Genomic DNA, 57,671 nt, shown 5'->3' with positions numbered 1-57,671 from the left:
TAAACATATTAATATATCCAAACAACGATTAACTAATAAGATACTATTCGTAGGGCAATTAAGCCCTAGAAAAGGAACAGGAGTATTAATACAAGCGATAAAGGAGGTACAAAAAGAAATCCCTAATATAGAGTTATGGCTTGTTGGTGCACTTCAAAAAGGTATCGACCAAAGTCTACTAGATGAACATTTCATTAAGTATTTTGGAATATTGAGAGGTCAAAAACTTATAGAAAAGTATCAGGAAGCATCATTGTTTTGTTTACCATCTTTTGAAGAAGGATTAGCTTTAGTTTTAACTGAAGCTAAATATTTTAATTTACCAATTATTGCTACTCCTAATACCGGAATTGAAGATTTAGTAGACATTGACAATATAAAATATCAACTTTTTGAAGCAGGTAATCCACTCGACTTGGCTTCTAAAATAAAACAATCATTAAAAACAACACATGAATCTTTCCAAATTAAATCCATTAACCATACTTGGAAAGATTTCACAAATCAATTAATAAGCGAAATACAATGTCATTAAAATATAAAGTAAACATAAACCACGTAGGATTAGAAAGTGCCGACAAAGCATATGGTGGTTTTCTTGATGCCTATAGTTTTAAAGATACTCATTTTAACATCTGGTTCGAAGAATACAAAAAGCTGATACTTTCTAAAATGGGAAAAGAGTACTTTCCTATCTATAGAATGGCCGACGGTGAATATCGTTTCCTAATGGGCAGAAAATATAACTTTTATAAAAAACCACTATGGAAAGAATTGATAGCTGTAACAGCTGAAAAGTTAAGAATTAAAAACCCTGATAAATGGAAAACTTCATGGGGAGAGGAGTATGCGCCTGAAAAAGTAAAACAATTAAGACAAGACCTTATAGAAAATATAAAATATATATCCCAAAAAGGACAATTAGCTTGTTATTTTAATGAAAACGGATTAAATGCTTTTGTAGAGTATAACAAGTATTTAACTTCTTTTTTTGCAAAACATAATATAACTTTTAATTCAAGCAATTACATACCTTTTCATTTTGTTTGTGGTTTACTAGTAAGACCTGGATGGGAAGCTTTTTACAAAAACAGAACAATTTTAGTTGTAACAGGTAGTGATGACAACTCCGAACCTAAAATTAAAAACACACTATTAAAATTAGGTGTTAACGAAGTATTATTTCTTAGAATTTCAAAAAAAGCCTCGATGGAAGAAATTATTAACCTTGATACTTTAAATAAACCTATAGACTTATGCTTAGTTGCTGCAGGAATTGGGTCTGCCCATATATTAAAGCAACTTGAGCCCTTAAACACTGTAGTATTAGATATTGGAGGATATATAAACTGTTATATAGACAATAATAGTTCGCAACATGGTGGAATTTTTAAATTACCTCATTAAATTGTAGCAATGATTTGTGAAAACCTTCAACAACTGCTCATCCAAATTATTATATTTGCTATTATAAACATTAAGCTAGCATTAGCTTTAAATAAAAGGATCATTACTGCTGCCACCTCTTTTTGGACTGGCTGGCTCTTTCTAATCTTAGGAACAATTTCATTTCAAAACAATGGTCTAATAAACAAAATGGGATCATTAGAATTGTACTATATTTCTAGGTTACATATTGGTGCTTTTTTAGGTTTCTCTCTTGGCTCAATGATACTTTCTATAAAAAAGACTAGTAGTAAGAGCAAAATAAATTTAACCAGACTACATGAAAAAAGTATTATACTTTCTGAAGTAATCTCAAAAAGATTCCTGAATATTCTTTTAATTATAGGTCTAATATTTTTTGCTCAAAGAATATCTCAGGTAGGATTAAGTGCGAACATATTTTCTGAACTACGAAGTGTTTATAACAAAAGAAGCTTTAACTTTTTTAGCTGGTTAGGAACTCATATTTCTGTAATTGTTTATTTTTTTATTATTGTTCAAGGTATAAAAGACAATTTCGATGGCATGAACCTAAAAAAATTATTTAAAATCATATTGTATGCTTCTCCCCTTTTTTTAGCTAATGCTACGCGGACATTTCTAATTTTTCCTTTAATACATTATTTCAGTAGCTTTTTGTTAATGCGAGCATATTGTTCAAAGAAATTAATTATAATAAATAAAAGAGAACTTAAAAAAATAGTTCTAGGTTTTGGAACAATGCTCCTTATTTTTTCTACTATAGGCTTCTTCAGAGGTGGTTATGGAGAAAAGCTTAATCTTTACTTAACAATAGTTGGTTGGCCTGTATCAACTTCTGGAGCATTAGATAGCTGGTTAACTGATTCAATTTACAATGCGGGTGAAACCAATGGCTTTTTAAACTTTGGATGGTTTGCTAATTTTTCAGATAGATTAGGTCTTATAGACTATTCTAAAGAAAAAGAGGTTTTGATATCTACACTTTTTGAATTCCTAAAGAATAATAATTCTGCAGCTGTGATACCTCGATCAATCATTCCTGATATAATTTATGACTTTGGTATAAACTCTGTTTTAACAACTATGTTAATACTTTCATTTATTTCACAAATTATTACAATTAATTTCACTGGAAAAAGTATTCCTAAACATGTCCTTTCTGGATTATTTTTCGTTGGTTCATTTATGACAATTCAAAATACTTATTTTAGCCCTGGATTTATTTCATTATTATTTTGGGCCTTCTTTTTTAATTTTTTATTAACTAAAGGATTTATAAAAACAAAAATTAAAAATGTTTAAATCAATTTACCTTTATATAAAGTCAGTGATTTCTAGAAATCTTAACCCTATAATCTCCATTATTAAATACCCTCATGTCAATTTAATTAATGGAGTAACTTTAAAAAATTGTAAAATTAGTAAGGATGTCAAAATTTATGGAAAATCTCAGATTAGTGATACAGAAATAGATTCTTACACATATATTGGTGGAGGCTCAGAAATTATGAATGCTAAAATAGGTAAATTTTGTTCCATTGCTCCTAAAGTAAAAATGGGTTTAGGTATTCATCCCACAAATTATATTTCTACATATCCAGGGTTTTATTCAAAAAAAGCAAGTGGAGTAACCAAAATACATGAAATTTCTAAAATAGACGAACATAGCTTGGTAACGATAAAAAATGATGTATGGATTGGTTACGGGGTTACTGTTCTTGATGGAGTAACGATCGGAAATGGAGCAATAATAGCAGCGGGAGCTCTGGTTACAAACAACATTGATGATTATGCTGTCGTAGGAGGTGTTCCTGCTAAAGTCATTAAAAAACGTTTTACTGAAAAAGAAATAAATATGTTACTAAAACTAAAATGGTGGAACAAAGATATAAAAGTAATAAAAAACGAGGCCTCCTTGTTTTTAACGCCTAAAGAATTTTTCAAAGCTATAGATAATGATAATATTTAAAGATAGATACTTCCCCCACTACTTTAAAATAATAAGGCAAACCTATATAAAACAAAGAGTTGATACTTTTATCACCTACTTTAAAGCTTATTATTGGGGAGTTCAACTAGAGAAAGGAAGCGAGTTCGTAGGTTTGCCTAAATTTAGAAAAACCCCTAAAAGTTCAATATATATTGGAAAAAATGCTCGACTACTTTCATCTTTTAGTGCAAACCTACACGGTCTAAATCGTAAATGTATGATATCTACTCTAGACAAAAATGCATCAATAACAATTGGAGACAATTTTGGAATGAGCGGAGGCATAATTGCTTCTGCTCTAAAAGTAACAATTGGGAGCCGAGTTATGATTGGAGCCAACTGTACTATAACAGACACAGACTCACACGCTTTAAACTTTAAAGATCGCCATGCAAACTATTATAATTTAAAAACAAAAGATTATAAGGAACCTATAAAAAAATGAAAGTAGTTATTGAAGATGATGTATTTATAGGAATGCATTCATTAATTCTAAAAGGAGCCTTTATCGGTAAAGGAAGTGTTATTGGAGCAGGAAGTATCGTCACTGGTTATATTCCACCTAACGTTATAGCTGTTGGTCAACCAGCAAAAGTTGTGAAAAATATTTAATTCGTTAAAACATTGATTGATAACAAAGAATACATATTATATTTAGGCAATTTTTTAAATGAAAAAATTGTGGGAGAAAGAAAATTGCCCACTAATAACCCTGCGGGTTCTAATCGTATGAATCGAATAGCGCAGGCACTGACCAAACACTATACTCCTATTATTGTTTCGCCAGGTGTAAGTTTTAGAATAAAATTTAATAAAAAAAAAACCATATATAATAAAATTCTCACGCATAACAAGGGAGTTATTATTTTTTTTGCTAAAGCGCTTGCTATTCCTTATTGGGGCTTAATTCATTCTTATTTCAGCTATTTTAATTTAGTTATTCGTTTAACATATAGAACAAAACTAAAATATATTATTATCTATAATTTCGATCCACAATTAGCATTTATTGTTTTTGTTCTAAGATTAATTAAACCTAAACTTAAAATTATAAATAATATTGAAGATATTTCTATGCCTAACTTCAATGATTTTAAAAAAACATCTGAAGACCGGCCCTTACAGCAAATTATTTTTTATTTATGTATGAAATTTATTGCTAAATTGAGTTCTTGTTACATCATACCTACTAAACGATTTAAAAAATTTTTACCAAAGAATAAGTCAACACTAGTAGTTACGGGTTGCATTAAAGTAAATAAAAACATCAGTAACCAAACCTCCAATAAATTGATTGTATTATTTTCGGGAAAAATAGCAATTGAACATGGTATTGATATTTTTATTAAAGCATTAGATCTATTAGTTTTTCAAAATAAATATAAAGACAAGTTTACTTTTTTAATTACTGGAGGAGGACACAAAGCTACTTGGTTAAAAGAGCAAGTCAATAACCTTAAACCCCACCTTGATATTACATATTTTGGGTTTGTTTCGAATCAAGAATACGTCGATCTTCTAAATAAAACGCAAGTTTGTGTAGCTTTACAAAAAGAAACAGGAAGACACTCTAATTTTAAAACCCCTTCAAAAGTATATGAATACTTAGGAAATTCTAAACTTGTAATAGCCACAAACGTTGGTGATTTAGCAGCACTACCTCAAGGCCTAATGACGATTTGTGATCCTTTAACCGCAGAAAATCTTATTCAAGATCTTATCTCATTAACAAAAATTAAAAAATTAGAAGAAAAACAAAAACAAATTGGCCTATTTGCCTATAAGAATTATGACTTGGTCAATGTAGGTGACAAAATAAACCTTTTAATTTCGAACAAAATATGAAAAATAAAAAAGTCGTTATATTGTTTTCCAGGTTATCAGACTATATGTTAACTATGTTTAACTCATATGCCTCTAGAGAAAGCGTAGAACTTTTCATTTTCATTAAAAGTCCAGATGAAAAAGAAGCTCCGTTTGTGTTAAATTTAAATGAAAAAAATATTACTTTTTTAAATCAAGATCATTTTGATAAAATAAAACTAATTGATAAAGTTGAAGAAATCGATCCAAATTTAATTATTTGTAGTGGATGGAGTAATCACAAATATAATGCGGTAATTAATAAGTTCTACAGAAAAAAACCGTGTATCTTAACAATGGACAACCAATGGCTAGGTTCGTTAAAACAATATTTTGGACTCTTATACTCTAGGTTATTCATTAAGCCTAAATTCAACAAAATATGGGTACCTGGTTCCACTCAAAAAGCTTTCGCTTTAAAATTGGGGTTCAAAAAAGAAAACATAATTACAGGTTGGTATGTAGCTAATGAGAAAAAATTCACTAAACAAAGAACTAACATAAACCATGAGTTTGTTTTTGTAGGGCGTTACGTAAAAATCAAAGGGATAGAAGAGCTGTGGAATGCCTTTATAAAGCTAAAAGAAACGACATCCAACAATTGGAAATTGACTTGTATAGGAACAGGTGAATTATATGAACAAAAAACTGAACACCCAGATATTAACCACTTAGGATTTCTACAACCAAATGAACTTCAAGAATACACGAAAAAAGGAGGTGTATTCGTACTCCCTAGTCACTTTGAGCCTTGGGGGGTTGTTGTTCATGAATTTGCTTTATCAAGCTATCCTATGATTGTAAGTGACAAGGTAGGGGCTGCTTCTCAATTTGTAACAAACCAAAATGGAATAATATTTGAATCTAATAATGTTAATGACTTATATAACACTATGCTTAAAATAGTGTCTTTAACAAATCAAGAATTACTAGAGATGAGTCGTGCCAGTCATTCAAATGGTAAAACTGTGTCATCTGAAAATTGGATCAATAACATGAATTCACTACTTGAAAATGCAAATTAGCCACACAATCACATCAATAGATAAATCCACTGGTGGTCCAGCTCGAAGTGTAACGCATCTTATTGAAGCCATCCTTTTAAAAGATTCTAAGATAAATATTGAGTTAAATACATTAAACAGTTCATTTCCTATAATTAAGACTTTTAATTTTCCTAACAGCATGATTACGTTTCATAATAGTAATCGCATTAAATATTCTAAAAGTTTAAATTTTAATTTAAGCAAACCTAAAATGGATATATTCCACGGTCACGGCCTATGGCAACAACCTGTACATCAAATGGCCAAAGCAGCAAGAAAGAAAAATGTGCCGTACATCATCACGCCAAGAGGCATGTTAGAACCTTGGGCCCTGGAACAATCAAAACTGAAAAAACAAATAGCTCTAAAGTTATTCCAACATAAAGACTTAAAATACGCAACTTGTTTGCATGCCACTGCTAGATCTGAAGCCGAACAGATTAGAGCGCTAGGATATAAAAATCCTCTAGCCGTTATTCCTAATGGAATTAATCTAAACGAATTTCCTGAATATCAAAAGCAACAAAATCAAACAAGAAAACTACTATTTTTATCACGCATCCACCCAAAAAAAGGGATAGAGTTATTGATTAAAGCTTGGAATACTTTAGATAAAGACATGACCAACAATTGGGAAGTTGATATTGTTGGGAACGGGGATTTTAAATATATTGAATCCCTAAAACAGTTAATAGCAAAATATGAACTAAACCATCAAATTTGTATAAAAGAACCCGTTTTTGGTCAAAATAAAATAAAAACCTATCAAAATGCCGATTTATTTGTTCTTCCAACCTATAGCGAAAATTTTGGCATTGTAGTTGCTGAAGCCTTGGCCTGTAAAGTGCCGGTTATTACTACTAAAGGAACTCCCTGGGAAGACCTAATTGTTAATAATTGTGGGGATTGGATAGACATAGGACTAGAGCCACTTATAAAAAGTTTAAACACATTTTTAACTAAAACACCTCAAGAATTACAAACTATGGGGAAAAACGGACGAAATCTAATTGAAAAAAAATACACCATTGAAGCGGTTGCTAGTGACATGTTAGCACTGTACCAATGGATTTTAAAAAAACGGGATAAACCTAATTTTGTAATATTAGAATAATGCAAAAAATAGACATTTCCCAATATCAAAATACCTTAAGCAAAAACCACCAAATAAAAAGGTTGCTTTGGGATATTGTTTGGTGCGTTCTTGCAAGACCGCTTCCTAGAAGTATTGGTCGAAAATGGAAGCTTTTTTTACTTCGTCTATTTGGAGCGAAAGTACATAAAACCGCTAACGTATATTCCAGCGTAAAGATTTACGCACCTTGGCAATTAGAAATGTATGAATATGCCTGTTTAGCGCCTGAAGTTGATTGTTATAATGTAGCTAAAATTACAATAGGAGCACATGCTACGGTATCACAAAAAACCTATTTATGTTCAGCTTCACATGATATCAACAAAAAGCATTTCCCTTTAATTACTGCTCCAATTACCATAAATGCCCATGCATGGGTTGGGGCTTCTGTTTTTATTGGGATGGGGGTAACCGTTGGACAAGGATCTGTAGTAGGTGCAACCGCATCGGTGTATAAAAATGTAGCACCTTGGAGCGTGGTAGGTGGTAACCCAGCAAAGTTTATTAAAAAAAGAGAAATCAACCAACATGAATAAAATACCAATTACTGTAGTCGTTTCAGTAAAAAACGAAGAGCTAAACTTACCACATTGCTTAGAAAAACTATCTTCTTTTTCAGAAATTATAGTTGTCGATTCCCAGAGCACAGACAACACCCCTAAAATCGTTGAACAATTCGGCTATCAGCTTATAAATTTCACATGGAACGGCAAATACCCAAAAAAAAGGAACTGGACCCTACAAAATATTCCTTTAAAAAACGATTGGATTCTTTTTCTTGATGCCGATGAATTTCTAACCAATCAATTTATTGAGGAGGTAGGTCATAAAATCAAAAACACTAGTGCTAGTGGTTTTTGGATTTATTACAACAACTACTTTATGGGTAAGGAACAAAAGTATGGTTTAAAGATGCGAAAATTGGCTTTATTCAAAAAAGATAAAGGCGTGTATGAAAAAATAGAAGAAGATTTATGGAGCCATTTAGATATGGAAATACATGAACATCCTATTATAGAAGGTCCGGTCTCGACAATTAAAAGTACTATTCAACATAAAGACTACAAGGGACTAGAGCACTATATCGCTAGACACAATGCTTATTCATCATGGGAAGCAAACAGGTTTTTAGCCCTAAAAAAGGAAGGCATAAAGCATTTAACACTTCGGCAAAAACTAAAATACAACCTTATAACTTCAGGCCTATTACCAAGTTTATATTTTTTCGGTACCTACATTCTAAAACTAGGCTTCTTAGATGGCGTAACAGGATTTCATTTTGCTAGATATAAAGCACATTACTTCTTTCAAATACAAACAAAAATCACAGAATTAAAAACAAAAATATGAAACGAATATTAGTAACTGGAGGCGCAGGTTTTGTAGGTTCACACTTATGCGAACGCTTATTAAATGAAGGCAACGACATCATTTGTTTAGACAATTACTTTACGGGAAGTAAAGAAAATGTAGTTCACTTACTTGACAATCCATTTTTTGAACTGGTACGTCACGACATTACAGAGCCTTATTTTGCAGAGGTGGATGAAATTTACAATATGGCTTGTCCAGCCTCGCCTGTGCATTACCAATACAATCCTATTAAAACCATAAAAACCTCGGTTATGGGAGCCATAAATACTTTAGGTTTGGCCAAGCGTGTTAAAGCTAAAATTTTACAAGCCTCAACTTCCGAAGTATATGGCGATCCAACTGTTCACCCACAACCCGAAAGCTATTGGGGTAATGTCAACCCAATTGGTATCCGCTCTTGCTATGATGAAGGCAAACGTTGTGCAGAAACTTTATTTATGGATTACCATAGCCAGAACGATGTGGCCATTAAAATCATAAGAATCTTTAACACCTATGGCCCTAGAATGAACCCTAACGATGGTCGTGTGGTGTCTAATTTTATTATGCAGGCTTTAAAAGGCGAAGACATTACCATTTTTGGCGATGGTAAACAAACAAGAAGTTTCCAGTATGTAGATGATTTGGTAGAAGGGACTATTAGAATGATGAATTCCGACCCTAAGTTCTTAGGTCCTGTAAACCTTGGAAACCCTAATGAGTTTACCATGTTAGAATTAGCTGAAGCCGTTATACGACTCACCAACTCCAAATCGAAACTCATCTTTATGCCGCTCCCACAGGACGACCCTAAGCAACGCCAGCCAGACATCAACCTGGCCAAAGAAAAATTAGGCGGTTGGAAGCCTGAAATTGAACTCCAAGAAGGCCTCACCAAAACCATAACATACTTTGAAACCAAACTGTAAATGGCTTAAATCTCCATGAAAATAACCCTAATTACAGCGACATACAATAGCGAGACTTCGATAAAAACCTGTATCGAATCGGTTATAAGCCAAGATTATCCAGAAGTAGAACATCTTATAATTGATGGTGCCTCTACTGATAACACCCTCCTTATTGTAAAAGACTTACAAAAAAAACATAATCACATTACATTAATTTCCGAGCCAGACCAAGGGATTTATGACGCTTTAAACAAAGGGATTTCTAAGGCTACTGGAGAAGTGATTGGTTTTGTGCATTCCGATGACTTTTTAGCTTCAGAACATGTTTTAAGCGAAATAGCTTTACAATTTAAAAAAGAAATATGCGACGGAGTGTATGGCGATTTGGAATATGTAGATAAACAAAACACCAACAAAGTCATTCGTTATTGGAAAAGCTGCAACTTTACACCAGACATGTTAAAAAAAGGTTGGATGCCTGCCCACCCAACACTATTTTTAAAAAAGGAAATTTATAAAAAACATGGTATATTTGACTTAAACTTTAAAATAGCAGCCGACTATGATTTTATTTTACGCATCTTTAAAGACGAGCACTTAAAGTTTAGTTATTTGCCTATGGTATTAACCAAAATGCGCACAGGCGGAGCGAGTAACCGAAGCTTAAAAAATATAATAACCAAATCTAAAGAAGATTATAAAGCGCTTAAAAAAAATAAAATTGGAGGATGGCCTACCTTGTTCATTAAAAATGTTTCAAAATTAAGTCAGTTTTATAAAAAATAATTAGTAGGTCCATAGTCAATCATAAACTATGACGTCAACCTGAACTTGTTTCAGGTTCTCACAATTTTTAAAAGTGTTATGAGATGCTGAAACACGTTCAGCATGACGGAAAAAATAAGATTGTGGCACCAATTGGACCATCAGAAAAAATAATATGCTTACAAACATTTTAACCAACCCAACCATATTAACCCTAATTTGCTGTTTTGGCTCTTTTGGTTTGGTGAATTACCTGATTCCTAGGATCATTTTTATGGTGAATCACCACAACCTCAGTGAACAGCCAGGGCATCGTAGCTCCCATACCCGAGCAACACCTACCATGGGAGGTCTGGCTTTTTTTGTGGCACTCATACTAAACTTATTCCTATTTAAGGAATTGGACCACGATCACATCGGTTTAAATTTAGCAGCGGCACTCACCTTGGTATTTATCATTGGTCTAAAAGATGACTTAGCCGTGTCTACCCCACGAGCACGAATTTTAGTAGAAATAATAGCCATTTTCATCATCTTTTTTCATCCAGGGTTTCATAGTTTCTCTTTTAATGGTTTTTTCGGCGTCTATAGAGCACCACAAATGCTTATAGATGGCCTCAATATTCTTATCATTTTAACCATTATTAACGCCTATAATTTAATTGATGGGGTGGACGGTCTGGCTTCAGCCATTGGCATTAGTGTGTTTTCTATGCTAGCGCTTATCTTTTACAAAATAGATTTACAGTTTTATTTTATTTTAGCCCTCTCTTTAATAAGTATGTTATTGGCATTTTTAAAGTATAATTTTTCCCATAAACAAAAAATCTTTATGGGCGATACGGGCTCTTTAATTATAGGCTTTTGTATTGCCTTTTTATGCCTGCGCTTTTTAACGGTAAACAGCCTCCTGTATAATTATTTCGCTTTTAAACCAGAAAACAAATTGTTTATCATCACTGGGGTATTGGCGGTACCTTTTTTCGACATGCTCCGTGTTATTGGGGTACGCTTATTGCAAGGGTCTAGCCCTTTTACCGCCGATAGAAATCATATACACCATATACTATTGGATTTAGGCCTCCCGCATTATAAAATTGCGGTTATTTTAGGGGGGCTAAATTATGTGTTAGCCATACTAATCATTTTCTTGTCGGCACATTTGAGTAGCTTGGGTATGATGGCCATGCTTTTTATTATTTTTCTGTTATTTTTAAGTGTTTTTTATAAACTAAAAACACGAATTCCTATAAAACAAAATTAAAATCCCTTAACCATAAGTGTTTATCATGATAAAACCACTACCCTTTAGCCTCTCATATTATCTTGGCATATTAGCCTTAACGTTACTACTAGGTGCCTGTGCGTCTAGAGAAAACATACAATATTTTCAAAAAATTGATTATACTCAACTAAGCGATTCCATCGCCCATACCGAGCCCGAAATACAAGTGGGCGACTTGCTAAACATTACCATAACGGCTACCAATGCCGAAGCAGCTTTGCCTTTTAACCTTTTTGAAGCACCAATAATAGGAACCATGAATGTTAATGCGGCCAGACCGCTCCCTTATTTGGTGGACACCGATGGTTACATTAACTTTCCAGTACTGGGCCAATTGCATATCGCAGGAAATACCACTAAAGCATTAACCCTGTTATTGGAAGATAAATTAAGCAGCTACATTCAAGATCCTGTCATTAATATTCGTTTTGCTAATTTTAGAGTGTCGGTTCTAGGGGAAGTGAATAAACCAGGAACATTTCCTGTTACCAACGAACATGTTTCTATTATCGAAGCCATTACCCTAGCGGGCGATTTAACCATTTACGGCAAGCGAGATGAAGTGCTTTTAATACGTATGGAAAACGGTACCAAAAAATACATACCCTTAGACCTTACACAAAAAACCATTTTAGAATCGCCTTATTTTTACGTGAAGCAAAACGATATCATATATATCAATCCTAATAAAACAAAAGTTAACGCCTCAGCGGTAGGACCAAACACCAGTGTGATTCTCTCATCCCTTTCCATTTTACTAACCGTAATAGGTTTACTTATTTAGTCGTATTATGCAGCATCAGAACCCAGAAAACCCTACAAACTTCATGTTTGTAGAAGAAGAAACTACCAACATACGCCAAGAATTAGAAAAATACCTCTTCCACTGGAAGTGGTTTTCCCTTGGCATCATTCTAGCCTTAATAGGCGCTTTTATATACCTACGCTACACGCCAAATGTTTACGAAACGTCAACCACCATTCTTATTGAAGATGAATCCAGCGGAGGCCTACCTGCTGAACTGGCTGTTTTTGAAGAACTGGGCATGGGCGGTAACAAAAAGAATATTGAGAATGAGATTACCATTCTAAAGTCCCGAAGCCTCATGGAGCTTGTGGCGAAAAGTTTAGACCTGAATGTATCCTATTTTAAGCAAGGGCAAGTACGCAGCTCCGAAGTGCTAGCTAACAGCTTAGAATTTAAAATAAATTTCTTAAAAAAGGACTCCATTTTTTACAATCAAGCAACCGAATTTAAAATTGAAAGGCTATCCCCTACCCAATTTAAATTAACACCTCTTGATACAGAACAAAGCAAAACCTATAATTTTGGAGATAATATCATTTTAGGTGGAGTCGATTTTATTGTAACGCCTGATAACCATCAAAACACCACTGATGACCAAGTAGAGTATACCATAAAAATAACCCCCCTAAAGAAAGTTGCTGAAAGCCTGAAAAACGCTATTCAAGTCAATCTACTCAATAAAAACGCAACGGTTTTAGAATTAAAGTTACAAAGTGCTTTAAGGGAAAAGGGCCAATATATTTTAGATGAATTGGTGCGCCAATACAATGAAGATGCTGTTGAATACAAAAGCTTGATTGGTAAAAACACGAATACCTTTATTACCGAGCGTTTGGAGCTCATTAAGGAAGACTTAATGAAGGTTGATAAAACAGCCGAAGTTTTTAAAACCACCAATAAATTAAGTGACATCCCAACAGAAACCGGTATTGTTTTAGAAACCAACTCAGAAATCGAAAAGCAAATTATCGATCTGAACACCCAGCTCAAAATGGTCGATTTTGTTCAAAACCTTCTGGCGTCCAATACAGAAGCCCTAATTCCTCAAAATTTAGGATTAAAAGCTTCCGATGTAAGCGCCAACAGCTCCAAATACAACGAAATGTTACTGGAACGTACACGTATAGCCAAAAGTTCGGGTAAGAACAACCCTGTCATCATAAATTTAGACACCCAATTAGAACAAATTAGAGAAAGTATTCGTCAAAGTTTAACCAACCTGAAGGCCCAATTAAACATTGCCTTAAAAGATGCTATGGTGCAAGAACAGCGCATGACAGCTCGTATCACTTCGGTACCAAAACAAGAGCGTGAGTACCGAGACATTCAAAGGCAACAGCAAATTATTGAAACACTTTACTTGTTTTTATTACAAAAAAGAGAAGAAAATGCCATTTCTCTAGCGGTAACCGTACCTAATTCTAAGCTTATTGACAAAGCAGAAAGCAGTACCCTGCCGGTAAGTCCGAAACGAAAAATAATCTACCTTGGAGCTCTTATATTAGGACTAATTGTTCCTTTTGGCATTATATACATCAGTAATATTTTAGACAATAAAATACACACCCAAAAAGAACTTGAAGAACTGGTTAAAGCGCCTTTTGTTGGTGATGTGCCTATCACGGTAAAACAGGATCGCATGTTAAGCAAGGATGATCGAGGCAGTCTGGCCGAAGCCTTTAGGATGCTTAGAACCAATGTCAATTTTCTTCTAGGCCATACTGAAAACGGTGGTCAAACTATTTTTGTCACCTCTACCATTCCTGGTGAAGGAAAAACCTTTATTTCTATCAACTTGGCAACCGTTTTTGCTATGACTAATAAAAAAGTATTGCTTATTGGTGCCGATATTCGTAAACCTAAATTTATAGAATACCTAAACATTGAAACCGCTAAATTGGGACTTACCGAATTTATGGCCGACACAACCATAGAACCTCAAGATATTATTTCACCTCAAAAATGGGGCTTTGATGTGATTCAATCAGGGACCATCCCGCCTAACCCGGCCGAATTACTCATGAATGGCCGCTTAGATGAATTGTTCGCCTACGGTAAAGCACACTACGATTACATAATCGTGGATACCGCTCCTGTAAACGCCGTAACCGACACCATGCAAATCGCCACCAAAGCCGACTTGTTTTTATATGTGGTAAGAGCCAATTACTTAGACAAACGCCTGCTAGAAATTCCAAAACAACTTTACAACGAAAAACGCATAAACAACATGGCCCTGGTTATGAATGGCACCGATCCTAAAAAAGGCTATGGCTATGGCTATGGCTACGGTTATGGCGGTTATGGCTACGGCGACCTGGAAGAAACTAAAAAACCTTGGTGGAAATTTAGAAGCTAGTTTTTTAAGTTAGTTTCCTCTTTTGATACTACGACACCCTTTGATGCCTTTTAGGTGATTTCGAAGGGTGTTTTGTTTTTGAGGGGTTTGGTAACGGTTAATATCTGGTAATAGTTACTAATAAAACTAATTGTATAAACCTAGAACGAAACCCTGTCCCCTAATAAGGGGACCGCAGAGGTGTTCAACCAAAGGCACTCCCTATATATGTAACTCTGAACGTCCAATGTCATTCTGAACGCAGTGAAGAATCTCTTCGTCTCCTACACCCCTATAATCCCCTTTTTAGGGGATTTTGCGCTTCGATTTCAATTGAGGTCTGGTGTAAAATTGCAAAGATTCCCTAAAATTCAACATAGAGATCCTTCAGTCGTACCTCCTTCTGGATGACAAATTCCATCACAAAACCACAACTTTAACACCAATATTGAATATTTAACATTTCATTAATAAGGGTAAACCCGATTTTTGTCAGCTAGAGTATATATAGCCTAAAAATGGAGTGAAATACATCCCTCAACCTTATTTCATAAACCCCATGGCTTCATTAAAATATTGAATATAAAATTAGGCAGACTAGATTAAAATAGCGCGGCTTATAAAATTAAATAAAACATGTAGTAGCTTTGTAAAAATAGAACGAATCCATTTTTAACACAGTAGCTCGATTTAGGTTAACAACCACCCTTATAACATACCCATTTACTATGAAAAAAATATTTCTACTTGGTGCTTTCTTATTTACAATGCTAGGGCATGCTCAAATTTTCAACCCAGTAAAATGGGGCACTTCCGTTGAAAAACTATCCGACACAGAATATAAACTCATCACTAAAGCCACCATTGAAAAAGGCTGGCATTTATATGCTCAAAACGTGCCTGAAAACGGTCCCGTGCCTACCACTTTTACCTATGATGATACCCATGGACAGTTTAAAACTATAGGAAATACCACAGAAGAAAAAGGCCATACCATTAACGATCCTGTTTTTGAAATGAAAATTACCTTTTTTGAAGGCACCGCTGTTTTTGAACAGAAAATAGCCGTTTCGGGCGATGTAAAAACCATTAACGGTTCTGTGGAATTTATGGTTTGCGACGATACCCGTTGCCTACCACCAACCGAAGAAGATTTAATCTTTAACCTTCAGGAAAATAGTGCTTCAGCAACCGTTTCAACATCTGAAACCACTGAAAACATGTCAACGACCACAGATGCCCCCCCTGCAAAGGCGCCTGATAAAAAATCGAAAAAAACCTTATGGGGTATCTTTTTTATTGCCTTCTTTTCAGGATTTGCAGCCTTATTAACACCTTGTGTGTTCCCGATGATTCCCATGACGGTGAGTTTCTTTACCAAACAAAGTAAAAACAAAGCCGCAGGTATTAAAAATGCTATCATTTACGGATTATCGATTATTGTTATTTATGTGCTTTTAGGGATTGTAGTGAGCCTTATTTTTGGAGCAGATGCCTTAAATGCCTTATCGACCAACGTATGGTTTAATATTATTTTCTTCCTGCTATTACTCGTTTTTGCAGCCTCCTTTTTAGGGGCTTTCGAAATTATGCTGCCAAATTCATGGGCAAATAAAGTGGATAGTCAGGCCGATCGTGGTGGATTAATTGGTATCTTTTTTATGGCATTAGCTTTAGCTATTGTTTCTTTTTCTTGTACGGGACCTATTGTGGGCACCCTACTGGTTCAAGCCGCTGCTGGTGGAAGTCAGATTGGTCCTATTGTAGGGATGTTAGGTTTTTCTTTAGCCATAGCCCTGCCATTTGCGCTATTTGCTGCATTCCCGGGATGGTTAAATTCTTTACCAAAATCGGGTGGCTGGTTAAATACCGTAAAAGTGGTTTTAGGATTCTTAGAATTGGCCTTAGCCTTTAAATTTTTATCAAACGCCGACTTGGTTTTACAATTACATTGGTTAGAGCGTGAAGTGTTTATTGCCATTTGGATTGCAATTTTTGGTGCTTTATCCTTTTATTTATTCGGAAAAATACAGTTGCCTCACGATTCACCAATAACACACATTTCTGTAGGGCGTTTGTCTTTAGCACTTATTACCTTGTCCTTTACCATTTACATGATACCTGGCCTTTGGGGGGCGCCTCTAAATTTAATTAGTGCCTTCCCACCGCCGCAGCATTATAGCGAGTCGCCTTATGGTGTTGGTTATACCCAGTTGTCTTCTTCTAAAGTGCAGGGAGGGCATCATGAACAGGTTCCTGAAGGGGCGCATTTAATGCCACCACACAATATTTTAGCCTTCGATGATTATGATAAAGGGCTCGCTTATGCTAAAAAAGTAGGCAAACCAGTCATGCTGGATTTTACAGGTCACGCTTGTGTAAACTGCCGAAAAATGGAGCAAAAGGTTTGGGTAAAACCAAATATCCTGAGTATTCTAAAAAATGATGTAGTTTTAATTTCATTGTATGTTGACGACAAACGTAAATTGGAGGCCGATGACATTGTGGATTCCAAATTAAAACCTGGTAAAAAATTAAAGTACATCGGTCAGAAATGGAGCGAGTTACAAACCATAAAATACAAAACCAATTCGCAACCTTTTTATGTGTTGATGGGGCATGATGAAGAAAACTTGATAGAGCCTGTGGCTTATACTCCCGATGCCGATGAATATTACAATTGGTTGAAGGCTGGTTTATCATCGTTTAAAAAGTAGATTAAACAACGCGGTGTTCGAGCGGAGTCGAGAACGGTTCAAACAAATTAGTTTCACCTCTAATATGACGTAATATATAAAAGCTATCTTATGAATTTATCAAAATCTACTTCTATTCGTCATGGCTTCTCCACTCCGCTCGAAGACCTTAAAAACGGCAACTTCAAACGGTGTTCGAGCGGAGTCGAGAACGGTTCAAACAAATTAGTTTTAACTCTAATATGACGTAATATTTAAAAGTTATCTTATGAATTTATCGAAATTTAATTCTATTCGTCATAGCTTCTCGACTCCGCTCGAAGACCCTAAAAACGGCAACAACAGACGGTGTTCGAGCGGAGTCGAGAACGGTTCAAACAAATCAGTTTTAACTCTAATATGACGTAATATTTAAAAGTTATCTTATGAATTTATCGAAATTTATTCTATTCGTCATGGCTTCTCCACTCCGCTCGAAGACCCTAAAAACGGCAACAACAGACGGTGTTCGAGCGGAGTCGAGAACGGTTCAAACAAATTAGTTTCACCTCTAATATGACGTAATATATAAAAGCTATCATATGAATTTATCGAAATTTGCTTCTATTCGTCATGGCTTCTCCACTCCGCTCGAAGACCCTAAAAACGGCAACAACAGACGGTGTTCGAGCGGAGTCGAGAACGGTTCAAACAAATCAGTTTTAACTCTAATATGACGTAATATATAAAAGCTATCTTATGAATTTATCGAAATTTGCTTCTATTCGTCACGGCTTCTCCACTCCGCTCGAAGACCCTGAAAACGGCATCTTCAAACGGTGTTCGAGCGGAGTCGAGAACGGTTCAAACAAATTAGTTTTAACTCTAATATGACGTAATATTTAAAAGTTATCTTATGAATTTATCGAAATTTAATTCTATTCGTCATGGCTTCTCGACTCCGCTCGAAGACCCTAAAAACGGCAACTTCAAACGGTGTTCGAGCGGAGTCGAGAACCTAACACCATCAAAAATCGCCCATTTACAGCAAGCAAACTGACCTAACACAACACATTTATTTATCAACCAAGTACCTAACGATTATCAATATGAGTTTCCTATCCAACCTTATGACAAAAGATAAAAAGCCAAGTAAATTAGAAACCTATTTTGCGCCGTATAGAGAACAAATAGTGGGTAACGACACGTATTTTGATTCGCCTTATGGGAAACAAAAAATCATTTATGCCGATTGGACTGCAAGCGGACGCCTATATAGACCTATTGAAGACAAGCTAGTCAACGAAATTGGTCCTTTTGTAGCCAATACCCATACCGAAACTTCTATTACGGGTTCAGCAATGACTCTAGCGTATCATGAGGCCAGACAGATTATAAAAAATCATGTAAATGCTTCTAAAGACGATGTTTTAATCACTGTGGGTACTGGAATGACGGGTGCCATAAACAAGTTTCAGCGTATTCTAGGGCTTAAACTAAGTGAAAACTTAAAAGAGCATACCAATATTCCTGAAGAGAAACGCCCTATTATTTTTGTGTCTCACATGGAGCACCACTCGAATCAAACCTCTTGGTTAGAGACCATTGCGCGGGTAAAGGTGATTCCTTCTAATAAAGAAGGTATTCCGTGTACAAAAGGCTTAAAAAAATTACTTGAAGAATATAATGAAACGCCTCTAAAAATAGCAGCGGTTACAGGCTGTTCTAACGTGACTGGCATTAGAACCAACTATCATGAAATTGCTAAAATCATGCACCAAAATAACGGTTTATGTTTTGTTGATTTTGCTTGTTCTGCGCCTTACGTCGATATCGATATGCATCCAAAAAATGATGATGCCTATTTAGATGCCATTACCTTTTCGCCGCACAAATTCCTTGGTGGCCCAGGTACATCAGGCGTTTTAGTTTTTAATAAAAAACTTTATAAAAACTTGGTACCAGACAACCCAGGCGGCGGCACCGTAAGCTACACGAACCCATGGGGAGATCATGATTATATTGATGATATTGAAACCCGCGAAGACGGTGGTACTCCGGGCTTTTTACAAGCCATAAAAGTGGCCCTAGCTATTCAGTTGAAAGAAAACATGGGTACAAAAAACATCCTGGATAGAGAGCATGAGTTAAACGCTATCGTATTTATGAAACTTTCAAAAATAGCCAACCTTAACATTTTAGCACCAAAACACACCGACAGACTGGGTGTTTTCTCTTTCTATATAGAAAATGTACACTATAATTTAATCGTAAAACTATTAAACGATCGATTTGGTATACAAACACGTGGCGGTTGCTCTTGTGCTGGAACCTATGGCCATTATCTTTTAAATGTAGATGAATCGACTTCAAAATCCATCGAAAAGAAAATTTTAGAAGGCTGTTTGATAGAGCGTCCGGGTTGGATTAGAATGTCTATTCACCCAACTATGACCAATGCTGAAATAACCTTCATTTGCGATGCCATTGCTGAAGTTTCTAAAAACCATAAAGCTTGGGGTGAAGATTATGAATACCACGCCTCTAAAAACGAATACATCCATAAAAATCATTTGAATGTTGAAAAAACCATTACTGAAAAGTGGTTTAATTAATTCGCTTGAAAAGTAAGAATCGATGTCATATGGAATGTACTTGTCATTCTGAACGCAGTGAAGAATCTCTCTTTACGAAACTGAAATAAAATGATTCTTCAGTCATGCAATTTTGCCTAACCCCCCCTATAATCCCCTTTTTAGGGGATATAACCTACGTTTTCGATTGAAACCTTGTTTAAAAATTTGGTAAATGCCCTAAAATTCAACATAGAGATTCTTCAGTCGTACCTCCTTCTGAATGACAAAAAAATCTATTCTACTAACCTTAACGCTCCAAAATTAGGGTAGCGCCTTGCCCCCTAAAAAGGGCGATTTCCTAGGTAACGGCAATTCTTGGTTCTTGTTGAATAATTCTAGTTATTAGAAGACTAAATAAATCCTCTTCTCTATTATTGAACTTGAAGGCGATTTCATCTAAATAGCTCTGTAAATGTTCAGGGCTTACTCGGTGATACTGACCCACAATAGCCCTTTTGATTGTTGTCCAGAAAGAATCCAATCTAGAAGTATTATATTTTCCTAATGACATTATGTTTTTTGAATGATTGAGCTTAACATGTTTTGCATGTGTCTTATGAAGCATTCTATAAGCTCCAAAACCATCTGTAACTACCTCGCTTGCTGTATCAATGTGCTTGTTTAGCAATGGTCTAATGGTTTTTGCATCAGCCTTAGCAATCACTATAACTTTCACTAACCCTTCCCGATGCATCATCCCAAGAACGGGCTTTTTGTGTTCCATTCCTCCAGGATAAATACCGAGTTCCTTTTTATAAGACTTACGCATATTAGTCATGCTTCCTCCAACATAGCTCTCATCTACCTCGACAATACCCTTTAATAGATCATCTGAATCAGAATACATAGCTTCTCGTATGCGTTTTTGCATATACCATGCTGTATTTTTGTTAACATTAATATCACGAGCAAGTTATAGTGAAGAAATCCTTTTTTTAGCATTAACAATTAAAAATATTGCTGCAAACCATTTGGGTAATGGTAATTTTGAAGCGTGCATTATAGTGTCTACCGTAACGCTAAAAGAACTATTACAGTCCCTGCACAAATGTCTATTTGAATTTTTTCGATTATGAATATGCATGCTTCCACAATGAGTGCAAACAGGCCCATTAGGCCAACGAATAGACTCAAGGTGCTCTATACACGCTTTCTGAGTACCAAAACGTGAGACGATTGAAAGTATTGATTCTTGTTCCATTTCTCTAAGATATATATTTTTTGCCATATTCTAGGAAATCGCCGCCTCTAGGGGATATAACCTACGTTTTCGATTGGAACTTTGATTAAAAATATGGGTAAATGCGGTAAAATTAGCCTTAGAAATTCTCCAGTCATACCTCCTTCGGAACGACCAATCAAACTGTTGAAGCTACAATGACACACTTCAACAGTTAAACAATTCAACCTCAATTTCAACAATCCACTTAATCCCCTACATGCTTCGTATAGCCACGCCACTTTTCAACGCAGGCTGAGATGTCATCCGGAATCGGACTATCAAAACTCATAAATTTTCCTGTTGTGGGATGTACAAAACCTAAGGTTTTAGCATGTAGCGCTTGTCTTGGCAAGATTTTAAAGCAGTTTTCTACAAATTGCTTGTACTTGGTAAAGGTGGTGCCTTTTAGTATTTTTTCACCACCATAGCGCTCGTCGTTAAATAGCGTATGCCCAATGTGCTTCATATGCACACGTATTTGATGGGTTCGCCCCGTCTCTAACTTACACGATACTAAGGTCACATAGCCCAAGCGTTCAATGACTTTGTAATGCGTTACGGCTGGCTTGCCTTTATCGGCTTCATCATCTGTAAAAACCGTGTTTTGTAACCTGTTTTTAGGATGACGGCCAATATTACCTTCTACAGTGCCTGCTTCTTCTTCAACGTTTCCCCAAACCAAAGCTACGTATTCGCGTTCGCTGGTTTTTTCGGCAAACTGCATGGATAAATGCGACATCGCTTCTTCTGTTTTGGCAATAACCAACAAGCCACTTGTATCCTTATCGATACGGTGTACCAAACCAGGGCGTTCACTGGAATTGTTGGGTAAGTTTTCAAAACGGTGAATTAATCCGTTAATAAGTGTTCCAGAATAATTACCATGACCAGGATGAACCACCATGCCAGCAGGCTTATTCACGACCAATAAGTCATCATCTTCATAAACCACATCGAGCGGTATATCTTCACCTACCAATAAATTTTCATGAGGCGGATGCGCAAATAACACACGAATATTATCATTGGGCTTCACCTTGTAATTCGATTTTACAGGTTCGCCATTCACATAAATACTGCCATTTTTCGCAGCAGCTTGAATTTTATTTCGCGTAGCGTTTTCAACAAAATTCATTAAATATTTATCAATACGAAGGGGCGTCTGACCTTTATCTACTGTAAAAGCATGATGTTCAAACAAGTTATCTTCGTCGGGAAGTTGCGGCGTATAGTTATCCATAATTAAGGGCGGTTACCGTTACCTAGTTGTAAGTCGATTACCGATGTTTTTGCTAATTTATCGCCTGCTTGAAGCGTGGTGCCTTTATGTGTTAATTTTAAAACCATGTCCTTTCCAATATTATCAACGTAAGTGATTTTACCAATTTTAAAACCAAAGGCTTCTAGCGTTGGTTTTACTTGGCGGAACGTTTTATCGATTAACCCCTCAGGAATGGTCATTTTACGATACCCCGATGGATTTAATGTAATGTAAATCTTTCGGTCTTCTTTAACTTTAGTACCCGAAGCCGGCTCTTGTTCAATTACTGAAAATTTTGGATATTCTGGATTATAATTTGCAGAATCCTGAATTTTCATAACCAAGTTATTATCATCTAATTCCAATTTAGCCACGTTAATGGACTTCCCTTTTAAATCTGGAACAGTTTCAAATTTCCCATGATTTGTAGTGATATCCAACCATTTTAATATAACATAACACAATACAAATAAAGCCACTAAAGCTAAGCCTATTTGTTTTAAAAATGTTTTACTCGTAATAAATTTAACTAAGCTCATTTACAGAAATTTCGATTAAGCAAATATATAAAAACAGAACTGTTTTTTCTTTTGCAATTTATATGATATTTTAGCTTAACTTATAATATACGCCATTTATTGCAAGATTAAAGGTGTAAAGGAAACTATAATAAAAATAACAATGAAAAAAAACATTGCCATCATTATGGGAGGTTACTCCAGCGAATATAAAATCTCTCTAACCAGCGGAAATGTGGTTTACGAAACCTTAGACACATCGAAATACAACCCCTTTCGTATTCATATTTTTAAAGACAGATGGGTTTACGTTGATAATGAAGGGCTAGAACACCCTATTGATAAAAATGATTTTTCGACTACCGCAGATGGTAAAAAATATACTTTTGATTGTGTTTTTAATGCCATTCATGGCTCGCCAGGAGAAGATGGCTTTATGCAGGCCTATTTTCAGATGCTTAATTTACCGCATACAAGCTGTAACATGTATCAAGCAGCCTTAACCTATAACAAACGTGATTTATTAAGTGTTTTAAAACCTTATGGTATAAAAACCGCCGCATCTTACTACCTAAACCTTGGAGATATTGTTGACACAGAGGCTATTATAGCAAAGGTAGGTTTACCTTGTTTTGTAAAAGCGAATAAAGCAGGTAGTAGTTTTGGTGTGAGTAAAGTTTACAAAAAAACCGAATTACAAGATGCCTTTGATGTGGCTTTTAAAGAAGATGATGAAATCATTATAGAATCCTTTTTAGAAGGTACAGAAGTTTCGGTAGGGGTGATTAGCTACAAAGGAGAAACCATAGTGCTTCCTATTACTGAAATTGTTTCTGAAAATGACTTTTTCGATTACCAAGCCAAATATGAAGGCAAATCTCAAGAAATAACGCCTGCCCGATTATCCAAAGAACAAGAGGAAAAAGTGCGTGCCGAAGCCAAAAAGGTTTACGAGATTTTAAAAATGACAGGTTTTAGTCGCAGTGAATTTATTTTTAAAGATGGCGAACCCCATATGCTAGAAATGAATACCATACCGGGTTTAACCCGCGAGAGCATTTTGCCGCAACAGGCTGCGGCCGCGAATATTTCATTAGCTGATTTATTCTCGAATGCCATTAAGGAAGCTTTGAAAGGCGCCTAAGGCCTCCTAGGCAGAGAAGCCTCCAGGTAGATAAATATTAAAATTCTATATTTAATACATTAAGATTTCCGCTTTCGCGGGAATTAAAAATTTAAACTATGAAACGCGCACTATTCCCAGGGTCTTTCGATCCTTTAACTTTAGGACATGTCGATATCATCACACGAGCGACATCGTTATTTGATGAAATTATTGTAGCTATTGGTGTTAATGCCGATAAGAAATATATGTTTTCATTAGAAGAACGTAAAAAATTTATTGAAGATACATTTGCCGATGAGCCCAAAGTAAAGGTGCGCACTTATAAAGGACTTACGGTCGATTTCTGTAAAGACATAGACGCTGAGTTTATTTTAAGGGGACTAAGAAACCCAGCAGATTTTGAATTTGAAAAAGCCATTGCCCACACCAATAGAGATTTAGCGCCTATTGAAACCATATTTCTTTTAACCTCAGCACAAACGTCCTACATTGCTTCGAACATTGTTCGTGATGTGATTAGAAACCATGGTGATTACACCAAGCTAGTTCCTGATAGCGTTAGAGTAAAACAATAAGTTATTTGAATATAAAAAAGAGCTGAATTCTAGGTTAAACCAATCGTCATTCTATGCTCGACACAGAATCTCTTGTAATTGAAATTCAATGCTTATGGGAATCTGAAATAAATGCAGATTGACATAAAATCAACTTTTAAGACCTCCTTTTTTGAACTCGTCATGTTTCTAACGAAAATTGGTAGCTAAAAAAACTCCGGGTGACTTTGTGAAGGCTCTTAGTCTTTATGGCTTGTCTTTCCGAAGGAGGCCCGACTGAAGCATCTACGCCGCGTTAGGGATTGCAGCGGCATCCTTTTTTTTAGCAAAAAAGCTGATGGAACTGCGATAGGCTTCATGTTTAAAAAACGACAAATTAATCAAGGACACTTAATAAAAAAAAGATATAGCGGAAAGCCCGACCCTTGGGGAACGCCCTAAAATTTATACTCTGAAAGACCTTTTGTAAAGGCTTCTGGATTTTCGGCCAAATGGTACCTTGGATCGTCGATATCTTCAACTACCACCTCTCTAAATTTAGGATTGGATTTGTAAAGCAGTAATTTACAGTCTTCGCTAAGATGTTTCAGCTTAATTTGCTTTCCAGCTTCTTCGTATTTGTTTACTAAATTAAAGATGGCTTCCATGGCAGAATGATCACTAACACGCGATTCTACAAAATCGATTTCCACCTTATCCGGATCATTTTTCACATCAAATTTCTCGTTAAAAGCGGTTATGGATCCGAAGAATAGAGGTCCCCAAATCTCATAAACTTTAGTACCATCTTCACGCATACGCTTACGCGCACGAATACGTTTGGCATTTTCCCAAGCAAAGGCTAAGGCAGAAATAATCACCCCTACGAAAACCGCAATGGCCAAATCGAAAATTACCGTCACCGCAGAAACCACAACAAGTACCACAGCATCTGATTTTGGTATTTTTCGCATAATACGGAAACTAGACCAAGCAAAAGTTTCGATAACCATCATGAACATGACACCTATTAAAGCAGCAATAGGCACCTGCTCGATTAATTTATCGGTAAATAATATGAAGGTGAGTAAGGCTAGAGCCATCATGATGCCAGACAGTCTTCCGCGTCCGCCAGCTTTAATATTAATTACGGTTTGCCCGATCATACCACAACCTCCGGTACCTCCAAAGAGTCCGGACATGATATTTCCTGCACCTTGAGCGATACATTCTCTGTTACCATCGCCACGACTGTCGATAAGTTCATCAACTAAATTCATGGTCATTAACGATTCAATTAAACCCACACAGGCCGCTAAAAAGGCATATGGCAAAATAAAACTTAAGGTATCTAAATTGAAAGGTAATTTATCCCACAATTCTAAATTAGGCATTGGCAACTCGCCTTTTAAGCCTGTTCCGCCACCTTCTATAATGTACGATCCTACGGTTGAAACATCCATACCGAATCCAACAACAACTAATGAGGTAACCAATATGGCTGTTAGAGCTGCTGGAATTTTAGTCGTAATTTTTGGTAATAACCAGATAATTGCCATGGTTAAAGCTACTAAGCCAATCATGGTGTACAGTTCGGCGCCCTGCATAAAGGTGTTGACGTATTCTTTAACGCCTTCGGCAGAAACTTGTAAGGTTTTATGAGAAAACATTTTAACCTGAGCCCAAAAGATAACAATGGCTAAACCGTTTACAAAGCCCATCATTACCGGGTGCGGAATCAACCTAACAAAGCGTCCTAATTTGAAAACGCCTGCAAATATTTGTATGATCCCCATTAAAATCACACAGGCCATTAAATAGAAAAAGCCCATATTTTCTATAGGCTGATCGAATAACATGCCGCGGGTATGCCCTTCGGCAATCATACCTACAAAAATAACGGCTACAGCACCTGCTGCACCAGAAATTAAACCCGGTCGACCACCAAAAATAGCGGCAATCAAACCTATTATAAAAGCACCTGATAGTGCCATTAACGGATCTATTTGCGCTACAAAAGCAAAGGCTACCACTTCGGGCACCATGGCTAAAGACACAGTAATTCCGGCTAAAACATCGTTTTTTGCGTTGGCCGCACGCTTGATAATAAAATCGGTCATGGTTCGTTTATTGAGGCTGCAAAAATAAGTTTAAAATCTTGTCTCGCAAGACATACCCATTTAATTTACAAGAAGTAGAAACTATAACGTTTGATTTGTGAATAGTGAATAGTGAATAGTTAAAAATTAAAAATTTAAGTTAGGATTAATTCTGTTGCTAAATGTAACTGTCATTCTGAATGCAATGAAGAATCTCTTTCAATTAACGGGTTTCAGGCCTACTCTTCCCTAGAAACACCCCTATAATCCCCTTTTTAGGGGATACTAGCGTAACCTTTCAATTGGGACTTTGTATAAAATTTTGGGTAAATGCCGTAAATTTTCGACTAGAGATTCTTCAGTCGTTCCTCCTTCTGAATGACACCTCATACAATCAGTAAGCTAACAAAGAAAAAACACTTCTAATTAGAAACAAATTTTAGTCCAACAATGGATGCTATTAAGGTGGTTATAAAAAACAAACGCCAGAATGTAGCGGGTTCCTTAAACACAAAAATCCCTACAAGCACGGTACCCACGGCACCTATACCCGTCCAAACAGCATAAGCTGTGCCGATTGGTAATTCTTGAGTTACTTTTACTAGAAGATACATGCTTATGCTTAAGCAGAGCAAAAAACCCAAATACCAATAGGTGGTTTCTGCTCCAGAGGCTGTTTTCGCCTTACCAAGACAGGTTGCAAAAGCAACTTCAAATAAACCTGCAATAATTAAAAGGATCCAGTTCATGGTAGTAAAAATTAAAGGGATTTCATTAATTAAGTTAAAACATCAAATCTAAGCTCCTACCCCCATTCAACGACGTAACGACGTAACTCTATAACTTTATAACCTTATAACTTTACACCTAAACCAACAACTTAATATTCGCATAGGAATTATTCAGGGCTTTATGAGCCTCTTCATGATTTAGCCACGATACTTTGGTGATGCCTTCTTCTTCCTGAGCATATAAATTACCCGTGAAACTCGTTTTCATTTCAAACCAGTGGGTTATTTTAATTTTATAACGTCCATTACGTTTAAATATATGGTAAGTCGTATCTAAAGGTTTGGTGATCTTAAGACCTGCAACACCAGTTTCTTCTGTCACTTCACGAATAGCGGTTTCTTCTATAGATTCATTGCGTTCGGCCTTTCCTTTTGGCAAATCCCACTTATCATTTCTATATATAAATAGAATATCACCATCAGCATTATATACCTTCCCGCCTCCAGCAACAACATTAGGAAGTTTCTTTAAAAACTTTTTAAGTAACTTATCGGGATTTTTATGAATTAAGCGTGCCTCTTGCAAAGCTCCAGAATTAAGTTTTCTTATTACTTTAACAAGGTTAACGGTGTTAAGTAAATAGTTTTTAAAATTGGTTTCTTGCTCTACAATAGAGGTCAAAATCATAGGTTTATCTCCAACAAAAACTTTATACATAGCCAATTTTAATTAACAATTTCTTTAAGGTAAAAATATTAATTTTGTTCACATAGCCAGCGCTGTTCAAAAAATATTTCATTAAAAATAAAACTCGATATAATTAAAATTAAATTTATCCGTAATTTTGCCTACATGATTTTTAACAAAGACACAGCTAAAAAAACAGCCGAAGTTTTATTGCAAATAAATGCTATAAAATTAAGTCCGCAAGAACCTTTTACGTGGGCCTCGGGCTGGAAATCGCCAATTTATTGCGATAACCGTATTATTTTATCCTTCCCTCCTGTGCGTAACTATATTCGAGAAACCATGGGTAAATATATCGAAAACCACTATGGCAAACCTGATGTTATCGCCGGTGTTGCCACTGGGGCCATAGGTATAGGAATTCTAGTCGCCGAATATTTAGGGCTTCCTTTTATTTATGTTCGACCAGATGCCAAAGGCCATGGCAGAAAAAACCAAATAGAAGGTTTTATTGAAAAAGGACAGAATGTCGTGGTGGTTGAAGATTTAATAAGCACTGGAAAAAGCAGCTTGAATGCTGTAAAAGCGCTTAAAGAAGCCAAAGTAAATGTAAAAGGCATGGTGGCTATTTTCACCTATGGGTTTGATGTAGCTACAGAAAATTTCAAACAAGAGAACGTCAATTTAAATACTTTAAGCAATTACGAAAACTTGTTAGAACAGGCCTTAGATACCAATTACATTTCTGAAAAAGAATTAAAAACCTTATCAGAATGGAATACAAATCCTAGTGAATGGAACGCTAATTGATACGTTTTAAATAGGTGCATTAAATTGAAGCACCACGAAAACCTATCTCATGAAACATTACGCTAGGAATAAAAAAATTAAGGACATTATGAATTTACAATCCCCAAAAGTTAAAGTTAGCAAATCACCTGAAGCCGTTTTTAATGTGCTATCTGATGTTAAAAATTTTGAATCGTTAATGCCTGAAAACATTAGCAAATTCGAACTTTTAGAAGACGACAAATTTTTGTTTGCTTTAAAAGGCATGCCTGAAATTGTACTTAAAAAGAAAGAAGTTATTCCTCCAAATAAAATTGTTTTAGGAGCTGCAGGCGGAAAAATTGATTTTGCATTAACCGTTAATATCGATAATATTGATGACGCCTCTAGCGAAGTGCAACTGCATTTTACTGGAGATATCAATCCGATGATGGCCATGATGATTAAAAATCCGATCACAAAGTTTATTGAAACCTTAGTCACCAATATCCCTCAAAACGTTTAATACATTAAGGTGACTTCTTTTAAATCAAATTCTTTGATGATATTATCTTCTACTAAAACCTGAAGATTTCCAAAATTAGAAACCCCTTTTATAAAACCAGAAAATAGTGAGCCTTCAGCATCTTTAAATGTTGAAGGCTTATTTTTTCGAAATAAACAGGATTCGTATTCAGCCTTTAAAGCTAAAAAGTCGCCTGATTCCAAAAGATCGAAATGAACTTTTAATTGGTTTAGTATCGCATGCGCCATTTCATCCAAATTGTATACAGTTCCCGTGATCATTTTTAACGAGGATGCTCGAGGTAAATGATCAAAGGCCACCTGATTTACATTGAGTCCAATACCAATTATAGAACCCGTAATGGCATTTTGTTTTATGACATTTTCTATTAGCACACCGCAAATCTTCTTATCTACTGACAATATGTCGTTTGGCCATTTCACACTTAATTGCGGAATTAAAAACGCCTGAAGCGCCTTTCTTATCGCTAAGGAAACCGCTAAACTGATACCAAAGGTAGTTTCTAATGAAAAATCACTTAGGTCTTTAAACACACTAAACGTAAGGTTTTTTGAAGCTTGCGACTCCCATACGGCTCCCATTTGACCGCGTCCTTGAGTTTGTTTTTTAGCCATTACAGCCGTGAAATCTTCAACATTTTCGGACGTTTGAAGGCGTTTTAAATAGCTGTTGGTAGAATCGGTGGCATCAAGTTTGATTATAGTCATAAACGAGTTATTAGGATATGAAGAAATCTTATCATATTTTTCAAGTATAAAGAACTAAAAAAATAATAACTTTGCACAAATTAAATAAATTTAATGGCGAAAGAAGAAATAAGCGCAGACCAGTTAATATCCGTTATAATTAGTGGCATTGAGGATGTTAAAGGTAAAGAAATAAATATTCTAGATTTAAGAGAGATTGAAAATACGGTTTGTGATTACTTTATTATTTGCGAAGGAACGTCAAATACTCAAGTAAGCGCTATTGTTAACTCCATTCAGAAAAAAGTAAGCAAAGAACTTAAGGATAACCCATGGCATACCGAAGGTATGGATAACGCCGAGTGGGTTTTAATTGATTACGTTAATGTAGTTGTTCATGTATTCCAAAAACACATTAGAGAGTTTTACGACATCGAAAGTCTTTGGGGGGATGCAAAAACTACCGTAATAGAAACCAATTACTAAAAAAATCAAATGGCAAAAGACAATAAAAAACCAAAAGAAAAAAAACCAAAATTCAGTCCGTATTGGGTTTACGGTGCATTAATTGCTTTATTTTTAGGATTTCAATTATTTAGTGGCGATAGTTACGAAGGAGGCAATACGACAACGCCCCAAGAGTTTTTTAATTATTTAAAAGACGGTGATGTTGCACGTGTTAATATCGTTAAAAACACACGCGTGGCTAAAGTATATTTAACTACTGAAGCGCAAACTAAAGACATTCATAAAGGCTCAAAGCCACAATCTATTATTCCTTCGGCAACAGAATTGCCGAACTATAAGTTTGAATTCGGAGATCTTCAAAACTTTGAAAATGAAGTTAACCTTATTATAAAAGATTTACCGACTAAACCATCGGTGACTTTCGACACAGAAACCAATGACTTAGGCAACTTATTAATGGGAATTCTTCCTTTTATTTTGCTTATAGGTGTTTGGATTTTTATCATGAGACGTATGTCTGGTGGTGCTGGTGGTGGTGCTGGCGGACAAATTTTTAACATCGGGAAATCGAAAGCCAAGCTTTTTGATGAAAAAACGGAAGTTAAAACAACATTCAAAGATGTAGCAGGACTTGAAGGTGCTAAAGAAGAAGTACAAGAAATTGTAGATTTCCTTAAATTCCCTGAAAAATACACAACCTTAGGTGGTAAAATTCCAAAAGGCGCCTTACTTGTAGGACCTCCAGGAACAGGAAAAACTTTATTAGCAAAAGCCGTTGCCGGTGAAGCTAAAGTACCTTTCTTCTCGTTATCAGGTTCAGATTTTGTTGAAATGTTTGTTGGTGTTGGAGCATCTCGAGTTAGAGATTTATTTAAGCAGGCCAAAGAAAAATCGCCTTCAATCATCTTTATTGATGAGATTGACGCCATTGGTCGTGCTAGAGGAAAGAATGCCATGTCGGGAAGTAACGATGAGCGTGAAAACACGCTAAATCAGCTATTAACTGAAATGGATGGTTTTGGAACCAATACCAATGTGATTGTAATCGCTGCAACCAATAGAGCGGATATTTTAGATACAGCCTTAATGCGCGCTGGTCGTTTTGACAGACAAATTTATGTTGATTTACCGGATGTAAGAGAACGTAAGGAAATTTTTGAAGTACACCTTAGACCGCTTAAAAAAGCAGAAAACTTAGATTTAGACTTCCTTTCTAAACAAACACCCGGATTTTCGGGTGCTGATATCGCTAATGTTTGTAACGAAGCGGCTTTAATTGCTGCTAGAAACAATAAAAAAGCGGTGGATAAACAAGACTTTTTAGATGCTGTAGATCGTATTATTGGTGGTCTTGAGAAGAAAAATAAAATCATAACTCCTAGCGAGAAAAAAGCTGTAGCCTATCACGAAGCAGGTCATGCTACTATAAGCTGGATGTTAGAACATGCTGCACCATTAGTAAAGGTTACTATTGTACCTCGCGGACGATCATTAGGGGCGGCTTGGTATTTACCAGAAGAAAGACTTATTGTTCGCCCAGAACAAATGCTTGATGAAATGTGTGCTGCCCTTGGAGGACGTGCTGCCGAAAAAGTAATTTTTAACAAAATTTCAACCGGTGCATTAAGTGATTTAGAAAAAGTTACCAAACAAGCAAGAGCCATGGTAACCATATACGGCTTAAGTGATAAGATTGGAAATTTAACCTATTACGATTCAGGCCAAAGCGATCACGGTTTTACTAAACCATACAGTGAAGAAACGGCTGTTCTTATTGATAAAGAAATTTCTAAAATTATAGAAGAACAATACCAACGCGCTATTAAATTATTAGAAGAAAATAAAGATAAGTTAACAGAACTTGCTGAAGTACTTCTGGAAAAAGAGGTAATTTTTAAAGATAATCTTGAAAAAATATTTGGTAAGCGTGCCTTCTTAAAAGAAGAAGCTATCACTTCTAAATCAGAAAATAATAACACTGAAGAAGAAGCGTAACACTTTTTAAAAATTAAGTGCAAAACAAAAATCTTAAATTAATCATTTGATTAATTTAAGATTTTTTATATTTGGTGTTCCTCTCAACACAAATTCTTATAATTTCGGTATTTAATGAGTCTTTTTAAAAAAATTTTTGGTTCAAAATCTAAAAAACCTGACGAGGAGATTACATCAGACGATAGAGGCAAATATATGCCGGAGGTCAAACTCCCTATAGACGAAAGGTTTACCATAAATTTTAAAGCAAATGGCGGGAAATTTCTTTACTGCGATGATTTAAATGAAGTTTATCAAAACCTCAACCTTATTATTAGTGAGAACGAATGGCAAGAGGAACAAGTTCTTTTATTGGATTCTGAATTGGGAAACAAGTTTAAAAGCCTAAAACTTAAAGCGACTAAAAAACTTAATCAAGCGCCTTTTTTCTTAACCACATGTGAAAACCTTATCGCTAACGATGGTTCGATTTTAATTTCATCGAAACAGATTTTTGAAAAAAAACTTCTTGAATTACCGTTCAACTTTATCGTTTTTGCCACTACTAGTCAGTTGGTAGAAACTATAGGAGAAGGATTAAAAGGTATCAAATCTAAAAACAGTAAACAAATCCCAACAAATATCACGACTATAAAACACTTTAAATCTGGTGAAGATAACAACTTCCTAAGTTATGGCAGTAGTGCTAAAAACTTATACCTCCTACTACTAGAAGATTTATAGAATGAAAGAAATAGTTATTCGATCACTTTCTGGATTACTTTATATATCCATTTTACTTGTTTCATTATATTTTGAGCATTTATTAATCGCTTTATTTTGCTTATTTGGCTTACTATGTTTGGCCGAATTTCAAAAACTCATTCAGTTAAAAAGCAATATTCCTTACGTCATATTTATTATACTGTATATCTTCTTTGGGTATTGGCAAACCGTATTAAATACTAACGAAGGGTTAACTGAAGCAACACAAATACTACTTGTACTTTCCATTTTTGTGAACCTATTTTTAATAAAAGATTTGTTTTCCGAAAAAAGGATTCCTCTTTTTAGCACCAAAAGATTTTTACTTACTACATTTTATTTGTCTAGTGCCTTTGTGTTTTTAGTGCTCATTACAACAAACCAAAACGAATATAATCCTATAATACTACTAGGGGCTTTTATATTAATTTGGGTGAATGACACCTTTGCTTATTTAGTGGGTAAAAATTTTGGAAAACAAAAACTTTTTGAATCCATTTCCCCTAAAAAAACGGTAGAAGGATTTCTTGGTGGCTTATTTTTTTCCTGCGTAGCAAGTTATTTTATTGCTACCTTTACCCAATCTTTAAACTCTGCCAGCTGGTTAGTTTTAAGTATTATTGTTAGTGTTTTTGGAACTCTAGGCGATTTAATTGAATCCAAGTTTAAAAGGCAAGCAAATGTGAAAGACAGTGGTGTTATTATGCCAGGTCATGGCGGCTTGTTAGACCGACTGGATAGCATTATTTTTGCTGCCCCTTTTATATATTTATTTTTAAGAATTTTACATTATGTTTCATAAAGAAGGCTATAAAATTATTATAATAACGTTTGTAAGCGTTATAGGCTCTGCTTTACTTGCTGATCGTTTTATTGATATAAACTGGCTTAGAACAAGCCTGCTCGTTGCTTTAATCGTATTTTTAATATTGATTCTTCAGTTTTTTAGAAACCCCAAAAGACATACCATACCAAATAATACACAGGTAATATCGCCCGTTGATGGGAAGGTTGTCGTTATAGAAGAAGTTTATGAAAAAGAGTACTTCAAAGACAAGCGATTACAAGTGAGTGTATTTATGTCGCCAATAAATGTTCATGTCACACGTTATCCTATTGGTGGTCATGTCATTTTTAGCAAGTACCACCCGGGTAAATACTTAGTGGCATGGCACCCCAAAGCTAGTGAAGAAAATGAACGCACTACCGTTGTTGTTGAAAACGAAACCTTTGGAAAGGTCTTATTCAGACAAATTGCTGGAGCTTTAGCCAAACGTATTGTAAATTATGCCAAATTAAATGATAAGGTGGCGCAAGGCAGTGATTCTGGTTTTATCAAATTTGGTTCTCGTGTAGATTTATTTTTACCTGTAGACACCAAAATTAACGTGACATTAAACCAAAAAGTTAGAGGAGGTGAAAGTATTATCGCCGAATTAAGATAATGAGCAAAAGTGAGTTAGACATGGAGTTTAATCAGGCTGTTGATCGGGTAAATGCTTATAAAGAACCATTTCCTGCCGATACTTTACTGAAATTATACGCTTACTACAAAAAAGCTACAAACGATTATGGACGCCCTAAAAGTAAAAAGCCCATCATAAATGCTTTTAAAACTAATGCTTTGTTTCAAGTAAAAGGCCTAAGCGAAGACGAAGCAAAACAACGTTACATAGACTTAGTTAATAGCTATTTTTTATACGGAAAATAAGCCGTATTTCTACTTTCTTTTATATCAGCAGAATCAAAGTCAGTTAAACTCCTACCCACAAAAAGGTCATCCTTTTATGTTTCATGTCGACATGGATTTTCATCAAAAGAGCCGGTCGTTCATTCTGAAGCATCCCAAAAAATTGGACAGTACTATAAAAACACGCTCCAATCGAATTACAGACACTTTAGGGATCAAGAGCAAAAGTTGGGGGATTTTAGAATTAAGCAAAAATAGTAGTTAATCTATAGAGGAAGAATTTTACGTTTCTTACGCCTCTGAACTGTGCTCTAAAAGCCTTAATTTTAGCATTGAAAGCTTCTGCTGAAGCGTTGGTACTTCTATTATCAAAATAGTTTAGAATGTTTTGATAGTGAACAGACATGGTTCTGGATATAGTATTAAAGCTTTTAAAGGCTGCTTGTCTAACTTTTTCATCCCATTTAGCTAATCGTGTTAATGCGGAAGTTTTATCCTGAGTATTGTTAAAAATCCAAGATAAGTTCTGGCATAGTTTGTATGCTTTTTCTATATCAGGATAGTGTTTAAATAGCATCACTGATCTTTTAGCTTGGTTTTCAGTCCACTTGTTGCTTGGCTTATAGAGTAAATATCTTCCTCTTGCCAGTAGTTGTTTTAATGTATCTCCGTTTGGAAGTATTTCAGGTGTGTATTTTAAAGATTTACTTCTAGCGTCTTCTATGGCATCATTTTCAAAATCGATGGCTTCCCACCTGTGTTTTATTCTTATTTCTTGCAAAGCGTCCAATGCTAATTTCTGCACATGAAAACGGTCTATAACTAAGCAGGCATTGGGGAATGATTTTTTAACAATGAGTCCCATGTTTCCTGCCATATCCAGAGTCACTTCTTTAACTTTATTTCTTTGTTTTAAAGGAATTTCATGAAGTATTTTTATCACTGTTTCAGCTTTAGTTCCTTTAACTATAGCTACTATAGAGCCTTTCTTTCCTTTGGCATCTTTATTGGTTAAGATGGTGTAGAGTTCGCCATTGCAAAAAGCGGTTTCGTCAAGCGATAGGTAGCTTCCTAGATTCTCAGGGTACAATAGCCAATCTTTTGCATGGGCTTTTTGATCCCAAGATTTAAAATCACTTAAGTGATCTTTGTACTGGCGTTGCAGTTTCTTGCCGTTAACACCGTAGAAAAATCCAATGGTGTGGCAATCCGTAGCTTTAGTATGGACTAATTTCTTTTAAAAAATCAGCAAACTCGGCGGTCATCCGTGTTCCCTGTGCTACTAAATTCCAATCTCTATGAACCACTTCATTGGTTTGCTTATTCAGCCATCTGCGGCGTTTTATATGAAGGTAAACATTTTTACCTCGTATAGGGAAGTCTTGAACGGTAGCCTCAGAAAAGAAGCCTTTGGAATGAAGTTTAGTTCCATTAAATTCTTCGGGAATCGTGTTTAGTTCTGTAAAATAAAAATGTAGTGCTTCTCCTTTAATTTCGTGCTTGTCCAAATCAAAATACTTCATAAGTATTTCTGGAAGTAATAAATTGGCTATGGCTAATAATGAATCTGATGACATTAAAAATTTTTATTCAAAGATCTTCTTTTTTTAAATACTCCCCAACTTTTGTGCTTGATCCCAACTTTAGCCAAAACCTAATATCTTAAATCCTTTTGGATTTCGTTTTCAATAATCTAGCCATCCTCTCAATTCACATAGAAAGCTTCTTTAACCAAACTTTTAACTCATAATTTCACAATCACCTAGTAGTTCAATGTGTAATATATACGTATAATTCAAAAGAATTACAATCAAGACTGCCCTAGTAAAAGTATTAAATTAAAAGATAAGTTATTATCTGTTGACCATAACACTAAGGAACCTTATTTAAATAAAAAGGCTTTCTAGTTACCCAGAAAGCCTTTCTTTATACTTAAAATTTATACTTTATATTATTATTACTTCCAGATTAACTCATAGTCAGTTCTACGGTTTTCTCTGTGCTCAGCAGAAGTACACTTAACACTATCTGAGCAATGGTTATTCAATTGCGTTTCTCCGAATCCTTCAGATTTGAATCTAGAACGATCTATACCTTTGCTTACCGCATAATCTAAGATGCTTTGAGATCTTTTTTGGGATAAATCTAGGTTATAATCTTTAGCACCTCTACTATCAGCGTGAGATTTAATATCTAAAACCGCAGTAGGATATTTATTCATATACTCAACAAGTTCATCAACAATATCTTTATCTTCTGAAGTTAAAGTGGCAGAATCGAAGTGGTAGTACACACGACGTAATTCACTAAGATCTGATTCCATATTTTCACGTAAAATCGCCTCTTCATCTACTTCTGGCTCAGGCGTAGCCTCTACTACAGGAGTTGGTTCTACTACTGGTTCTGGCTCTGAAACAATTTCCTCTTCTACTGGAGGTGGCACTGGTGCTGGTTTTTTCTTAGCAAAAAGACCTGGCTTAAACACAATACCCGCGGCATGCTGAATGTGGTTATTACCTTTATCATCTTTGTTAATTCCCCATTTACCCATAGTATTGAGGTTAATAGCGAAGTTATCACTTAACCAGAAATTAGATCCTGCTCCAGCATTAAAGGTTAAAACTCTATTATTAATTAGAGAAGAACCTCCCATACCAACTTGTAAGTAAGGATCAAACCAACCTTGCTTTGTAAAAAATTTATTCAGTTGGTATGAAAGCATACCATCTACAGCCCAATAATCTTCGTCTTCTGTTAAAATCATTCCTTGAGCTGGCTTACCTTCCTTTAAGGTATTAATAGTTCCTATGGCTTGAATAGCAAAGCCAGACCCCAAATTATAACCGATATTCAATCTATTAGGATATGCTGTAGAATGCCAATTATCAAATTTAAATGCATCTTTTCCTGCTGATCCTGAATCATCAATAAAGTTATATCCTAAGCCAAAAAACCAACCGCTTTCTTTACTCTCTCCACTCGATTGAGCAGTAATAGTTGAAAGGGACCCCATGGCGAGCATGAGTAAACTAAATAAGTAAATTTTTTTCATAATGAATTAATTAATGTAAGTAACTGACTACCAACAGTGAGTCTATCGTGTCATTCCTACTTGATTAGAATATCAAATATAGAAAACTGGTAAGATTATTCCCAGTGAAATCTTAAAAATCTTTAATAAAATTAAAAATAAACACCTAAAAACGAATGATTTAACAATTATGCAATATAAATCAACACAAAATTACAAATCAATATTTTAGACTCCTTTTTTTAAAAAATCATCAATCCACTCAAACAGAATTAGCCACAAAAACAAGGTTTAAATCATTTTTATAACCAAACAATTTTTCATCTATATATACCAAAAGCAAAAAGTTCTTCCATGATATTAGTAATACCATGGAAGAACTTTTTAACCATTTAAATCTGTTACCAAAAACAATTACTTAATTCAAACTTGCTAAACTGGCCTTTAAAGTTTCAATTTTAGCTAAAGCATCGGCTTCCTTTTTCTTTTCAGCAGCGACTACCTGTTCTGGAGCACCAGCAACAAAGCGTTCGTTAGATAATTTCTTCTGAACCGATTTTAAGAAACCTTCGGTATATTTTAACTCTTCACTAAGTTTTACAATCTCAGCTTCAACATCAATAGCACCTACCATAGGAATAAAATACTCATTAGATTTCACTCGAAAAGTTAAAGCGCCCTCTACCGTTTCCTCGGTGTATTCAATATTTTGTAGGTTGCCGATTTTTGCAATAACGCCATCAAAGGTTTTGCTTGTTTGTCCATTATTAATAACAGAAAAACTAATCGCATCTTTAAAAGGAATATTCTTTTGCTTTCTAATGTTTCTAATCCCCGAAATAACTTCTGAAGCAAATTCAAACTCAGAGATTAATTCTTCATTAATATCCTTGAACACAGGCCATTTTGCTACTATTAAAGCTTCATCTGGGGTTCTTTCCGAGATATATTGCCAGATTTCTTCAGATAAAAATGGCATAAACGGATGTAACACTTTTAAGTTATTTTCAAAAGCTTCTATTACGGCTTTATAGGTAACTGCATCAATAGGTTTTTGATAAGCTGGTTTTATAATTTCTAACAACCATGAAGAAAAATCATCCATAATTAATTTATAAATCGCCATCAAAGCATCGCTCAATCTGTACTTACTAAAATGGTCTTCAATTTCAACTAAAGCACTTTGGAATTTAGCTTCATACCACTGCAATCCTATTTTTGAGGTTTCAGGCTGCGGAATATTTTCATCGATTTCCCACCCTTGAATTAAACGGAATGCATTCCAAATCTTGTTTCCGAAACCTTTTCCTTGCTGACATAGCGCTTCATCAAACATCAAATCGTTTCCGGCAGCCGAACTTAATAGCAAGCCTACACGAACACCATCTGCCCCATATTCCTCAATAAGTTTTAAAGCATCTGGAGAGTTTCCTAAGGATTTACTCATTTTTCGTCGTTGCTTATCACGAACTAATCCCGTTAAGTACACATTGTTAAACGGCTTTTCTCCTTTATACTCATAGCCAGCAATAATCATTCGTGCTACCCAAAAGAATAAAATATCTGGCCCAGTAACTAAATCGTTAGTAGGATAGTAATATTTTATTTCTTCATTCTCAGGGTTTCGAATACCATCAAACACACTCATGGGCCACAACCATGAAGAAAACCAAGTATCTAAAGCATCTTTATCCTGTTGTAAATCATCGATTTTTAATGCTTGATTTTTAGTAGCTTCTTTGGCAAGTTCTAGGGCCTTTTCAGCAGTTTCAGCTACTACAAAATCATTTTTACCATCACCGTAATAATAAGCAGGAATTTGTTGTCCCCACATTAACTGACGAGAAATATTCCAATCGCGAATATTCTCCATCCAGTGTCGGTAAGTATTTTCAAACTTTTTTGGAAATAAATTGATATCAGCATCTTCACCTAAAACAGCTTCAATAGCTGGCTTCACTAATTCTTCCATCTTTAAAAACCACTGATCACTCAAACGAGGCTCGATAACCGCTTTAGTTCTTTCAGAAGTACCAACTTTATTAATATGACTTTCTGTTTTTACTAAAATGCCTTTATCTTCTAACTCTTTAGTAATCTCTTTTCTAACAACAAAACGATCTTTACCTTCATAATGTAATCCGAAACTATTTAAAGAGGCATCATCGTGAAAAATATCAATCACTTCTAGGTTGTGCTTATCCCCTAGATTTTTATCATTTTCATCGTGAGCTGGAGTTACTTTTAAACAACCTGTTCCGAACTCCATATCCACATATTCATCTTCTATTATTGGGATGACGCGGTTACAGATTGGCACAATAGCTTTTTTACCTTTTAAATGATTAAAACGTTCATCATTAGGGTTGATACAAATTGCAGTATCTCCAAAAATTGTTTCCGGACGGGTGGTAGCTATGGTAAGTTTTTCGTCACTACCTTCAATTTTATATTCTAAATAGTATAGATTTCCTTGACGCTCTTCATGCACCACTTCCTCATCAGAAAGCGTTGTTTTGGCCTCAGGATCCCAATTTACCATGCGATAGCCTCTATAAATCAGTCCTTTTTGATATAAATCAACAAAAACCTTGATTACAGCTTCACTCATCTCATCATCCATGGTAAACTTCGTACGATCCCAATCGCAAGAACATCCTAATTTTTTAAGTTGTTCTAAGATCACACCACCGTACTCATGCGTCCAATCCCATGCATGACTTAAAAACGCTTCTCGAGATAAGTCATTTTTATCTATACCTTGTGCTTTTAATTTAGCAACCACTTTGGCTTCAGTAGCGATAGATGCATGATCGGTTCCTGGCACCCAACAGGCATTTTTACCCAACAGTCGCGCACGACGTATTAATACATCTTGAATCGTATTATTAAGCATGTGCCCCATATGTAAAACACCAGTAACATTTGGTGGCGGAATGACTATCGTGTAAGGTTCTCTTTCATCGGGTTCTGAATGAAAATAATTGTGTTTCATCCAATAGTTGTACCACTTGTCTTCTACCTTATGGGCATCATATTTTGATGGAATTTGCATGCTTCGGAATGGTTTTTGTAAAATTTTAAATAATAAAGCGCAAAAGTACTTATATTTCTTTTTCTGTGAAACTTTTAAAGACTTTGTTAGGCTGAAGTTTATACGATAATTTAACATTATTATAAGCTTTCATTTAGAAGTGATCCGTACATTTGACATGACCCATGAAATTTCAGAAAGTTGTATTACGTCTTTTATTTTTTGCAGATTATAGGAAAAGTAAGTATGTTTGAAGAACTTCTACGAAATAAAGACAGAAAGCAAATTCTTAAAAAAGGATAAAAATCGAAACATTAAAACTATAAAAAATGAAATCTCTATTTACAATTTTATTTATCGGATTAATAAGTTTGTCGGTTCAGGCTCAGGCTAAAATTAGCTTTGAATCAGACACTATAGATTATGGAACCATTGAAAAAGGTGCAGATGGTGTACGCGTTTTCAAGTTTACAAATACAGGTAATGAACCTCTTATTATCTCTAAAGTATCTTCAAGCTGTGGATGTACCATTCCTAAAAAACCAAAAGACCCTATTTTACCTGGAAAAACAGGGGAAATTGAGGTAAAATATGACACCAATCGCGTGAATCCTATTAGAAAAACAATTACCGTAATTTCTAACGCGGAGACTCCAACAGTAGCGCTAAAAATAAAAGGCTTAGTTGTTGAAAAATCTAGTGTTCTAGATAAAAAAAATAAAAGTGTGATGCAATAGCATTAACAGGACTAACACAAATTATAAAAAGGCTTAAACTCATGTTTAAGCCTTTTTCATTTAATCCCCTTGTTTAAAACAAATTAACAAAAGATTAGGCCTTTTCTTAAAAAAGTATTCAATTCCTTAAACATACCATCTATTTTAGGTTTGTTTATTGAAAAACTTCATATTATTTTCTCAACTTTACACCCTAAAAACTGTTAAATGCCAACCATATCTAAAAAAGGCCACCAAATGCCTGCTTCTCCTATTAGAAAACTTGTTCCTTATGCTGAACAGGCAGTTAAAAACGGGAAGCATATTTACTACTTAAACATAGGACAACCCGATATAAAAACGCCTGAAGTCGCCCTTAATGCAGTAAAGCAAAATGATATAGATATATTATCGTATTCCAGATCTGAAGGCTCTGAGGAATATCGTGTTAAACTCGCTAATTATTATAAAAACCATGATATTCCAATAACTCATGAAGATATCATTGTAACCACTGGAGCTAGTGAAGCCTTACTTTTTTTGTTTAGCAGTATTATGGATCCTGATGATGAAGTTATCATCTCAGAGCCCTTTTATGCCAATTATATTGCCTTTTCAACCGCTAGTGGTGTTAAAGTGGTACCTGCCATTTGTAATATTGATGATAATTTTGCATTACCATCTGTAGAAACATTTGAAAAATTAATTTCGCCAAAAACAAAAGCGATACTTATATGTAACCCTGGCAACCCTACAGGATCTTTATACTCAAAAGAGGAGATACAACAACTTGCCAACTTAGCCATTAAACACGATTTATTTTTAGTTGCTGATGAAGTTTACAGGGAGTTTATTTATGATGGAGACACCCATTACTCTATCATGCAAGTTGAGAATTTGAAGGAACATGCTGTAATGATCGATTCTGTATCAAAACGTTACAGTATGTGTGGTGCTCGTATTGGCTGCCTTGTTTCAAAAAACAAACTGGTGATGCAAACAGTGCTTAAATTTGCACAAGCCAGATTAAGTCCGCCAACCTATGCCCAAATTGCTAGTGAAGCGGCTCTGGATACCCCTCAAAGTTATTTTGATGAAGTGATTCACGAATACGTAGAAAGAAGAAATATACTCATTTCAGAACTACAGAAAATTGAAGGAATTAAAGTAGCGAAACCTAAAGGTGCCTTTTATTGTATTGTTGAGTTACCGATTAAAAATTCTGATCATTTTGCTCAATGGTTGTTAGAAAAATTTGATATTAATGGCGAAACCATTATGGTTGCTCCCGCAAACGGATTTTACTCAACGCCACATGTTGGTTTAAACCAAATTAGAATTGCCTACGTACTTAACAAAGAAAGCTTAATAAAAGCTGTACATATATTAAAAGAAGCCTTAAAAATCTATAAAGACTAAATACTGTGCAAATCGAACAAAATACTTCTTTAAAACCTTACAATACTTTTGGCATCGACGTTAAAGCTAAACATTTTGTATCTGTTCATTCTATTCAAGACCTTAAAGAGGTATTATCTCTTGAAAACCACCCCAACAAACTCATTTTAGGCGGCGGAAGTAATATGCTCCTTACCCAAGATTTTAATGGACTAGTAATCAAGGTCGAATTAAAGGGGATTGAAGTTCTTTTAGAAGATTCAGACTTCGTTACGGTTAAAGTTCAGGGGGGAGAAGTTTGGCACGACTTAGTCCTTTGGAGTATTAAAAACGACTATGGCGGACTTGAGAATTTATCTTTAATCCCCGGCAATGTTGGTACAGCGCCTATTCAAAATATTGGGGCCTATGGTGTTGAGCTAAAAGACAGCTTTGAGTCTTGTGAGGCCATTTCCGTAGAAACACAAGAACTGCATACCTTCAGCAAGGAAGATTGTCGTTTTGGATATAGAAATTCTATCTTTAAACAAGAAGCTAAAGGTAAATTTATTATTACAAGCGTTAATTTTAAATTAACAAAACGAAACCATAAACTACATATACAGTATGGAGCAATAGCCTCCGAGCTCGAAAAAGAAGGCATTAAAACACCGAGCATCCAAGCTATTTCAAAAGCCGTCATCAGTATTAGAGAAAGCAAACTCCCTAATCCTAAGGAAATTGGAAACTGTGGTAGTTTTTTTAAAAACCCTATCATCTTAAAATCGCAATATCAAACACTCTTAGAAAATTTTGAGGACATCCCATCCTACCCTGTTTCAGATGATGAAGTTAAAGTACCAGCGGGATGGCTCATTGAAAAAGCTGGTTTTAAAGGAAAAACCTTTGGTAATTATGGCGTACATAAAAATCAAGCCTTGGTTCTAGTAAATTATGGCGGCGCTAAAGGGGATGAAGTATTAAATCTGTCTAAATTAATTCAAAAAACGGTAAATCGTATTTTTAACATCAGTATTGAGGCCGAAGTAAATATCTTATAATCAAAAAGAAATTTCTAACTTTGCTCGCTTGGATTTGACAAGTATTATATAATGTCATTATAAATTGATTACAGCAATAGAAAAAGAAATAATCAATCTTCTTAAAAAAGAAGACAAAAGAGCCATAAGTTTACTCTATGACAACTATGCCGATGCCTTATTTGGAGTTATCCGAAAAGTGATTACCGACGAAGACATGGCGCAAGATGTGCTTCAGGAAACAATTGTGAAAGTTTGGCGGTACGCTAAAAAATACGATGCTACCAAAGCAAAGTTATTTACTTGGCTATACAGAATAGCGTATAACACTGCTATTGACAAAGTTAGATCACTAAAAAATAAAACAAATAATGAAGTCCAGATGGAAACTTCAACCGTATATAAGGTAACATCCAATGAACTGAATCAGGATGTTTTAGATATCAAAAAACATCTAAGTACTTTAGATGAAAAATATCAAATAGTGATTAACGCCCTCTTTTTTGAAGGTATGACGCAGCAAGAAGCTAGCGAAGAATTAGATATTCCATTAGGAACAATAAAATCAAGATTAAAAATTGGATTGCGTGAATTGAAAAAAATTTACGGTCCGTAATACATTTAAGTCATGAATGAGAAAGTACAAGCTTTTTTAAATTCTGGCCTGCTAGACAAATATCTATTAGGAGACACTTCTTCTGAGGAAACAAAACAAGTAGAATCCTATATTTCTAGATATCCAGAAGTACAGAATACCTACAACACCTTACAGTTTAATCTAGAGGTTGTTGCTAAAAGCCAAGCCATTGAAGCGCCTAAGCATATTTTGGATTCTGTTTTAGATGAATTAGACGAGAAACCTGTAATAGCATTAAAGCCACCTAAAAATTATAAAAAATGGTACAAATTTAGTGTAGCAGCTAGTATTGCCGCGTTAATTTTTGCTGGAACCTCTTTTATATTTTACAGCCAAAACCAGAAGCTTTCTGAAGAAAATCAAGTTGTTGTTGAAGAAATTTTTGATTTACGTAGTGATATCGATAAACACAACGAGATGCTAGATAGCATGATGAGGCAGCTTTTAAAACTCAACAACCCAGAAACCGAAAAGTACATTATTTCTGGAAATGAGCGTGCTAAAGACCTCAAAACCGTTGCTTATATTAATGCCAAGGAAAAAACATCCATGATTGATGTCGTTTCTCTACCACAATTACCTGAAGAACAATGCTATCAAATTTGGGCAGAATTACAAGGTAAAATGGTAAACTTAGGTATTTTAGATAAAGCAGACAGAAAATTAAGAAACATCCCATACATGGAAGATGTTCAAGGTTTAAGTATTACTATTGAACCTAAAGGAGGCAATAATGTAGCCTCTAAAGAAAACTCCGTTGCAGAAATTAGTTTACACTAATCCATTGAAAAACTCTCAAAAAAGCCTCGATCCTTACAGAATGAGGCTTTTTTTTATAGAAATATTACAGTTTTATTCTTTATCAAACAAAGCTTTATGCACAAAGCCCGCTACAAGCGCTCCGGCTATTGGCGCTAACCAAAACAACCATAATTGGGAGATGTACGCTCCGCCTGCAAATAAAGCCTGACTTGTAGATCTGGCGGGATTAACAGACGTATTCGTTATGGGAATACTTATTAAATGTATTAAAGTTAGTCCTAAACCAATAGCTATTGGAGCAAAGCCTTTAGGCGCTCTTTCGTTTGTGCTACCTAAAATAATAAGAAGGAAGAACATGGTTAAAAGAAATTCAGCTATAAATCCAGACATCATTGAATAGCCTCCAGGTGACAGACTTCCGTAGCCGTTTGAAGCAAACCCTCCAATAGTTTCAAAATCAGATTTCCCAGTTACAATAATAAATAATGCTCCTGCCGCCACAATACCGCCTAGCACTTGAGCTATAATATAGCCAAACAAGTCTTTAGCATCAAATTTCCCTCCAGCCCATAAACCGAAGGACACCGCTGGATTAAAATGTCCGCCAGAAATATGACCTACAGCATAGGCCATTGTTAAAACTGTTAATCCGAAAGCTAGGGCTACGCCAGCAAAACCAATACCAAGCTCTGGAAAGGCAGCAGCAAATATAGCACTCCCACAACCTCCAAAAACAAGCCAAAAAGTTCCAAAAAACTCTGCAAATAATTTTTTCATAATAATGATTTAATCGATTCGTGTATTAAATGTACAAATAATTAACACACAAAGACTTACTAATCAATCCCAATTATTGTGATTAGGCAGAAATGCTCGTCAATCTAAGGTGAAAGAAATCAACATGTTTACACCTCTAAGCCGTGCTCTAAAAGCTTTAGTTTTCGCATTGAAGGATTCGTTCTTCTATTAATAAAAGAGTTTACCCCCAGGGTTTAATAAGATTGTAATCATAACCATTCTAAAGCTTTTGAATACTACTTATTTAACTTTTTCACCACATATAGCTTACCGGGTTAGTGCGGAAGTTATACCCTAAATATTGTTTAAGATCCAAAATAGGTTTGTCTAGAGGTTGCTGGAATGTTTTTAGATAATGTCCTATATCATTCCATTTAATTAATGATGTTTAATATTTAGCCAATACCTAGTATTTTTTAGTTCACCTATTTTTATTAGAATTAAATTTTTTACTAAATCTTTCAAATCAAGGCAGCTTTTGATGCAGAGGTTTTAAGAGCTTCATTTGATAAAATTTCAATTATAAATGCTGCTTTTTACTATCCATTATAGGTTTAAAAGCGCCAAACTCATAGCCCGAAAGTCACCAGTTCGCGTCCATTCCATGCATATAATAAGGAGTTTATAACAATACAAACTCTTTTTTATGTGTTATTTTTGACAAGCTGTTTTAATAGAAGATCAAGAGCGGTGGTTGTTGCAACAACTTCTACCACGAGGTTAACAAGACATTCTTTAACGCTCACGTTTTATCCCTGCCACTTCTGCTAATTTTGATATTTATTTACATGAACTGCATATAGATTGAATATTTACTTCTTAAATTTGAAGGATAGAGCTGCATATGATTAAAAATTTACTTCGATATTTTAAGAGCATCCATTTTACAAAAGCCTTTTTAGTCGCTTTTGCTATGGCCATCCCTGTTTTTATTTCTATATATTTTTACGATAGATTAGACATAGGCTTCAGTATGGCCCTAGGAGCTATTTTATGTGCCCCATCTGATGTGGCCGGAAGTTTAAAACATAAATTTTATGGCATACTAGCCTCTATTATATTAACTTTCATAACAACGTTTTTAGTAGGCTATTTTAGCGCCTACTTTTATATGCTCATACCAGTACTCATTGTTCTTGTTTTTGCTATTTCTTATATCTCTGTATTCGGATTTAGAGCTTCGTTAGTATCGTTATCTGGATTATTATCCTTGGTATTAGCTTTTGCACAGCATAGTTCAGAAACCTCAAATTTCGAACATTCTTTATTCATAGCCTTAGGTGGGTTTTGGTTCTTATTCCTAACCATTTTAATGCAAATCATGTTTCCGAAAGTGGAAGTAGACTCCATGTTTGTTCAGTTACTCGAAAAAACGTCGGCCTTTATTAAAATACGAGGAAAACTACTAGAGGAAAGTCATAATAGAACAACACTTTTTGAAGAAATATTCAAACTACAAACCGAAATTAACGAGCTTCATGAAACTATTAGAGAACTAATCTTTGAAAAAAGATTAAGTTCGGGGTTTAGTAATAGAACGCGTAGACAGCAACTTTTTTTTGCTAAAATCATGGAAATCTACGAATTGGCCATTTCCAATACCATTGATTATGATAAGCTAGATGGTTTGTTCGAGAAGCATTCAGAAATTATAAATGAATTTAGAAATCTAATCTTTGAGATTTCAAACCGATTAGATCATATATCTAAAGTGATAGTAAAGGCAGAGAAACTTAACTTTCACACCAATTTCAAAATATTATTATACAATATAGAAAATCATATTAATGAATATAAATTTAGCGTAGGATTACCAAAATCTAGGGAAGGTACTATATTTTTATTGAATTACAAGGCATATCAAGATAAGCAAATAAGCAATCTTAATGATATGGCAAGGATATTAAACAACTATTCCAAAAACGATAAAATTAGAGGTATAAAAGATGCCGAACAATTTATTACGCCACAAGATTACGACTTTAAAAAGTTAAAGGCCAATTTCAGCTTTAAATCTCCAATTTTCAGACATTCGATTCGATTAACATTAACCATGTTAATTGGATTTATTATAGGGCATGTTATTGAAATGCAACAACCTTATTGGATTTTACTCACGATTGTAGTAATTATGCGACCGAGTTATAGTTTAACTAAAGAACGGACAAAGCACCGCGTGGTGGGCACACTAATTGGAGCTGCAGTAGGTGTAGGTATTGTTATTCTTACCCAAAATACTATTGTTTATGGTATTATTGCCGCCTTATCATTAATTATAGGTTTTTCGCTGGTAAAGCAAAATTATAGAAATGGGGCAGCTTTCATTACGCTCTATGTGATATTCATGTATGCGTTAATTACACCCAATATAATAACAGTAATAAAGTTTAGGGTAATTGACACCCTAATAGGATCAACATTAGCCTACATGGCGAATTACTTTTTTTGGCCAGCCTGGGAAGCCAAAAACATCAAGGAATTCTTTGCCAACAGCATTGAAGCATTATCAGAATTTTTAAAAGAAGTAGATAAACTGTATCATAAAAAAGGAGAAGCCCCAACAACATATAGTCTAGCCAGAAAGGAAGCTTTTATACAAATAGGTAACCTCAATGCTGCATACCAGCGGTTGGTACAAGAACCTAAATCGAAACAAAAGGATAGTGCCACTGTTTATGAATTAACGAACATTTTAAATACCTTCTTATCATCGCTTTCTTCATTAGGTATGTATATAAGAACAAATGAAACAGGTGACGCTCAAAAGCACTTTGAAATTTATGTGAAGCACATTTTATTTCATTTAAAAAAATCTATGGCGATTTTAAACAATGAAGATTCAAAAAAGAGCTTGGAAAGTCAGGAACTAGATCGTGCAACGCGTAGTTACGAAAATTATTTTCAAGATTTAATCTTAGAGCGCGATAAAGAAATAGAAGAAGGCCTTCCTATCACAGAAACTATGCGATCACAATTACACGAAACGCAATTAGTTTCCGATCAAGTAAAGTGGTTATTTAACCTTTCGGAAAACCTAGTTAAGAAAGTTAAAGGACTGAAAAATTAAAGGGCTAAATAAAGCGGTAAAAAATCCTTATACACCAAGCTTGAATTACTAGTTTCTTGTTTAATTGGTACACCAATAACTATTAATTCCTAACCAGAAACAAGGTAAGCTTATTCTGTGGCTAACACGGTTCGATTTGTGCCAGTGATTTCGGAGTTACTGTGCCGTTGATTTCGGTTTAAATTGTGCCACACGGAAATTGAGTTAGCTAAAAACGGTTTGATTTGTGCCAATGTTTCCGTTTCGATTTGTGCCACTTTAAGAGATCAAGTAATTACCTTATTGCTCTAAAAAGCGATATGGCCAACACACTTGATCCAATGGACCTAAAACAAATTATCAACTTAAAACAAGATGGTTATAGTAACCGTCAAATTGGAGCCACACTTGGCATTTCCCGCAACACTATAAATAGCTATATACACCTATTTAAAGGTAGTGGTTATAGTTTTAAGGAGTTATTAAAGCTAGACAACCACACCCTAGAAAAGCTCTTTACATCTCATACAACCATAAATAACAAACGCTATGATGAATTGATGCTTTATTTTGAAAGTATTAATAAGGCTCGGAACCACCCAGGATTTACTTTTTTGTACCACTACACAGAATATAGTCAAAAGGTTAAAGACCCTTATAGTTACACTCAATTCATGGAGCATTACCATCGTAAATATGCCAAGATCAAGGGATCTATGAAACTTGAACACGAGGCAGGGAAAGAGATGTTCGTGGACTTTGCTGGAAAAAAACTTCAGATAGTAGACAAAATCACAGGCGAGATACTTCCAGTAGAGGTCTTTGTTGCCATGCTCCCTAACAGTCAGTATACCTATGTTGAGGCTTGTATGAGCCAAAAGCGTGAAGATTTTATAAGTTGTTGCGAAAACGCCCTTCATTTCTACGGGGGAGTACCCAAGGCCATCGTATCAGACAATCTAAAATCAGTCGTTACCAGATCTAGTAGATACGAAGCTCAGGTTAACCGTAGTTTTAAAGACTTTGCCCGCCATTACAACTGCGTGGTCAATCCAACGCGTAGTTACTCCCCTCAAGATAAAGCGCTGGTGGAAAACGCGGTGCATCTAGCTTATCAACGGATTTATTATCCCCTTCGGGAAATGACCTTTTTTTCTTTAGCAGATCTAAACAAAGAGATAAAACTTCTGCTAGAGTGCTACAACAACCTATTATTCCAACGCAAAGAAGCTAGTCGTCTGGAGCTCTTCCAAAGCGTCGAACGAGAGTATCTAAAACCCTTAAGCAGTACACGCTACGAGATAAAAGAATATAGAAGAGCTAAGGTTCAGAAAATAGGCTATATCTATTTTTCACCAGATAAGACTTACTACAGCGTTCCATATCGTTACATTGGCAAGGAAACCACGCTACACTATACCAAAGGCATGGTAGAGGTGTATTATAATCAACAGCGCATAGCTATACACCAACGTAGCGGTTCCAAAGGCGCATACATAACCAACAAGGATCACCTTAGTAGTTCTCATAAACAATACAGCCAGTGGAGTCCGCAATACTTTAAGAACAAGGCAGCTGTCCATGGTAGTTATGTTGCAGCATGTGTCGAGCGGATTATTGCTGCGTTGGATTATCCTGAAACAGGGTATAAAAGAGCTATGGGCGTTATACAACTCCATAAGTCTTATGGCTCCCAAAGGTTAGATAATGCTTGCAAAAGAGCCATACAGGCTGATGCTGTAAGCTACAACAGGATAACCAACATACTGAAGAATAATCTAGATCAAAGCTCCTTATTCCTACAAGAAGAAACAGACCGAGGTTCTCATATCCCCAAGCATGCGAACATCCGTGGGGCATCCAATTATAAGTAAAAACAACACGAAAAAATCACTTAAATTTTATACATATATGAATACAAATCACACCATCGAAAAACTCAGAAAAATGAGATTAACAGCTATGGCTGAACTCCATCACAACCACCTTAGTGATAACCGAATAGAGGGTCTTACGCCAGATCAATATCTAGCATTGCTTACCGATCACCAATGGGAAGACCTTCAGAATAGAAAGATAAAAAGGCTTACAACGCAAGCAGCCTTTAAGCAGGGAGCTACACTTACAGATATTAATTACCTGCACAACAGAAGCTTGGACAGAAATATGTTCGAGCGTTTGGCTACTCTAGATTTTGTACAAAAAAAGGAAAACTTGATTATCACAGGATCCTCTGGAGTGGGTAAAAGTTATATAGCTCAGGCATTGGGACATCAAGCTTGTATGATGAATAAAAGAACCCTATACACAAATACTGCTAGACTGATGAAACGATTAAAACTAAGTAAAGTAGATGGCACTTACCTTAAAGAACTTGCAAAACTATTAAAAGTAGATCTGCTTATCCTTGATGATTTTGGTTTACAGAGCTTCGACAATCAGGACAGAGAGGCGCTTATGGACATAATCGATGAAAGACATGATAAAAAAGCAACGATTGTAGCTTCACAAATACCTGTATCCGCTTGGTACGATATTATCGGCGAAAGCACTATCGCTGATGCGATACTAGATCGTATTGTAAATTCATCGCATAGGATAAACCTTACTGGAGAATCCTTGAGAAAAGGTAAGTTGAAAGAACAGTATTAATTAAATTTAACTATTATTGTATGATCTCTTAAAGTGGCACGGTTTGACCGAAATAGAGTTTATCCAAAATTTTGTGTTTTTGAAAAATAATTTCAAAATTCATAGGTTAAAATAATATAGATTATAACCTGTTTGGAAAACAAATATACAATTGATTGTAAATTTGGCCCCATTTAAATCGTGTTTTCTTCCATTTTTTGCTGATGCTTTGAGCTGCTAAATATATGGATTTCAGTGCTGCATCATCATGAGGAAAGACTTTTTTGTTGCGTGTATATTTTCTTAAACTGGCATTAAAATTCTCAATGATATTGGTAGTATATATAAGTTTTCTAATCTCTTTTGGGTAGTTTAAAAACGCGGTCAAATTATCCCAATTGTTTTCCCAAGACTGTACGGCAGAGAGGTATTTATCTTCCCAATTTTGTTTAAAGACTTCGAAAGCTTCTACAGCTTTATCTAATCCAGAGAGGTTATCCGAACACAGAAAGAAGATATCTTTTACGCCTCTAGAGCGCAGATCGTCTAAAATGGACATCCAAGCAGCTGCCTTTTCTGTCTCCACAATACTCATGCTCAAAATATCTTGTTGCCCTTCGGTATTCACCCCTAAAACTATCATACAGGCTTTAGATATTACCTTGCCTTCTTGACGTATTTTATAATGAATAGCATCTATCCAGACAATGGGATATACGTCTTCTAAAGGTCTATTCTGCCATTGTTTGATGTCTTCCAATAATTGATTGGTGATAATGGATACCTGTGATGTGGAATACTACACTCCATAGGTACTTTCAATAAAATCAATAATATCGCTATTGCTCATACCTTTGGCGTAAAGCAGTTGAATACAATCTTCTAATTCTTGACTAATCGATTGATGTTTGGGGACAATAACAGGCTCAAAGCTCGCTTGACGATCTCTGGGGATTTTGATGCGTTGTTCGCCGTTATGAGTCTTGATAGTTTTCTCTGAGAAACCATTGCGCTGGTTGTTCTCAATTACAGAACCTCCTTTTTGAAACCCTAAGTGGGCAGTCATTTCTGCTTTTAAAAGTGATTCAATACCACGTTTAAGCAACTGTTCCTTGACCTGGTCAAAGTCCTCCTTGTTGCTGATTTTGCCGATCAAGGCGTCTAATTGTTTTTCTAAGTCTGAGTTCATAAAATAAAAATTTAAAAGTAAATTTTTTGCCTATGAATTTCAAAATCATTTTTAAACTAACTAACAGCAAAAACACAAAATAGTTTACAGTCCCTCTAAAAAAGCCTTAATTTTAGCATTGAAAGCTTCTGCTGAAGCGTTGGTACTTCTATTATCAAAATAGTTTAGAATGTTTTGATAGTGAACAGACATGGTTCTGGATATAGTATTAAAGCTTTTAAAGACTGCTTGTCTAACTTTTTCATCCCATTTAGCTAATCGTGTTAGTGCGGAAGTTTTATCCTGAGTATTGTTAAAAATCCAAGATAAGTTCTGGCATAGTTTGTATGCTTTTTCTATATCAGGATAGTGTTTAAATAGCATCACTGATCTTTTAGCTTGGTTTTCAGTCCACTTGTTGCTTGGCTTATAGTGTAAATATCTTCCTCTTGCCAGTAGTTGTTTTAATGTATCTCCGTTTGGAAGTATTTCAGGTGTGTATTTTAAAGATTTACTTCTAGCGTCTTCTATGGCATCATTTTCAAAATCGATGGCTTCCCACCTGTGTTTTATTCTTATTTCTTGCAAAGCGTCCAATGCTAATTTCTGCACATGAAAACGGTCTATAACTAAGCAGGCATTGGGGAATGATTTTTTAACAATGAGTCCCATGTTTCCTGCCATATCCAGAGTCACTTCTTTAACTTTATTTCTTTGTTTTAAAGGAATTTCATGAAGTATTTTTATCACTGTTTCAGCTTTAGTTCCTTTAACTATAGCTACTATAGAGCCTTTCTTTCCTTTGGCATCTTTATTGGTTAAGATGGTGTAGAGTTCGCCATTGCAAAAAGCGGTTTCGTCAAGCGATAGGTAGCTTCCTAGATTCTCAGGGTACAATAGCCAATCTTTTGCATGGGCTTTTTGATCCCAAGATTTAAAATCACTTAAGTGATCTTTGTACTGGCGTTGCAGTTTCTTGCCGTTAACACCGTAGAAAAATCCAATGGTGTGGCAATCCGTAGCTTTAGTATGGACTAATTTCTTTTAAAAAATCAGCAAACTCGGCGGTCATCCGTGTTCCCTGTGCTACTAAATTCCAATCTCTATGAACCACTTCATTGGTTTGCTTATTCAGCCATCTGCGGCGTTTTATATGAAGGTAAACATTTTTACCTCGTATAGGGAAGTCTTGAACGGTAGCCTCAGAAAAGAAGCCTTTGGAATGAAGTTTAGTTCCATTAAATTCTTCGGGAATCGTGTTTAGTTCTGTAAAATAAAAATGTAGTGCTTCTCCTTTAATTTCGTGCTTGTCCAAATCAAAATACTTCATAAGTATTTCTGGAAGTAATAAATTGGCTATGGCTAATAATGAATCTGATGACATTAAAAATTTTTATTCAAAGATCTTCTTTTTTTAAATACTCCCCAACTTTTGTGCTTGATCCGAAATTTCCACGGAATTTAATTTTTTCCAAAGATAAAATTATTTTTACTCCCCAACTTTTGCTCTTGATCCTTAATAGCCGCCCAGTAAGGTAGTGATAATTTCTAATCAAGGTTCCAGAAAGTATCAAACAAAAAAAAGCCTCCCTGCAAATTGCAAAGAGGCTTTAAAGTTTACTGTGACCGGGCTGGGGCTCGAACCCAGGACCCTCTCCTTAAAAGGGAGATGCTCTACCAACTGAGCTACCAGGTCAGTTTTGGTTGTTGGTTTCTGGTTTTTAGTTATTGGTGTTACTAATAACCATCAACCAATAACTAGTAACCATTAAAAATAAAAATCCTCAACAAATAAATGTTGAGGATTTGAAAAAGGCAACGACCTACTCTCCCACTAATGTAGTACCATCGGCGCTAATGGGCTTAACTTCTCTGTTCGGAATGGTAAGAGGTGAGCCCCATCGCTATAACCACCTTAAGTTGTTCAATTCCTGCGTAGGCAGGAATCTCTTTAAAGAACCTTTACCCTAGCTTGGAAAAGATTCCCGTTTACACGGGAATAAATATTTTAACATATTGAAATAAGATCATGATTTGATAATAATAATGTATTGAACTCTACTTCCTAGCACTGAGCTTGTCGAAGTGTTTAAAAAAACAGGCGTACAATAAGCCTATGGGTTATTAGTACTACTCGGCTATGACATTACTGCCTTTACACCTATAGCCTATCAACGTGATAATCTCTCACGACCCTTTAAAGAAATCTCATCTTGTGGTGGGTTTCGCGCTTATATGCTTTCAGCGCTTATCCCTTCCAAACGTAGCTACTCTGCAATGCTCCTGGCGGAACAACAGATACACCAGAGGTTTGTCCAACTCGGTCCTCTCGTACTAGAGTCAGATCCACTCAAATTTCTAACGCCCACTGTAGATAGAGACCGAACTGTCTCACGACGTTCTGAACCCAGCTCGCGTGCCACTTTAATGGGCGAACAGCCCAACCCTTGGGACCTTCTCCAGCCCCAGGATGTGACGAGCCGACATCGAGGTGCCAAACCCCCCCGTCGATATGAGCTCTTGGGGGAGATCAGCCTGTTATCCCCGGCGTACCTTTTATCCTTTGAGCGATGGCCCTTCCATGCGGAACCACCGGATCACTATGCTCTACTTTCGTACCTGATCGACTTGTAGGTCTCTCAGTCAAGCTCCCTTATGCCATTGCACTCTACGCACGGTTACCAAGCGTGCTGAGGGAACCTTTAGAAGCCTCCGTTACTCTTTTGGAGGCGACCACCCCAGTCAAACTACCCACCAAGCACTGTCCCTTCAAAAGAAGGTTAGACTCTAGATAAGCAAAGGGTGGTATTTCAACAATGACTCCACAACGCCTGGCGACGCCGCTTCAAAGTCTCCCACCTATCCTACACATTACTTATCCAAAACCAATACTAAGCTATAGTAAAGGTGCACGGGGTCTTTTCGTCCCACAGCGGGTAATCGGCATCTTCACCGATACTACAATTTCACCGAGCTCATGGCTGAGACAGTGTCCAGATCGTTGCACCATTCGTGCAGGTCGGAACTTACCCGACAAGGAATTTCGCTACCTTAGGACCGTTATAGTTACGGCCGCCGTTTACTGGGGCTTCATTTGAGATCTTCGCCGAAGCTAAACCCTCCACTTAACCTTCCAGCACCGGGCAGGTGTCAGGCCATATACATCATCTTTCAATTTAGCATAGCCCTGTGTTTTTGATAAACAGTCGCCTGGACCTTTTCACTGCGGCCACCCCGAAGGGTGGCGACTCTTCTCCCGAAGTTACGAGTCTATTTTGCCTAATTCCTTAGCCATGAATCTCTCGAGCACCTTAGAATTCTCATCCCAACTACCTGTGTCGGTTTAGGGTACGGGCTGCTTCACTCGCTTTTCTTGGAAGTCGCTTCTCTGGATTATCACCGTGACCGAAGTCTTAGTGTACTATCGCGGTATTACTACTCGCTTCAACGAACTATTCCGTCAGTTCGCACCAAATATACGCCTCCGTCACTTTTATCGTGAGCAGGTACTGGAATATTAACCAGTTGTCCATCCACTACCCCTTTCGGGTTCGCGTTAGGTCCCGACTAACCCTCAGCTGATTAGCATAGCTGAGGAAACCTTAGTCTTTCGGTGTGCGGGTTTCTCGCCCGCATTATCGTTACTTATGCCTACATTTTCTTTTGTAGCTTCTCCAGCATCCCTCACAGAACACCTTCGACGACACTACAATGCTCCCCTACCACTTTTACAAGTCCATAGCTTCGGTAGTATGTTTATGCCCGATTATTATCCATGCCGAACCGCTCGACTAGTGAGCTGTTACGCACTCTTTAAATGAATGGCTGCTTCCAAGCCAACATCCTAGCTGTCAAAGCAGTTCAACCGCGTTATTTCAACTTAACATACATTTGGGGACCTTAGCTGATGGTCTGGGTTCTTTCCCTCTCGGACATGGACCTTAGCACCCATGCCCTCACTGCTGCAAAACATTTTATAGCATTCGGAGTTTGTCAGGAATTGGTAGGCGGTGAAGCCCCCGCATCCAATCAGTAGCTCTACCTCTATAAAACTATGTTGCAACGCTGCACCTAAATGCATTTCGGGGAGTACGAGCTATTTCCGAGTTTGATTGGCCTTTC

Annotated in this window: 51 protein-coding genes, 1 tRNA gene, 2 rRNA genes and 1 pseudogene (2 of these 55 only partly in view); 36 read left to right on the top strand and 19 right to left on the bottom strand. The window is 35.7% G+C overall.

What is annotated here, in order from left to right:
• From C1A40_RS10370 to C1A40_RS10285, 18 genes are all read left to right on the top strand, one after another.
• Positions 1-535 carry the 3' portion of a glycosyltransferase family 4 protein gene (locus C1A40_RS10370; protein ID WP_102995840.1) on the top strand. 602 nt of this gene lie to the left of the window's left edge, so 535 of the gene's 1,137 nt are visible here — the last part of the coding sequence; the start codon falls outside the window, past its left edge; its stop codon occupies positions 533-535.
• The gene (locus C1A40_RS10365) at positions 526-1,407 is read left to right on the top strand and encodes a hypothetical protein (RefSeq protein WP_102995839.1); all 882 of its coding nucleotides are present in this window, start codon (positions 526-528) and stop codon (positions 1,405-1,407) included. Before C1A40_RS10370 ends, C1A40_RS10365 begins: the two co-directional genes overlap by 10 nt.
• A 9-nt stretch (positions 1,408-1,416) precedes the next feature.
• Positions 1,417-2,730 carry an O-antigen polymerase gene (locus C1A40_RS10360; RefSeq protein ID WP_102995838.1) on the top strand — a complete coding sequence of 438 codons (1,314 nt, stop codon included), beginning with the start codon at positions 1,417-1,419 and terminating at the stop codon, positions 2,728-2,730.
• Positions 2,723-3,397, top strand: a complete 675-nt coding sequence (locus C1A40_RS10355) for a CatB-related O-acetyltransferase (protein ID WP_102995837.1) — start codon at positions 2,723-2,725, stop codon at positions 3,395-3,397. Before C1A40_RS10360 ends, C1A40_RS10355 begins: the two co-directional genes overlap by 8 nt.
• Positions 3,384-3,863, top strand: a complete 480-nt coding sequence (locus C1A40_RS10350; RefSeq protein ID WP_102995836.1) for an LbetaH domain-containing protein — start codon at positions 3,384-3,386, stop codon at positions 3,861-3,863. Before C1A40_RS10355 ends, C1A40_RS10350 begins: the two co-directional genes overlap by 14 nt.
• The gene (locus C1A40_RS10345) at positions 3,860-4,030 is read left to right on the top strand and encodes a DapH/DapD/GlmU-related protein (protein WP_102995835.1); all 171 of its coding nucleotides are present in this window, start codon (positions 3,860-3,862) and stop codon (positions 4,028-4,030) included. Before C1A40_RS10350 ends, C1A40_RS10345 begins: the two co-directional genes overlap by 4 nt.
• Positions 4,031-4,042: 12 nt before the next feature.
• Positions 4,043-5,263, top strand: coding sequence for a glycosyltransferase (locus tag C1A40_RS10340; protein ID WP_102995834.1), 1,221 nt, complete (start codon positions 4,043-4,045; stop codon positions 5,261-5,263).
• Positions 5,260-6,306: a glycosyltransferase family 4 protein gene (locus C1A40_RS10335; protein WP_102995833.1), complete on the top strand. Its 1,047-nt coding sequence runs from the start codon at positions 5,260-5,262 to the stop codon at positions 6,304-6,306. Before C1A40_RS10340 ends, C1A40_RS10335 begins: the two co-directional genes overlap by 4 nt.
• Complete coding sequence (locus C1A40_RS10330) at positions 6,296-7,441, top strand: glycosyltransferase (RefSeq protein ID WP_102995832.1); 1,146 nt, start codon at positions 6,296-6,298, stop codon at positions 7,439-7,441. The genes C1A40_RS10335 and C1A40_RS10330 overlap by 11 nt, the downstream gene beginning before the upstream one ends.
• Complete coding sequence (locus tag C1A40_RS10325; protein ID WP_102995831.1) at positions 7,441-7,998, top strand: LbetaH domain-containing protein; 558 nt, start codon at positions 7,441-7,443, stop codon at positions 7,996-7,998. The genes C1A40_RS10330 and C1A40_RS10325 overlap by 1 nt, the downstream gene beginning before the upstream one ends.
• Positions 7,991-8,812 carry a glycosyltransferase family 2 protein gene (locus tag C1A40_RS10320; RefSeq protein ID WP_102995830.1) on the top strand — a complete coding sequence of 274 codons (822 nt, stop codon included), beginning with the start codon at positions 7,991-7,993 and terminating at the stop codon, positions 8,810-8,812. The genes C1A40_RS10325 and C1A40_RS10320 overlap by 8 nt, the downstream gene beginning before the upstream one ends.
• Positions 8,809-9,744 (top strand): UDP-glucuronic acid decarboxylase family protein, encoded by a 936-nt coding sequence (locus C1A40_RS10315; RefSeq protein WP_102995829.1) that lies wholly within the window; start codon positions 8,809-8,811, stop codon positions 9,742-9,744. Before C1A40_RS10320 ends, C1A40_RS10315 begins: the two co-directional genes overlap by 4 nt.
• A gap of 15 nt (positions 9,745-9,759) precedes the next feature.
• Entirely contained in the window at positions 9,760-10,512 is a 753-nt protein-coding gene (locus C1A40_RS10310; RefSeq protein ID WP_102995828.1) for a glycosyltransferase family 2 protein, read from the top strand.
• Positions 10,513-10,666: 154 nt separating this feature from the next.
• A complete protein-coding gene (locus C1A40_RS10305; RefSeq protein WP_102995827.1) occupies positions 10,667-11,755 on the top strand; it encodes an MraY family glycosyltransferase in 1,089 nt (362 codons plus the stop codon).
• Between the two features lie 25 nt (positions 11,756-11,780).
• Positions 11,781-12,560: a polysaccharide biosynthesis/export family protein gene (locus C1A40_RS10300; protein WP_102995826.1), complete on the top strand. Its 780-nt coding sequence runs from the start codon at positions 11,781-11,783 to the stop codon at positions 12,558-12,560.
• Between the two features lie 7 nt (positions 12,561-12,567).
• A complete protein-coding gene (locus tag C1A40_RS10295) occupies positions 12,568-14,943 on the top strand; it encodes a GumC family protein (RefSeq protein WP_102995825.1) in 2,376 nt (791 codons plus the stop codon).
• A 707-nt stretch (positions 14,944-15,650) separates the two neighbouring features.
• Complete coding sequence (locus C1A40_RS10290) at positions 15,651-17,639, top strand: protein-disulfide reductase DsbD family protein (RefSeq protein ID WP_102995824.1); 1,989 nt, start codon at positions 15,651-15,653, stop codon at positions 17,637-17,639.
• A 1,088-nt stretch (positions 17,640-18,727) separates the two neighbouring features.
• Positions 18,728-20,212, top strand: a complete 1,485-nt coding sequence (locus C1A40_RS10285) for an aminotransferase class V-fold PLP-dependent enzyme (RefSeq protein WP_102997193.1) — start codon at positions 18,728-18,730, stop codon at positions 20,210-20,212.
• A gap of 319 nt (positions 20,213-20,531) precedes the next feature.
• Here C1A40_RS10285 and C1A40_RS10280 read toward each other — a convergent pair whose 3' ends face one another.
• From C1A40_RS10280 to C1A40_RS10265, 4 genes are all read right to left on the bottom strand, one after another.
• Positions 20,532-21,134: an IS1595 family transposase gene (locus tag C1A40_RS10280; RefSeq protein ID WP_277871401.1), complete on the bottom strand. Its 603-nt coding sequence runs from the start codon at positions 21,132-21,134 to the stop codon at positions 20,532-20,534.
• A gap of 12 nt (positions 21,135-21,146) precedes the next feature.
• A complete protein-coding gene (locus C1A40_RS18800) occupies positions 21,147-21,434 on the bottom strand; it encodes a transposase (RefSeq protein ID WP_422395609.1) in 288 nt (95 codons plus the stop codon).
• Between the two features lie 226 nt (positions 21,435-21,660).
• Entirely contained in the window at positions 21,661-22,695 is a 1,035-nt protein-coding gene (locus tag C1A40_RS10270) for an RluA family pseudouridine synthase (protein ID WP_102995821.1), read from the bottom strand.
• 2 nt (positions 22,696-22,697) lie between these two features.
• Positions 22,698-23,255 (bottom strand): PASTA domain-containing protein, encoded by a 558-nt coding sequence (locus C1A40_RS10265; protein WP_102995820.1) that lies wholly within the window; start codon positions 23,253-23,255, stop codon positions 22,698-22,700.
• Positions 23,256-23,397: 142 nt separating this feature from the next.
• On the opposite strand from C1A40_RS10265, the gene C1A40_RS10260 reads away from it, so the two are divergent.
• Positions 23,398-24,378, top strand: a complete 981-nt coding sequence (locus tag C1A40_RS10260; protein ID WP_102995819.1) for a D-alanine--D-alanine ligase — start codon at positions 23,398-23,400, stop codon at positions 24,376-24,378.
• A gap of 98 nt (positions 24,379-24,476) precedes the next feature.
• On the top strand, positions 24,477-24,935 hold the full coding sequence (gene coaD / locus C1A40_RS10255; protein ID WP_102995818.1) for a pantetheine-phosphate adenylyltransferase: 459 nt from the start codon (positions 24,477-24,479) through the stop codon (positions 24,933-24,935).
• 416 nt (positions 24,936-25,351) lie between these two features.
• Here coaD and C1A40_RS10250 read toward each other — a convergent pair whose 3' ends face one another.
• The 3 genes from C1A40_RS10250 to C1A40_RS10240 all read right to left on the bottom strand — a co-directional run bounded on the left by C1A40_RS10250 (position 25,352) and on the right by C1A40_RS10240 (position 28,441).
• Complete coding sequence (locus tag C1A40_RS10250; RefSeq protein ID WP_102995817.1) at positions 25,352-27,013, bottom strand: SulP family inorganic anion transporter; 1,662 nt, start codon at positions 27,011-27,013, stop codon at positions 25,352-25,354.
• A gap of 401 nt (positions 27,014-27,414) precedes the next feature.
• Positions 27,415-27,741 (bottom strand): DMT family transporter, encoded by a 327-nt coding sequence (locus C1A40_RS10245; protein ID WP_102995816.1) that lies wholly within the window; start codon positions 27,739-27,741, stop codon positions 27,415-27,417.
• A gap of 118 nt (positions 27,742-27,859) precedes the next feature.
• Positions 27,860-28,441: an NUDIX hydrolase gene (locus C1A40_RS10240; RefSeq protein ID WP_102995815.1), complete on the bottom strand. Its 582-nt coding sequence runs from the start codon at positions 28,439-28,441 to the stop codon at positions 27,860-27,862.
• A gap of 135 nt (positions 28,442-28,576) precedes the next feature.
• On the opposite strand from C1A40_RS10240, the gene pyrE reads away from it, so the two are divergent.
• Both pyrE and C1A40_RS10230 read left to right on the top strand, forming a co-directional pair.
• Positions 28,577-29,221, top strand: coding sequence for an orotate phosphoribosyltransferase (pyrE, locus tag C1A40_RS10235; protein ID WP_102995814.1), 645 nt, complete (start codon positions 28,577-28,579; stop codon positions 29,219-29,221).
• 88 nt (positions 29,222-29,309) lie between these two features.
• Entirely contained in the window at positions 29,310-29,705 is a 396-nt protein-coding gene (locus tag C1A40_RS10230; RefSeq protein WP_102997192.1) for an SRPBCC family protein, read from the top strand.
• On the opposite strand, the gene C1A40_RS10225 is transcribed toward C1A40_RS10230, so the two are convergent.
• A complete protein-coding gene (locus tag C1A40_RS10225; protein WP_102995813.1) occupies positions 29,702-30,433 on the bottom strand; it encodes a biotin--[acetyl-CoA-carboxylase] ligase in 732 nt (243 codons plus the stop codon). The two genes, C1A40_RS10230 and C1A40_RS10225, sit on opposite strands and share 4 nt — an antisense overlap.
• A 93-nt stretch (positions 30,434-30,526) precedes the next feature.
• Here C1A40_RS10225 and rsfS point away from each other — a divergent pair, with 93 nt between their 5' ends.
• The 6 genes from rsfS to C1A40_RS10195 all read left to right on the top strand — a co-directional run bounded on the left by rsfS (position 30,527) and on the right by C1A40_RS10195 (position 35,330).
• Positions 30,527-30,898 (top strand): ribosome silencing factor, encoded by a 372-nt coding sequence (gene rsfS / locus C1A40_RS10220; RefSeq protein WP_067149663.1) that lies wholly within the window; start codon positions 30,527-30,529, stop codon positions 30,896-30,898.
• Positions 30,899-30,907: 9 nt separating this feature from the next.
• Positions 30,908-32,875, top strand: coding sequence for an ATP-dependent zinc metalloprotease FtsH (gene ftsH, locus C1A40_RS10215; RefSeq protein WP_102995812.1), 1,968 nt, complete (start codon positions 30,908-30,910; stop codon positions 32,873-32,875).
• Positions 32,876-32,989: 114 nt separating this feature from the next.
• Entirely contained in the window at positions 32,990-33,598 is a 609-nt protein-coding gene (locus C1A40_RS10210) for an LUD domain-containing protein (protein ID WP_102995811.1), read from the top strand.
• Between the two features lies 1 nt (position 33,599).
• Positions 33,600-34,421: a phosphatidate cytidylyltransferase gene (locus tag C1A40_RS10205; RefSeq protein WP_102995810.1), complete on the top strand. Its 822-nt coding sequence runs from the start codon at positions 33,600-33,602 to the stop codon at positions 34,419-34,421.
• Positions 34,411-35,064, top strand: coding sequence for a phosphatidylserine decarboxylase family protein (locus C1A40_RS10200; RefSeq protein ID WP_102995809.1), 654 nt, complete (start codon positions 34,411-34,413; stop codon positions 35,062-35,064). The genes C1A40_RS10205 and C1A40_RS10200 overlap by 11 nt, the downstream gene beginning before the upstream one ends.
• Positions 35,064-35,330, top strand: coding sequence for an acyl-CoA-binding protein (locus tag C1A40_RS10195; protein ID WP_102995808.1), 267 nt, complete (start codon positions 35,064-35,066; stop codon positions 35,328-35,330). Before C1A40_RS10200 ends, C1A40_RS10195 begins: the two co-directional genes overlap by 1 nt.
• Before the next feature lie 223 nt (positions 35,331-35,553).
• On the opposite strand, the gene C1A40_RS10190 is transcribed toward C1A40_RS10195, so the two are convergent.
• From C1A40_RS10190 to C1A40_RS10175, 4 genes are all read right to left on the bottom strand, one after another.
• On the bottom strand, positions 35,554-36,474 hold the full coding sequence (locus C1A40_RS10190) for an ISAon1 family transposase (RefSeq protein WP_338418088.1): 921 nt from the start codon (positions 36,472-36,474) through the stop codon (positions 35,554-35,556).
• Between the two features lie 52 nt (positions 36,475-36,526).
• Positions 36,527-36,886 (bottom strand): ISAon1 family transposase N-terminal region protein, encoded by a 360-nt coding sequence (locus tag C1A40_RS10185; RefSeq protein ID WP_102994345.1) that lies wholly within the window; start codon positions 36,884-36,886, stop codon positions 36,527-36,529.
• A gap of 380 nt (positions 36,887-37,266) precedes the next feature.
• On the bottom strand, positions 37,267-38,361 hold the full coding sequence (locus C1A40_RS10180; RefSeq protein WP_102995806.1) for an OmpA family protein: 1,095 nt from the start codon (positions 38,359-38,361) through the stop codon (positions 37,267-37,269).
• Between the two features lie 397 nt (positions 38,362-38,758).
• A complete protein-coding gene (locus C1A40_RS10175) occupies positions 38,759-41,395 on the bottom strand; it encodes a valine--tRNA ligase (RefSeq protein ID WP_102995805.1) in 2,637 nt (878 codons plus the stop codon).
• Positions 41,396-41,703: 308 nt separating this feature from the next.
• Here C1A40_RS10175 and C1A40_RS10170 point away from each other — a divergent pair, with 308 nt between their 5' ends.
• The 5 genes from C1A40_RS10170 (at position 41,704) to C1A40_RS10150 (ending at position 45,924) form a co-directional block, all read left to right on the top strand.
• Positions 41,704-42,111 (top strand): DUF1573 domain-containing protein, encoded by a 408-nt coding sequence (locus C1A40_RS10170; RefSeq protein ID WP_102995804.1) that lies wholly within the window; start codon positions 41,704-41,706, stop codon positions 42,109-42,111.
• 207 nt (positions 42,112-42,318) lie between these two features.
• Positions 42,319-43,509 (top strand): pyridoxal phosphate-dependent aminotransferase, encoded by a 1,191-nt coding sequence (locus tag C1A40_RS10165; protein ID WP_102995803.1) that lies wholly within the window; start codon positions 42,319-42,321, stop codon positions 43,507-43,509.
• A 5-nt stretch (positions 43,510-43,514) separates the two neighbouring features.
• Positions 43,515-44,528, top strand: a complete 1,014-nt coding sequence (gene murB / locus C1A40_RS10160; protein WP_102995802.1) for a UDP-N-acetylmuramate dehydrogenase — start codon at positions 43,515-43,517, stop codon at positions 44,526-44,528.
• A 64-nt stretch (positions 44,529-44,592) separates the two neighbouring features.
• Positions 44,593-45,123, top strand: a complete 531-nt coding sequence (locus C1A40_RS10155; protein WP_102995801.1) for an RNA polymerase sigma factor — start codon at positions 44,593-44,595, stop codon at positions 45,121-45,123.
• Between the two features lie 12 nt (positions 45,124-45,135).
• Positions 45,136-45,924 carry an anti-sigma factor gene (locus tag C1A40_RS10150; RefSeq protein ID WP_102995800.1) on the top strand — a complete coding sequence of 263 codons (789 nt, stop codon included), beginning with the start codon at positions 45,136-45,138 and terminating at the stop codon, positions 45,922-45,924.
• A gap of 72 nt (positions 45,925-45,996) precedes the next feature.
• Here C1A40_RS10150 and aqpZ read toward each other — a convergent pair whose 3' ends face one another.
• Positions 45,997-46,683, bottom strand: coding sequence for an aquaporin Z (aqpZ, locus tag C1A40_RS10145; protein WP_102995799.1), 687 nt, complete (start codon positions 46,681-46,683; stop codon positions 45,997-45,999).
• Between the two features lie 865 nt (positions 46,684-47,548).
• Between aqpZ and C1A40_RS10140 the strand changes: the two genes are divergently transcribed.
• The 3 genes from C1A40_RS10140 (at position 47,549) to istB (ending at position 52,402) form a co-directional block, all read left to right on the top strand.
• Entirely contained in the window at positions 47,549-49,771 is a 2,223-nt protein-coding gene (locus tag C1A40_RS10140; protein WP_102995798.1) for an FUSC family protein, read from the top strand.
• Positions 49,772-50,070: 299 nt separating this feature from the next.
• Positions 50,071-51,624 carry an IS21 family transposase gene (istA, locus tag C1A40_RS10135; RefSeq protein ID WP_102995797.1) on the top strand — a complete coding sequence of 518 codons (1,554 nt, stop codon included), beginning with the start codon at positions 50,071-50,073 and terminating at the stop codon, positions 51,622-51,624.
• A gap of 37 nt (positions 51,625-51,661) precedes the next feature.
• Entirely contained in the window at positions 51,662-52,402 is a 741-nt protein-coding gene (gene istB / locus C1A40_RS10130; protein WP_102994337.1) for an IS21-like element helper ATPase IstB, read from the top strand.
• 121 nt (positions 52,403-52,523) lie between these two features.
• On the opposite strand, the pseudogene C1A40_RS18500 reads toward istB, so the two are convergent.
• The 6 genes and pseudogenes from C1A40_RS18500 to C1A40_RS10105 all read right to left on the bottom strand — a co-directional run.
• Positions 52,524-53,570, bottom strand: a pseudogene (locus C1A40_RS18500) (IS256 family transposase).
• Between the two features lie 84 nt (positions 53,571-53,654).
• A complete protein-coding gene (locus C1A40_RS10120) occupies positions 53,655-54,521 on the bottom strand; it encodes an ISAon1 family transposase (RefSeq protein ID WP_422395608.1) in 867 nt (288 codons plus the stop codon).
• A 52-nt stretch (positions 54,522-54,573) separates the two neighbouring features.
• Positions 54,574-54,933 (bottom strand): ISAon1 family transposase N-terminal region protein, encoded by a 360-nt coding sequence (locus C1A40_RS18295; protein WP_102994345.1) that lies wholly within the window; start codon positions 54,931-54,933, stop codon positions 54,574-54,576.
• A 239-nt stretch (positions 54,934-55,172) separates the two neighbouring features.
• Positions 55,173-55,245: transfer RNA gene (locus C1A40_RS10115), tRNA-Lys, on the bottom strand.
• A gap of 114 nt (positions 55,246-55,359) precedes the next feature.
• Positions 55,360-55,467: ribosomal RNA gene (gene rrf / locus C1A40_RS10110) — 5S ribosomal RNA — on the bottom strand.
• A 186-nt stretch (positions 55,468-55,653) separates the two neighbouring features.
• Positions 55,654-57,671: ribosomal RNA gene (locus C1A40_RS10105) — 23S ribosomal RNA — on the bottom strand (it continues 801 nt past the right edge of the window).

This window comes from Tamlana carrageenivorans, assembly GCF_002893765.1.
GTDB lineage: Bacteria > Bacteroidota > Bacteroidia > Flavobacteriales > Flavobacteriaceae > Pseudotamlana > Pseudotamlana carrageenivorans.
The sequence above is the reverse complement of the archived record's forward strand: the minus strand, read 5'-3'. Positions and strand labels throughout refer to the sequence as shown.

What these genes read in the sequence shown, in the direction of transcription:
- C1A40_RS10365 (WP_102995839.1), top strand. Translation starts at nt 526, where the DNA reads ATGTCATTAAAATATAAAGTAAACATAAACCACGTAGGATTAGAAAGT.
- C1A40_RS10360 (WP_102995838.1), top strand. Translation starts at nt 1,417, where the DNA reads ATGATTTGTGAAAACCTTCAACAACTGCTCATCCAAATTATTATATTT.
- C1A40_RS10355 (WP_102995837.1), top strand. Translation starts at nt 2,723, where the DNA reads ATGTTTAAATCAATTTACCTTTATATAAAGTCAGTGATTTCTAGAAAT.
- C1A40_RS10350 (WP_102995836.1), top strand. Translation starts at nt 3,384, where the DNA reads ATGATAATATTTAAAGATAGATACTTCCCCCACTACTTTAAAATAATA.
- C1A40_RS10345 (WP_102995835.1), top strand. Translation starts at nt 3,860, where the DNA reads ATGAAAGTAGTTATTGAAGATGATGTATTTATAGGAATGCATTCATTA.
- C1A40_RS10335 (WP_102995833.1), top strand. Translation starts at nt 5,260, where the DNA reads ATGAAAAATAAAAAAGTCGTTATATTGTTTTCCAGGTTATCAGACTAT.
- C1A40_RS10330 (WP_102995832.1), top strand. Translation starts at nt 6,296, where the DNA reads ATGCAAATTAGCCACACAATCACATCAATAGATAAATCCACTGGTGGT.
- C1A40_RS10325 (WP_102995831.1), top strand. Translation starts at nt 7,441, where the DNA reads ATGCAAAAAATAGACATTTCCCAATATCAAAATACCTTAAGCAAAAAC.
- C1A40_RS10320 (WP_102995830.1), top strand. Translation starts at nt 7,991, where the DNA reads ATGAATAAAATACCAATTACTGTAGTCGTTTCAGTAAAAAACGAAGAG.
- C1A40_RS10315 (WP_102995829.1), top strand. Translation starts at nt 8,809, where the DNA reads ATGAAACGAATATTAGTAACTGGAGGCGCAGGTTTTGTAGGTTCACAC.
- C1A40_RS10310 (WP_102995828.1), top strand. Translation starts at nt 9,760, where the DNA reads ATGAAAATAACCCTAATTACAGCGACATACAATAGCGAGACTTCGATA.
- C1A40_RS10305 (WP_102995827.1), top strand. Translation starts at nt 10,667, where the DNA reads ATGCTTACAAACATTTTAACCAACCCAACCATATTAACCCTAATTTGC.
- C1A40_RS10300 (WP_102995826.1), top strand. Translation starts at nt 11,781, where the DNA reads ATGATAAAACCACTACCCTTTAGCCTCTCATATTATCTTGGCATATTA.
- C1A40_RS10295 (WP_102995825.1), top strand. Translation starts at nt 12,568, where the DNA reads ATGCAGCATCAGAACCCAGAAAACCCTACAAACTTCATGTTTGTAGAA.
- C1A40_RS10290 (WP_102995824.1), top strand. Translation starts at nt 15,651, where the DNA reads ATGAAAAAAATATTTCTACTTGGTGCTTTCTTATTTACAATGCTAGGG.
- C1A40_RS10285 (WP_102997193.1), top strand. Translation starts at nt 18,728, where the DNA reads ATGACAAAAGATAAAAAGCCAAGTAAATTAGAAACCTATTTTGCGCCG.
- C1A40_RS18800 (WP_422395609.1), bottom strand. Translation starts at nt 21,434, where the DNA reads ATGGAACAAGAATCAATACTTTCAATCGTCTCACGTTTTGGTACTCAG.
- C1A40_RS10270 (WP_102995821.1), bottom strand. Translation starts at nt 22,695, where the DNA reads ATGGATAACTATACGCCGCAACTTCCCGACGAAGATAACTTGTTTGAA.
- C1A40_RS10265 (WP_102995820.1), bottom strand. Translation starts at nt 23,255, where the DNA reads ATGAGCTTAGTTAAATTTATTACGAGTAAAACATTTTTAAAACAAATA.
- C1A40_RS10260 (WP_102995819.1), top strand. Translation starts at nt 23,398, where the DNA reads ATGAAAAAAAACATTGCCATCATTATGGGAGGTTACTCCAGCGAATAT.
- coaD (WP_102995818.1), top strand. Translation starts at nt 24,477, where the DNA reads ATGAAACGCGCACTATTCCCAGGGTCTTTCGATCCTTTAACTTTAGGA.
- C1A40_RS10250 (WP_102995817.1), bottom strand. Translation starts at nt 27,013, where the DNA reads ATGACCGATTTTATTATCAAGCGTGCGGCCAACGCAAAAAACGATGTT.
- C1A40_RS10245 (WP_102995816.1), bottom strand. Translation starts at nt 27,741, where the DNA reads ATGAACTGGATCCTTTTAATTATTGCAGGTTTATTTGAAGTTGCTTTT.
- C1A40_RS10240 (WP_102995815.1), bottom strand. Translation starts at nt 28,441, where the DNA reads ATGTATAAAGTTTTTGTTGGAGATAAACCTATGATTTTGACCTCTATT.
- pyrE (WP_102995814.1), top strand. Translation starts at nt 28,577, where the DNA reads ATGATTTTTAACAAAGACACAGCTAAAAAAACAGCCGAAGTTTTATTG.
- C1A40_RS10230 (WP_102997192.1), top strand. Translation starts at nt 29,310, where the DNA reads ATGAATTTACAATCCCCAAAAGTTAAAGTTAGCAAATCACCTGAAGCC.
- C1A40_RS10225 (WP_102995813.1), bottom strand. Translation starts at nt 30,433, where the DNA reads ATGACTATAATCAAACTTGATGCCACCGATTCTACCAACAGCTATTTA.
- rsfS (WP_067149663.1), top strand. Translation starts at nt 30,527, where the DNA reads ATGGCGAAAGAAGAAATAAGCGCAGACCAGTTAATATCCGTTATAATT.
- ftsH (WP_102995812.1), top strand. Translation starts at nt 30,908, where the DNA reads ATGGCAAAAGACAATAAAAAACCAAAAGAAAAAAAACCAAAATTCAGT.
- C1A40_RS10210 (WP_102995811.1), top strand. Translation starts at nt 32,990, where the DNA reads ATGAGTCTTTTTAAAAAAATTTTTGGTTCAAAATCTAAAAAACCTGAC.
- C1A40_RS10205 (WP_102995810.1), top strand. Translation starts at nt 33,600, where the DNA reads ATGAAAGAAATAGTTATTCGATCACTTTCTGGATTACTTTATATATCC.
- C1A40_RS10200 (WP_102995809.1), top strand. Translation starts at nt 34,411, where the DNA reads ATGTTTCATAAAGAAGGCTATAAAATTATTATAATAACGTTTGTAAGC.
- C1A40_RS10195 (WP_102995808.1), top strand. Translation starts at nt 35,064, where the DNA reads ATGAGCAAAAGTGAGTTAGACATGGAGTTTAATCAGGCTGTTGATCGG.
- C1A40_RS10185 (WP_102994345.1), bottom strand. Translation starts at nt 36,886, where the DNA reads ATGTCATCAGATTCATTATTAGCCATAGCCAATTTATTACTTCCAGAA.
- C1A40_RS10180 (WP_102995806.1), bottom strand. Translation starts at nt 38,361, where the DNA reads ATGAAAAAAATTTACTTATTTAGTTTACTCATGCTCGCCATGGGGTCC.
- C1A40_RS10175 (WP_102995805.1), bottom strand. Translation starts at nt 41,395, where the DNA reads ATGCAAATTCCATCAAAATATGATGCCCATAAGGTAGAAGACAAGTGG.
- C1A40_RS10170 (WP_102995804.1), top strand. Translation starts at nt 41,704, where the DNA reads ATGAAATCTCTATTTACAATTTTATTTATCGGATTAATAAGTTTGTCG.
- C1A40_RS10165 (WP_102995803.1), top strand. Translation starts at nt 42,319, where the DNA reads ATGCCAACCATATCTAAAAAAGGCCACCAAATGCCTGCTTCTCCTATT.
- C1A40_RS10150 (WP_102995800.1), top strand. Translation starts at nt 45,136, where the DNA reads ATGAATGAGAAAGTACAAGCTTTTTTAAATTCTGGCCTGCTAGACAAA.
- aqpZ (WP_102995799.1), bottom strand. Translation starts at nt 46,683, where the DNA reads ATGAAAAAATTATTTGCAGAGTTTTTTGGAACTTTTTGGCTTGTTTTT.
- C1A40_RS10140 (WP_102995798.1), top strand. Translation starts at nt 47,549, where the DNA reads ATGATTAAAAATTTACTTCGATATTTTAAGAGCATCCATTTTACAAAA.
- istA (WP_102995797.1), top strand. Translation starts at nt 50,071, where the DNA reads ATGGCCAACACACTTGATCCAATGGACCTAAAACAAATTATCAACTTA.
- istB (WP_102994337.1), top strand. Translation starts at nt 51,662, where the DNA reads ATGAATACAAATCACACCATCGAAAAACTCAGAAAAATGAGATTAACA.
- C1A40_RS18295 (WP_102994345.1), bottom strand. Translation starts at nt 54,933, where the DNA reads ATGTCATCAGATTCATTATTAGCCATAGCCAATTTATTACTTCCAGAA.